Origin of the sequence: Pseudoxanthomonas dokdonensis (assembly GCF_001431405.1) — a bacterium.
Lineage (GTDB): Bacteria > Pseudomonadota > Gammaproteobacteria > Xanthomonadales > Xanthomonadaceae > Pseudoxanthomonas_A > Pseudoxanthomonas_A dokdonensis.
On record NZ_LDJL01000006.1, the window covers coordinates 1 to 57671 of the forward strand.

51 protein-coding genes and 1 pseudogene (1 of these 52 running past the window's edge) are annotated in these 57671 nt (G+C 65.5%); 11 read left to right on the plus strand and 41 right to left on the minus strand.

Translation table 11 applies throughout. The annotated features are described in order from the left end of the window. The 6 genes and pseudogenes from ABB29_RS06380 to ABB29_RS06405 form a co-directional block, all read right to left on the minus strand. The coding region (locus ABB29_RS06380; protein ID WP_083487594.1) for a lytic murein transglycosylase at positions 1-891 on the minus strand (891 nt) is incomplete at its 3' end. 175 nt (positions 892-1066) lie between these two features. After that, on the minus strand, positions 1067-2185 hold the full coding sequence (gene rodA, locus ABB29_RS06385; RefSeq protein ID WP_057657794.1) for a rod shape-determining protein RodA: 1119 nt from the start codon (positions 2183-2185) through the stop codon (positions 1067-1069). 19 nt (positions 2186-2204) lie between these two features. Beyond that, a pseudogene (gene mrdA, locus ABB29_RS06390) lies at positions 2205-4079 on the minus strand (penicillin-binding protein 2); the annotation flags it as partial. A 4-nt stretch (positions 4080-4083) separates the two neighbouring features. After that, complete coding sequence (gene mreD, locus ABB29_RS06395; RefSeq protein ID WP_057657795.1) at positions 4084-4563, minus strand: rod shape-determining protein MreD; 480 nt, start codon at positions 4561-4563, stop codon at positions 4084-4086. Next, a complete protein-coding gene (gene mreC, locus ABB29_RS06400) occupies positions 4560-5669 on the minus strand; it encodes a rod shape-determining protein MreC (protein WP_083487570.1) in 1110 nt (369 codons plus the stop codon). The genes mreD and mreC overlap by 4 nt, the downstream gene beginning before the upstream one ends. A 200-nt stretch (positions 5670-5869) precedes the next feature. Continuing rightward, positions 5870-6916, minus strand: coding sequence for a rod shape-determining protein (locus ABB29_RS06405; protein ID WP_057657796.1), 1047 nt, complete (start codon positions 6914-6916; stop codon positions 5870-5872). Positions 6917-7245: 329 nt separating this feature from the next. On the opposite strand from ABB29_RS06405, the gene ABB29_RS06410 reads away from it, so the two are divergent. Beyond that, the gene (locus tag ABB29_RS06410; protein ID WP_057657797.1) at positions 7246-8178 is read left to right on the plus strand and encodes a carbohydrate kinase family protein; all 933 of its coding nucleotides are present in this window, start codon (positions 7246-7248) and stop codon (positions 8176-8178) included. A 73-nt stretch (positions 8179-8251) separates the two neighbouring features. On the opposite strand, the gene ABB29_RS06415 is transcribed toward ABB29_RS06410, so the two are convergent. The 5 genes from ABB29_RS06415 to ABB29_RS06435 all read right to left on the minus strand — a co-directional run bounded on the left by ABB29_RS06415 (position 8252) and on the right by ABB29_RS06435 (position 14512). Next, positions 8252-9520 (minus strand): OprD family outer membrane porin, encoded by a 1269-nt coding sequence (locus ABB29_RS06415; protein ID WP_083487572.1) that lies wholly within the window; start codon positions 9518-9520, stop codon positions 8252-8254. 405 nt (positions 9521-9925) lie between these two features. Next, a complete protein-coding gene (locus ABB29_RS06420; protein WP_057657854.1) occupies positions 9926-10648 on the minus strand; it encodes a hypothetical protein in 723 nt (240 codons plus the stop codon). Between the two features lie 130 nt (positions 10649-10778). Continuing rightward, a complete protein-coding gene (locus tag ABB29_RS06425; RefSeq protein ID WP_057657799.1) occupies positions 10779-12701 on the minus strand; it encodes a M1 family metallopeptidase in 1923 nt (640 codons plus the stop codon). Positions 12702-12822: 121 nt separating this feature from the next. Continuing rightward, entirely contained in the window at positions 12823-13584 is a 762-nt protein-coding gene (gene ubiE / locus ABB29_RS06430; protein ID WP_057657800.1) for a bifunctional demethylmenaquinone methyltransferase/2-methoxy-6-polyprenyl-1,4-benzoquinol methylase UbiE, read from the minus strand. 34 nt (positions 13585-13618) lie between these two features. Then, on the minus strand, positions 13619-14512 hold the full coding sequence (locus ABB29_RS06435) for a DUF417 family protein (protein WP_057657801.1): 894 nt from the start codon (positions 14510-14512) through the stop codon (positions 13619-13621). A gap of 113 nt (positions 14513-14625) precedes the next feature. Between ABB29_RS06435 and ABB29_RS06440 the strand changes: the two genes are divergently transcribed. From ABB29_RS06440 to ABB29_RS06450, 3 genes are all read left to right on the plus strand, one after another. Beyond that, positions 14626-15081 carry a nucleoside deaminase gene (locus tag ABB29_RS06440; RefSeq protein ID WP_057657802.1) on the plus strand — a complete coding sequence of 152 codons (456 nt, stop codon included), beginning with the start codon at positions 14626-14628 and terminating at the stop codon, positions 15079-15081. Positions 15082-15320: 239 nt separating this feature from the next. Next, entirely contained in the window at positions 15321-17702 is a 2382-nt protein-coding gene (locus tag ABB29_RS06445) for a zinc metalloprotease (RefSeq protein ID WP_157062530.1), read from the plus strand. Beyond that, positions 17696-17998, plus strand: a complete 303-nt coding sequence (locus ABB29_RS06450; RefSeq protein WP_057657804.1) for a hypothetical protein — start codon at positions 17696-17698, stop codon at positions 17996-17998. Before ABB29_RS06445 ends, ABB29_RS06450 begins: the two co-directional genes overlap by 7 nt. Before the next feature lie 79 nt (positions 17999-18077). Here the strand turns inward: ABB29_RS06450 and hslU are convergent, their stop codons facing one another. The 10 genes from hslU to ABB29_RS06500 all read right to left on the minus strand — a co-directional run bounded on the left by hslU (position 18078) and on the right by ABB29_RS06500 (position 28440). After that, on the minus strand, positions 18078-19442 hold the full coding sequence (hslU, locus tag ABB29_RS06455) for an ATP-dependent protease ATPase subunit HslU (protein ID WP_057657805.1): 1365 nt from the start codon (positions 19440-19442) through the stop codon (positions 18078-18080). A 113-nt stretch (positions 19443-19555) separates the two neighbouring features. Next, positions 19556-20107 (minus strand): ATP-dependent protease subunit HslV, encoded by a 552-nt coding sequence (gene hslV / locus ABB29_RS06460; RefSeq protein WP_057657806.1) that lies wholly within the window; start codon positions 20105-20107, stop codon positions 19556-19558. 86 nt (positions 20108-20193) lie between these two features. Continuing rightward, a complete protein-coding gene (gene xerC, locus ABB29_RS06465) occupies positions 20194-21147 on the minus strand; it encodes a tyrosine recombinase XerC (protein WP_425414738.1) in 954 nt (317 codons plus the stop codon). A gap of 26 nt (positions 21148-21173) precedes the next feature. Next, positions 21174-21848, minus strand: a complete 675-nt coding sequence (locus ABB29_RS06470; RefSeq protein ID WP_057657807.1) for a DUF484 family protein — start codon at positions 21846-21848, stop codon at positions 21174-21176. Next, positions 21845-22705: a diaminopimelate epimerase gene (gene dapF / locus ABB29_RS06475; protein WP_057657808.1), complete on the minus strand. Its 861-nt coding sequence runs from the start codon at positions 22703-22705 to the stop codon at positions 21845-21847. The genes ABB29_RS06470 and dapF overlap by 4 nt, the downstream gene beginning before the upstream one ends. Beyond that, positions 22698-23012 carry an LPS translocon maturation chaperone LptM gene (gene lptM / locus ABB29_RS16565; RefSeq protein ID WP_057657809.1) on the minus strand — a complete coding sequence of 105 codons (315 nt, stop codon included), beginning with the start codon at positions 23010-23012 and terminating at the stop codon, positions 22698-22700. The genes dapF and lptM overlap by 8 nt, the downstream gene beginning before the upstream one ends. A gap of 71 nt (positions 23013-23083) precedes the next feature. Beyond that, positions 23084-23509: a YbaN family protein gene (locus ABB29_RS06485; protein WP_057657810.1), complete on the minus strand. Its 426-nt coding sequence runs from the start codon at positions 23507-23509 to the stop codon at positions 23084-23086. A 103-nt stretch (positions 23510-23612) separates the two neighbouring features. Further along, positions 23613-25733 (minus strand): S9 family peptidase, encoded by a 2121-nt coding sequence (locus tag ABB29_RS06490; protein ID WP_057657811.1) that lies wholly within the window; start codon positions 25731-25733, stop codon positions 23613-23615. 161 nt (positions 25734-25894) lie between these two features. After that, positions 25895-27946: a prolyl oligopeptidase family serine peptidase gene (locus tag ABB29_RS06495; RefSeq protein WP_245622562.1), complete on the minus strand. Its 2052-nt coding sequence runs from the start codon at positions 27944-27946 to the stop codon at positions 25895-25897. Between the two features lie 152 nt (positions 27947-28098). Further along, positions 28099-28440 carry a hypothetical protein gene (locus ABB29_RS06500; protein ID WP_057657813.1) on the minus strand — a complete coding sequence of 114 codons (342 nt, stop codon included), beginning with the start codon at positions 28438-28440 and terminating at the stop codon, positions 28099-28101. A 189-nt stretch (positions 28441-28629) separates the two neighbouring features. Here ABB29_RS06500 and ABB29_RS06505 point away from each other — a divergent pair, with 189 nt between their 5' ends. Beyond that, positions 28630-29205, plus strand: coding sequence for a lipocalin family protein (locus ABB29_RS06505; protein WP_245622556.1), 576 nt, complete (start codon positions 28630-28632; stop codon positions 29203-29205). 28 nt (positions 29206-29233) lie between these two features. Here the strand turns inward: ABB29_RS06505 and ABB29_RS06510 are convergent, their stop codons facing one another. Beyond that, positions 29234-30205, minus strand: a complete 972-nt coding sequence (locus tag ABB29_RS06510) for a helix-turn-helix transcriptional regulator (RefSeq protein ID WP_057657815.1) — start codon at positions 30203-30205, stop codon at positions 29234-29236. 331 nt (positions 30206-30536) lie between these two features. On the opposite strand from ABB29_RS06510, the gene ABB29_RS06515 reads away from it, so the two are divergent. The 3 genes from ABB29_RS06515 to ABB29_RS06525 all read left to right on the plus strand — a co-directional run bounded on the left by ABB29_RS06515 (position 30537) and on the right by ABB29_RS06525 (position 33086). Continuing rightward, complete coding sequence (locus ABB29_RS06515) at positions 30537-31172, plus strand: hypothetical protein (RefSeq protein ID WP_157062532.1); 636 nt, start codon at positions 30537-30539, stop codon at positions 31170-31172. A gap of 206 nt (positions 31173-31378) precedes the next feature. Continuing rightward, positions 31379-32215 carry a DUF481 domain-containing protein gene (locus ABB29_RS06520; protein ID WP_083487578.1) on the plus strand — a complete coding sequence of 279 codons (837 nt, stop codon included), beginning with the start codon at positions 31379-31381 and terminating at the stop codon, positions 32213-32215. 148 nt (positions 32216-32363) lie between these two features. After that, positions 32364-33086: a DUF481 domain-containing protein gene (locus ABB29_RS06525; protein WP_057657817.1), complete on the plus strand. Its 723-nt coding sequence runs from the start codon at positions 32364-32366 to the stop codon at positions 33084-33086. Positions 33087-33188: 102 nt separating this feature from the next. On the opposite strand, the gene ABB29_RS06530 is transcribed toward ABB29_RS06525, so the two are convergent. From ABB29_RS06530 to ABB29_RS06550, 5 genes are all read right to left on the minus strand, one after another. Continuing rightward, entirely contained in the window at positions 33189-33677 is a 489-nt protein-coding gene (locus ABB29_RS06530) for a DUF4019 domain-containing protein (RefSeq protein ID WP_170185852.1), read from the minus strand. 117 nt (positions 33678-33794) lie between these two features. Further along, positions 33795-34712, minus strand: a complete 918-nt coding sequence (gene hemC / locus ABB29_RS06535) for a hydroxymethylbilane synthase (protein WP_057657819.1) — start codon at positions 34710-34712, stop codon at positions 33795-33797. Positions 34713-34781: 69 nt separating this feature from the next. Continuing rightward, positions 34782-35516: a LytR/AlgR family response regulator transcription factor gene (locus tag ABB29_RS06540; protein ID WP_057657820.1), complete on the minus strand. Its 735-nt coding sequence runs from the start codon at positions 35514-35516 to the stop codon at positions 34782-34784. A gap of 87 nt (positions 35517-35603) precedes the next feature. After that, positions 35604-36287: an alpha/beta hydrolase gene (locus ABB29_RS06545; protein ID WP_057657857.1), complete on the minus strand. Its 684-nt coding sequence runs from the start codon at positions 36285-36287 to the stop codon at positions 35604-35606. Positions 36288-36334: 47 nt separating this feature from the next. Beyond that, positions 36335-36679, minus strand: coding sequence for a hypothetical protein (locus tag ABB29_RS06550; protein WP_057657821.1), 345 nt, complete (start codon positions 36677-36679; stop codon positions 36335-36337). A 520-nt stretch (positions 36680-37199) separates the two neighbouring features. Between ABB29_RS06550 and ABB29_RS06555 the strand changes: the two genes are divergently transcribed. Further along, complete coding sequence (locus tag ABB29_RS06555) at positions 37200-37868, plus strand: class I SAM-dependent methyltransferase (protein WP_057657822.1); 669 nt, start codon at positions 37200-37202, stop codon at positions 37866-37868. A gap of 63 nt (positions 37869-37931) precedes the next feature. Here the strand turns inward: ABB29_RS06555 and ABB29_RS06560 are convergent, their stop codons facing one another. Together ABB29_RS06560 and ABB29_RS06565 are read right to left on the minus strand one after the other, a co-directional pair. Beyond that, positions 37932-38303 (minus strand): response regulator, encoded by a 372-nt coding sequence (locus tag ABB29_RS06560; RefSeq protein ID WP_057657823.1) that lies wholly within the window; start codon positions 38301-38303, stop codon positions 37932-37934. Beyond that, positions 38296-39450 (minus strand): two-component system sensor histidine kinase NtrB, encoded by a 1155-nt coding sequence (locus tag ABB29_RS06565; protein WP_057657824.1) that lies wholly within the window; start codon positions 39448-39450, stop codon positions 38296-38298. The genes ABB29_RS06560 and ABB29_RS06565 overlap by 8 nt, the downstream gene beginning before the upstream one ends. 215 nt (positions 39451-39665) lie before the next feature. Here ABB29_RS06565 and ABB29_RS06570 point away from each other — a divergent pair, with 215 nt between their 5' ends. Then, a complete protein-coding gene (locus ABB29_RS06570) occupies positions 39666-40874 on the plus strand; it encodes a GAF domain-containing sensor histidine kinase (protein WP_057657825.1) in 1209 nt (402 codons plus the stop codon). Between the two features lie 18 nt (positions 40875-40892). Here the strand turns inward: ABB29_RS06570 and xth are convergent, their stop codons facing one another. Together xth and ABB29_RS06580 are read right to left on the minus strand one after the other, a co-directional pair. Further along, a complete protein-coding gene (xth, locus tag ABB29_RS06575) occupies positions 40893-41684 on the minus strand; it encodes an exodeoxyribonuclease III (protein WP_057657826.1) in 792 nt (263 codons plus the stop codon). Between the two features lie 19 nt (positions 41685-41703). Beyond that, positions 41704-42189 carry a VOC family protein gene (locus tag ABB29_RS06580; RefSeq protein WP_057657858.1) on the minus strand — a complete coding sequence of 162 codons (486 nt, stop codon included), beginning with the start codon at positions 42187-42189 and terminating at the stop codon, positions 41704-41706. A gap of 131 nt (positions 42190-42320) precedes the next feature. On the opposite strand from ABB29_RS06580, the gene ABB29_RS06585 reads away from it, so the two are divergent. Next, positions 42321-42851 (plus strand): gluconokinase, encoded by a 531-nt coding sequence (locus ABB29_RS06585; protein ID WP_245622557.1) that lies wholly within the window; start codon positions 42321-42323, stop codon positions 42849-42851. 38 nt (positions 42852-42889) lie between these two features. Here ABB29_RS06585 and ligD read toward each other — a convergent pair whose 3' ends face one another. The 10 genes from ligD to ABB29_RS06630 form a co-directional block, all read right to left on the minus strand. Continuing rightward, positions 42890-45523 (minus strand): DNA ligase D, encoded by a 2634-nt coding sequence (gene ligD, locus ABB29_RS06590; protein ID WP_057657828.1) that lies wholly within the window; start codon positions 45521-45523, stop codon positions 42890-42892. 9 nt (positions 45524-45532) lie between these two features. Beyond that, positions 45533-45709 carry a DUF3606 domain-containing protein gene (locus tag ABB29_RS16085; protein WP_083487582.1) on the minus strand — a complete coding sequence of 59 codons (177 nt, stop codon included), beginning with the start codon at positions 45707-45709 and terminating at the stop codon, positions 45533-45535. Between the two features lie 128 nt (positions 45710-45837). After that, the gene (locus ABB29_RS06595; RefSeq protein ID WP_057657829.1) at positions 45838-47424 is read right to left on the minus strand and encodes a serine hydrolase; all 1587 of its coding nucleotides are present in this window, start codon (positions 47422-47424) and stop codon (positions 45838-45840) included. 11 nt (positions 47425-47435) lie between these two features. Next, positions 47436-48584, minus strand: a complete 1149-nt coding sequence (locus tag ABB29_RS06600) for a YkvI family membrane protein (RefSeq protein WP_057657830.1) — start codon at positions 48582-48584, stop codon at positions 47436-47438. A 9-nt stretch (positions 48585-48593) separates the two neighbouring features. Next, entirely contained in the window at positions 48594-49706 is a 1113-nt protein-coding gene (locus ABB29_RS06605) for an N-acetyltransferase DgcN family protein (RefSeq protein ID WP_245622558.1), read from the minus strand. A gap of 32 nt (positions 49707-49738) precedes the next feature. Further along, a complete protein-coding gene (locus ABB29_RS06610; protein WP_057657831.1) occupies positions 49739-52087 on the minus strand; it encodes a TonB-dependent receptor in 2349 nt (782 codons plus the stop codon). 142 nt (positions 52088-52229) lie between these two features. Next, positions 52230-53927 (minus strand): N-acyl-D-amino-acid deacylase family protein, encoded by a 1698-nt coding sequence (locus tag ABB29_RS06615; protein WP_057657832.1) that lies wholly within the window; start codon positions 53925-53927, stop codon positions 52230-52232. 13 nt (positions 53928-53940) lie between these two features. Beyond that, positions 53941-55224 carry a peptide MFS transporter gene (locus tag ABB29_RS06620; RefSeq protein WP_057657833.1) on the minus strand — a complete coding sequence of 428 codons (1284 nt, stop codon included), beginning with the start codon at positions 55222-55224 and terminating at the stop codon, positions 53941-53943. Beyond that, on the minus strand, positions 55221-56222 hold the full coding sequence (locus tag ABB29_RS06625) for a dipeptide epimerase (RefSeq protein WP_245622559.1): 1002 nt from the start codon (positions 56220-56222) through the stop codon (positions 55221-55223). The genes ABB29_RS06620 and ABB29_RS06625 overlap by 4 nt, the downstream gene beginning before the upstream one ends. 78 nt (positions 56223-56300) lie before the next feature. Continuing rightward, positions 56301-57671 carry the 3' portion of a serine hydrolase domain-containing protein gene (locus ABB29_RS06630; RefSeq protein WP_057657834.1) on the minus strand. The gene runs 642 nt beyond the window's last position, so the window shows 1371 of its 2013 coding nt (coding positions 643-2013); its start codon lies beyond the right edge, outside the window; its stop codon occupies positions 56301-56303.

A 57671-nucleotide genomic window follows, 5' to 3' on the forward strand; every position in this document is an offset into this window, starting at 1 on the left:
AAAGCCCGGCTGCAGCCGGGCCCGCGCCACCACCGGTGCACCCGGCACCCAGCCACCCTGCTCGCCACCCTTCTTGCGGAAGTAATTGGCGATCGAGGCGAATACATCGGGATAGCTCTTGTACAGATCGACGCGGCCATCGCCATCGCCATCGATCGCGAACTCGCGGTAGCTCGATGGCATGAACTGGCCCATCCCCATCGCGCCGGCATAGCTGCCAATCAGGCTGGTGATGTCGACCCCGGTTTCCTTGCCGATGGCGAACAACTGCGCCAGCTCGTCACGGAAGAACAACTCGCGGCGCTGCTCGTAGGCGGCACGATCCGGATTGCCGCTGCGCGGATAGAAGAAGCCCAGCGTATACAGCGCATCCAGCACCCGGTGCTTGCCGATGTAGCCGCCGTAGCTGGTCTCGACGCCGACGATGGCGGTGATGATCTCGGCCGGCACGCCATGTTGCTGCTGCGCGCGCATCAGTTCGTCATGGTGCTTGGCCATGAACGCCTGGCCACCGCTGATGCGGGCACTGGTGATGAAGTTGGGGCGGTATTCGCTCCACGGCTTGACCCGCTCGGCCGGGCGCGACATCAGGCTGATGATGTCATCGCGCTTGTTGGCCTGGGCCAGGATCGCTTCGATATGTGCCGGCTCGATACCGTACCTGGCGGCGGTATCGCGAATGAAAGCGGCGCGGGCCACTTCGTAGGGCACCGGGGTCAGATCGACCGGGGTCTCGACTTTCTCGACCGAGGTTTCCGCTGGCGACTGCCTGGCTGTTGCCGGCGCGGCGGGTTGTTCGATCGTCGTCGCTTGTGGAGACGGGGACGGTGGCGGGGTCGCGCAGGCAACCAGGCCGAAGGTCAGTACGCTGACAAGTGAATATCGGATCATCGCGGCGGAGGTTAGCACGCGATTCACATGCTTTCGTGAATCGCCAATGGACTGACCGATGTGCGGTGTGGCTGGCAAACGTTTCTGCATCCGTCGGGTTTCCTTTTCCATGTTGTCAGAGAGTCCTGTGTGGGAGCGTTGAACGCAACATCGCAAGCCAGCTGCGTGCGGTGCGCTAGTAACCGTGTACCGGCCGGTGCGCGCGTACCGCCATCACCAGGCCCAGTCCGGCCAGCAGCGATACCGCCGAGGTGCCGCCGTAGCTGAGCAATGGCATCGGCACCCCGACCACCGGCAGCAGGCCCGAGATCATGCCGCCATTGACGATGACGTAGACGAAGAACGCCAGCCCCAGCGAGCCGGCCAGCAACCGTGAATAGGTATCGCGTGCGTCCATCGCAATCCACAGACAGCGCCAGACCACGAACAGGTACAGCGCCAGCACCACCGCCACGCCGATCCAGCCGAACTCTTCCGACAACACCGCGAAGATGAAGTCGGTGGTGTGTTCGGGCAGGAAGTCCAGGTGCGATTGCGAGCCCTGGCCCCAGCCCTTGCCGGTCAGGCCGCCGCCGCCGATCGCGATCTTGGACTGGATGATGTTCCAGCCGGTGCCGAGCGGATCGTTCTCCGGATTGAGGAAGGTCAGGATGCGGTCCTTCTGGTATTGGCGCAGGAACCAGAACCAGGCCACCGGCGCGGCCGCGGCGACCGCGCTTAGACCGAGCCCGACCCACCACCACGGCAGTCCAGCCAGCAGCAACGCGAACACGCCACTGGTGGCGACCAGCATCGCGGTGCCGAAATCAGGCTGCAGCAGAATCAGGCAGGTCGGCACGCCGATGATCAACGCCGCGACCAGCACGGTCCTGATCCGCGGCGGCAGCGGTTGCCGGTTGAGATACCAGGCCATCATCATCGGCAGGCTGATCTTCAACAGTTCCGATGGCTGCAGGTAGAACAGCTTCAGATCGATCCAGAGGTGGCCATGTTTGCCGGTGCCGACGAACAGCACGATGATCAGCGGAATGAAGGTCAGCGCGAACACCCCCGGCGACCATGCGCGCAGGCGGATCACCGAGACCCGCGACAGCGCCCACATCGCCACCAGTCCGACCGCGAAGCGCGCGCCCTGGGCCAGCATCAGATGAGTACCCTGGGCGTCACCACCGGCGCTGTACAACACCGCCAGGCCGATGCCCATCAGGCTCAGCAATGCCAGCAGCAACGGCCAGTCCAGCGAGCGCAGGAAGTAGCGAATCAGGCCGAACAGCCAGCGCAGGATTTCACTCATCCGGGGTCTCCTGCGTCGAACCGACGGCGGCGGCTGCCGCTGCGTCGGCATCGGGCTCGGGCATCTTGCCCAGCAGCCACGCATCCAGGATCTTGCGCGCGATCGGGCCGGCGGTACTGGCGCCGTAACCGCCGCCTTCGACCGCTACCGCCAATGCGATGGTCGGATCCTGCGCCGGTGCGAAACCAACGAACAGGGCGCGGTGGCGCAGGTGCATCGGCAGGCTCTTGGGATTGACCGCGGCGGTGCCACGGCGGCTGGTGACCTGGGCGGTGCCGGTCTTGCCGGCGGCCTGGTAAGCCATGCCACGGGCAAACGAATAACCGGTGCCACCCGGCAGCATCGTCGCCATCATGCCTTCGCGTACCGCCTGCAGATTGCCCGGGTTGGGACTGATCGGGTCCCCGCCCGGCTGCGGCAGTGGCGTCCATTGGCCGTCAAACCCGGTGCGTACCTCATCGACCAGATGTGGTCGCCGCAACTGGCCGTCGGCAATCCCGGCGGTCGCCCGCACCAGTTGCAGCGGGGTCACTTTCCAGTCGCCCTGGCCGATGCTGGCGTTGACGGTATCGCCGGGGTACCAGCGTTCCTTCTTGGCGCGCAGCTTGTAGGCCGGCGACGGCAGGATGCCGTCAATCTCGCCGGTCAGATCAATGCCGGTGGGATGGCCGAAACCGTAGCGCGACATGTAGTCGTCGATCTTGTCGATGCCCATGTCCAGCGACAGCTTGTAATAGTAGGTGTTGACCGACTGGGCGATGGACTTGCGCAGATCGGTCCAGCCGTGGCCGCCACGGTGCGAATCGCCCCAGCCGCGCGAGGTCCCCGGCAGGTAGAACATGCCGGTCGACAGCACCCGATCCTCGGGACGGCGGGTGCCGCTGTCCAGCCCGGCCAGACCGAGCAGCGGCTTGATGGTCGACCCCGGCGCCACCCCGCCCAGCACCAGGCGGTTGAACTGCGGTCGTGACGGGCTTTCGTTGAGCAGCTTGAAATCGCGGGTGGAGATGCCGTTGACGAACAGATTGGGGTCGTAGCTGGGAATGCTGACCATCGCCAGCACTTCGCCGGTGCGCGGGTCCAGCGCGATGGCCGAACCTTCCAGGTCACCGAACGCGGCCACCATCGCCTGCTGCAATTCGACATCGATGCTGAGCTTGAGGTCCTGGCCCGGGGTGGCCGGCACCCGTCCGACCACGCCCAGCGCGCGACCTTCGACATTGGTCTCGACCTTTTCGTAGCCGACCTTGCCGCGCAGTTGTTCTTCGTAATAGCGCTCGAGCCCGGTCTTGCCGATGTGGGTAAGCGCGCTTTCGGCCTCGGTCAGGCCTTCCAGATCCTTCTCGTCGATGCGGCCAACGTAGCCGATGACGTGGGCGAACAATGGCCCGTACGGGTAATGGCGGGTCAGGTAAGGCACTACTTCCACCCCCGGGTAGCGCCAGCGATCGACGGCGAAGCGCGCCATCTCGTTTTCGTCCAGGCGCAGCTTCAGCGTGATCGGGCGAAAGCCGCGGGCGCTCTTGCGGGTCTTGCGGTAGTGCTCGATGTCCGCCGGGTCCAGCGCGATGATCCGGCCCAGACCGGCCAGCATGCGCTCGGTGTCGACGACCTTGTCGGGGGTGACATCGAGCCGGTAGGCCGGGATGTTCTCGGCCAGCAGCTTGCCGTTGCGGTCGTAGATCATGCCGCGCCCGGGCACCACCGGCCGCGGTTTGATCCGGTTGGCCTCGGAACGGGTGGCGTATTCGTCGTGGTCCAGCACCTGCAGCTTGAAGTACCAGCCGCCGAGCCCGAACAGGGCCAGGGTGACCACCACCAGCCCCAGCACCGCCCGCCGACGGAACTGTTCGGCCTCGGCATGCGGGTCCTTGCTGATCCGGCGCGGTTTCATCACATCAACCGCGCTTGTTCTGGCGCAGCGCGTCCAGCAGCAGGTACACCAGCGGCCACAGCAGCATGCCCAGCAATGGCGCCCACCAGTAATTCCACGGCAGCACCGGCAGGCCCAGCGCCAGATGCACGGCGGCATCGACGATGCGGTCGTTGAGCAGCAGCGCGCCCATCGCCAGCGCCTGTTGTGACAGCGGGAAGAACCGCAGGCGGGCGCGGAAGCGCTGCAGGATGAAGGCCATGATGACCAGCCGCAGGGCCTGTTCGCCCAGCAGCGACCCGAACATCAGATCCGCGATCAAACCGACCACCAGCGCCAGGCCGAGGCCGGCGCGCTCGGGGGTTTCGATGATCCAGTAGGCCATCACCAGCGCCAGCCAGTACGGCCGCAACGGCATCAGCGCGGTCGGCAGCGGCAGCAGGCCCAGCAGCAACGCCAGCAGGATGCTGACCGGCAATACCCAGCCCGAACGTGGCCGGCTCATCGGCGCACCTCCGCCGGGGGCGGCGCCGGTGCTGGCGCAGGCTTTGTTGAATCCGGCGCCGGCGATGCGTCGTTGGCTGCCGGCCGGGTTCCCGGATTGGCTGGCGTCTGGCGGCCGCTGGCGGGCGCCGGCGTGGGCTTGGCGCCATCGCCAGCGAGCGCCGGCGCATCATCGCCGGCGCTGGCTGACTCGCCTGCCGCCTGATCCGGCGTGCCAGCCGGCGCGGACGCTTGCGGGTCGGCAGTAGCAGCAGGCAGCGGTTGCGGCGGCGCCGAGCGCAGCAGCAGTACGTCGCGGCCACGATCCAGCCGCGCCGCCGGCCGCAGTTCGGCGATCAGAAATGCGTGGCTGTCGTCCGGCCGCAACGTGGTCACCGTGCCGACCGGAAACCCCGGCGGGAACCGCCCGCCCAGGCCCGAGGTAACGATGAGATCACCGACTTCGACCCCGGTGTTGAGTGGAATGTCGGCGATCTCCAACTGGTCGATACGGCCACGGCCGTAGGCAATCAGGCGCACCCCGTTGCGCGCGATCACTACCGGCACCGCGTGGTCGGCGTCGGTCAGCAGCAGCACCGTCGAATGATTGGGGGTCAGACCGATGATCTGGCCGATCAGGCCGCCGTCGTCGATCACCGCCTGACCCATGCGCACACCCTCACGCCTGCCGGCATCCAGCACCAGTCGTTGCCGGGTCGGATCCAGGTCGATGTTGAGGATCGGCGCCAGTTGCACGTCGAGGCCGCGGCTTTCGGCCACGCCCAGCAATGCGCGCAGCTTGGTGTTGTCGCTGGCGGCGGTCTGCAGGCGGGTCAAGCGTGCATTGGCGATCAGCAGATCGTTGCGCAGCTGGCGGTTTTCCTCCATCAGCCGACCGCGGCTGACCGCGTCGTCCTGTACCCGCGTACCAACCCGCCCCGGCAGGCCGGCCAGCCACCACAGCGGCTGGGTCAACACATTGGCCTGCGCCCGCACCTGGCTGAGCCAGCCACCGCGGTGATCCAGGAAGATCAGGCACAACGTCAACGCAAGATACGCCAGCAGGCGCAGCGTGCTGGCGACATCACCCTGGCGGGCGGAAACGGGTGGACCGGCGTAGGACGGCACTGGCGGTAGTCAGGATGGTTCAGCGATAAGAGGGTCAAGGTGCCGTGAACCCGGGTGATACGCAAGCCGCGCGGCGGGCGGCAAGGCCATCGGCGGCAGTGAATGGAACCTGCGTGGGTCGGCGTGCGCGCTGGCGCGCATGCCATTTGCGAGATCACACTCGTTTGCGCTCGCCAGCACCGTGGCGACCGCCGCGTGGATCATTCCGGCGCGAAGAATTCGTTGCCGTGCATGTCGACCAGTTCCAGCGCGCGGCCACCGCCGCGGGCCACGCAGGTCAACGGATCGTCGGCGACCTGTACGTGCAGGCCGGTTTCCTCGGAAATCAGCCGGTCCAGTTCGCGCAGCAGGGCACCGCCACCGGTCAGCACGATGCCGCGCTCGGCGACGTCGGCGCACAGTTCCGGCGGCGTCTGCTCCAGCGCCAGCTTGACCGCGCTGACGATGCCCGACAGCGGCTCGTGCAGCGCTTCCAGCACTTCGTTGGAGTTGATCTTGATCATCTTCGGCACGCCTTCGGCGAGGTTGCGGCCGGAGATTTCCATCTCCTGCACTTCCGGCTGCGGATAGGCACAGCCGATTTCCAGCTTGATCCGCTCGGCGGTGGCCTCGCCGATCAGCATGCCGTGGTTGCGGCGCACGTAGTTGGTGATCGATTCGTCAAAGCGATCGCCGCCGATGCGCACCGACTGCGAATAGACGATGCCGTTCAGCGAGATGACCGCCACTTCGGTGGTGCCGCCGCCGATGTCGATGACCATCGAGCCCCGGGCTTCGGTCACCGGCATGCCAGCGCCGATCGCGGCGGCCATCGGCTCTTCAATCAGGTAGACGTCGCGGGCACCTGCTTCTTCGGCCGATTCCTTGATCGCGCGGCGCTCGACCTGGGTGCTGCCGGCCGGCACGCAGACCAGCACGCGCGGGCTCGGGCGCAGGAAACGCGACTTGTGGACCTTCTTGATGAAGTGCTTGAGCATCGCCTCGGTGTAGGTGAAGTCGGCGATCACGCCATCCTTCATCGGCCGGATGGTGGTGATGTGGCCGGGGGTACGGCCGAGCATCTGCTTGGCCTCGGCACCGACCGCGGCGACCGAACGCGAGCCGCCGATGGCGCGATCCTGGCGCACCGCCACCACCGATGGCTCGTTCAGCACGATTCCCTGCCCCCGCACGTAGATCAATGTATTGGCGGTGCCCAGATCGATGGACAGGTCATTGGAAAACATGCCGCGGAGCTTTTTGAACATGGGGGAAAATAATCCTGCAGAGGGAAGTCGCCGGAGGCTGGCGAATTTTTGGGCAAAACAAGGTCCGCTAGACTAGCAATCCGGCCGCGCAGCAGCAAGGAAAAATAGCGTAAAACCCGCATGTTCAAGGGCTCGGGCAAGCGTCCGGCGACCTCGGCGTGAAGACCCTGGCGGTCGCCGCCGGACCTGCCACCCGGCGGTCAAGACTGGCCCCGGCGCGGCCCAACCGGTAACCTTTACCCGATATGCGCCCGCTTGCGGGCATTGTTCCGCCGGTCAGCGGACCGCCCTGGTGCGTCCTTCCGCTGCCCATCATCCGAGCCTTGCCGATGTCCGCACTGATTTGTGGTTCCCTTGCCTACGACACCATCATGGTGTTCCCGGACCAGTTCAAGAACCATATCCTGCCGGACAAGGTGCACATCCTGAACGTGTCGTTCCTGGTCCCGCGCATGCGCCGCGAGTTCGGTGGCTGCGCCGGCAACATCGCCTACAACCTGCACCTGCTCGGCGGCAAGCCGATCCCGATGGGCACGGTCGGCCAGGACTTCGGCCCGTATCGCGAATATTTCGAGGGCCTGGGCATCGACCTGTCGCAGGTCAAGGTGATCGATGAGCTGTTCACCCCGCAGGCGTTCATCACCACCGACCACGACAACAACCAGATCACCGCTTTCCATCCGGGCGCGATGATGCGCTCCTACGAAAACCACGTGAAGGACGTCCCTGGCGTCACCATCGGCCTGGTCGGCCCGGACGGCCGCGAGGGCATGATCCAGAACTCGCAGGAGTTCAGCGATGGCGGCGTGCCCTTCATCTTCGATCCGGGCCAGGCGATGCCATTGTTCAATGGCCCGGAACTGCGCACCTTCATCGAACAGGCCGACTACGTGGTCGTCAACGACTACGAATCCAACCTGCTGCAGGAGCGCACCGGCTGGGACGAGAAGGACATCGTGCAGCGGGTCAAGGCCTACATCACCACCCAGGGCCCGAAGGGCGCGCTGATCCACACCCCCGAGCGCACCTACGACGTGCCGCCGGCACACGAACGCCGTGTGGTCGACCCGACCGGCTGTGGCGACGCCTTCCGCGCCGGCCTCATCCACGGCATCGAAAAAGGCTGCGACTGGCTGACCATCGGCCGCATGGGCAACCTGATGGGCGCCTTGAAGGTTGAACACCCCGGTACCCAGAACCAGCGCTTCACCTTCGACGAGTTCAACGAGCAGTTCAAGCAACAGTTCGGCTACGCGCTGTAAGCCCGCCGCCCCGCTGCCACGCCGCCCTTGATTGGCAAGCGCGGCATCGCGCTCGCCGCGCCGTGGCCGCTGGTTACAGCAGGTCGATGGTGTAGTTGATGATCACCCGGTGCTCATCGACGTCGGGACCGAAATTCTTGCGTACCGTGGCATTGCGCCAGCGCAGGCTGACATTGCGCAATAGGCCTTGCTTGAACACGTACTGGAGATCGCTGTCGCGCTCCCATTCGCGGCCTTCGATGCCGGTTCCGACATCGATGCTGTCACCGCTGACATAGCGGGTCATGAAGCTCAGGCCCGGCAGCCCGGCGAAATCGTAATCGAAGCGCAGTTGCCAGGACTGCTCGTCCTTGTGGTTGAAGGCATTCAGTTCAACGAAATTGAACAGATACGCATTGGAGCTGTTGATGTAGGGATAGCCGGTGCTGCCACTCATGTCCTGGTAGGACGCGCTGAGCTTGAGATGGTCGAAGTGGTAGGAAAACCGCGCAGCCCAGGCGCGGTTGTCGATATTGGTCACGCCCTGGCTGCCGGTATCCAGGTAACGTGCCTCCACCCCCAGTGCCCTGGCGCGGCCATCCACCGGCCACCAGCCAGCGGCATTGAACACCTGCTGGCGATACAGGTTGTCGAGTTGCCCGTAGTGATAGGACAGCGACAGCGGCGGCAGCGGCCTGAAGGTGGTGCCGATCAGGCTGAAGCGATCGCTGCTGCGTGGTCCGTCGGCGAAATCGATGTTGAGCGCGGCCGGACCGGTAATCGAGAGGTCATCACTGTCCGAAGCGCCGCTCTGATTGATCCGGTGGATCACCCCGGCTTCGAAATCGAACTTGCCGACACCCTGCGCACGCAGCAGGCTGCCTTCAAACCACTGTGGCAGCAGGAAGATGTCGACGCTGCCGAGCACCGGCGTCTGCAGCTCCATGCCACCGACTGCCAGCGTGGTCTTGCCGGACCGCGCCTTGGCGGTGAGATAGCCTTCCGCCGCCACCGCCGGCGCGCGCTCGCCATAGTGGCTGTCGAGCAGGCCACTGCCCGCGTGCGCCGGCGTCGAATCCAGCTTGATCGCAGTGGCGCCATAGCCTTCGATGGCGAACCCGATCGGCCCGCCGGTATAGCCCGAATGCAGCCGCAGCATGAAGCCCTGCGCCCACTCGTCGCGTTTTTGCTGGGCGCCGGGCGGGACCCTGTCGAAGGCCCGGTTGAGATAGAAGTTGCGCGCCTGCAGCGAAGCACTGGCGTCGCCGGCCAGGCCCTCCCCGGCCAGCGCTACCGGCGCTGCCAGCGCGCACACGACGGCCATGCACAGCGACAGGCATGACCCGGGATTGTTCACAGCCATGGTTCCTCGTCACCCGCCTGGCGGGCTCGCAGCGGTGGGTCGTTGCGATACGGTGGCGGGCCCTGCGCCGGGGACGTGGCGACGGCATGCGCGGTGTCTTGTCTCGCCGACGCTACAGGCGGCCGGTCCACCGTTCCGCAACGAATGGCCAGACCCTAGCGATCGACGGCGGCGACGGCCACCCGTGCGAGGTACATATGATGCTGCCAACAATCCGGGGTAACCAATGCGCGGTTTTGCCGCTGATTAGCAGCCGTTTGGTATTGCCGAGGAATACCAACTGCACATTCAAACCTGCGCGGAAGTGCGGGCAAAGTAACAATCAGCGCGGCGTCATGGCGCGATCATGCCGGTGCGAGGCGATGCCAGCCGCGCCGGAGCACGGCTGGTTGACGCCCGCCAGGTTCACCAGCCGGGCATCTGCTTCGGATCGAGGCCACCGGTTTCGAAGATCACGGTCGGGCTGTCGCCGTTGGCCAGCGGGAAGCTGATTTGCAGACGCTTGGCCTCACCCGCCAGTTTCCACAGGGTCTTGTCATCATCGATGAACATGGCGATCGCTTCATCGGTATCCGGCCGGTTGGCGCTCATCCTGCGTGGCTTGCCGTCATCGACCACCACCGTCACCGGGCAGCTGCGGTAGCAGGCCTTGGCGAAATCGCCGCCCTGCAGGACCAGATAACTGCTGCGCTTCCACTTGGGATGATCGCGGAACACCAGCTGCACCGGCTTGGCGCCGCTGCCATCGACATCCACGTTGTCCTGGCTGTAGATCATCGCTGAACGCTGGATGCCACCGGCAGCGTTGACCTGGGCGTAGGCCCACAGATTGTCCAGCCGGCGCTGCTCGCGCTCGGCCTCGGCCTTGGCCTTGATCTCCTCGACCTTCGGCGCGATGCGCTTGGCGGTGGCGCTTTTCGGATACTGATCCAGCAACGCGACACCGTGGATCCGGGCCATGTCCCAGTCGCCGCCAGCTACCGCGCTGTCAAAGCGCTTGCCGAGTTCTTCGGCCTGCTGCTCCTGCTGGCGGGCCTGGGCAGCGGCGGCGGCGGCCTGTTCGGCCTGGCGATCCCCACAGGCGGCCAGGGCCAGCACGCAGGCCAGCATCAACACGGGTTTGTTCATGGCGGTTTCCTTGTTGCGGTATCCACACAGGATATCGTCAAGTGCCGGCCGGGATCCCGAAGTGTTGGCGACGAAAATGAAAACGGCCACCTCGCGGTGGCCGTTTCCTGCAGCACGGACGGCGGCGGGCTTACTTGCCGGCGTTGGCCTTATCCAGCAGCGCCTGCACCGAACCGGTGGTGATCGGATGGTAACCGGGCTTGGCGCGGGCAAAACTCTCCTGGGCCATGGCCAGTCCTTCCGGGGTTTTCACCAGTTCGTCGTAGATCGGCATGATCAACTTGCGACGGCCGACGCGTTCGATGAACGCCTGCATTTCCGGATTGGCTTCGGCATAACCGCTGCGTACGGTCAGCGGGTACCAGCGCATGGCGATTTCACCGTTGGCGGTGCCAGTGAAGTGATAGGCCGCATCCAGCTGCGCCAGCTGCTCATGGCTGAGCGTGGACGGCATGTTCTTGAGGAAATTGACCCACTGCTGGGTGTTCCACTCACTGGTGACCTGTGCGCTGGGCAAGGTGTGGCTGCCCAGCCAGGCAATGCGGGCGGTGTCGGTGATGGCAAAGCCGCGTGACTGCGCCTTGCTGGCGAACGACGGGATGCCCGGCTCGTTCAACCATGCATTCAACTCTGCCTCGGTGACTGCGTTGGGGCTCTTCGGCAACAGGTTCTTTTTCAGATAGGCCACGAACTGATCGGTATTGGCGCTCTGGAACGCATGATCATCAAACCAGCCACGCAGGAACGGATCAAAGATGGCGCGGCCAAACCGCTGTTCGAGGAACTGCAGGAACCAGGCACCCTTGACGTAGGCGACCTGGCTCAGCGCATCGTCGGGATCGCGTTCGGTCAGCGGCGGCAGCGCCAGTTCCTGGTCTTCCGGCGACATGCCCTTGAGGTCGTTGAACAGATCGGTCTGGTCGATCTGGCGCTCCATCTCGGCCATTTCGTTGCCGTACAACGCTTCGGTGATGCGGCCCTGGACGTAGGTGGTGAAGCCTTCGTTCAACCAGATGTCCTTCCAGCTGGCGTTGGTCACCAGGTTGCCCGACCAGCTGTGCGCCAGTTCGTGGGCGACCAGCGAGACCAGCGACTTGTCACCGACGATGACGGTCGGGGTGGCGAAGGTCATGGTCGGATTTTCCATGCCACCAAACGGGAACGACGGCGGCAGCACCAGGATGTCATAGCGGCCCCAGCGATACGGGCCGTACAGGCCCTCGGCGGTGGTGATCATCTTTTCGGTGTCTTCGAACTCGCTGGCGGCCTTGTCGACCATGCTCGGTTCGGCCCACACGCCACTGCGTTCGGACAACGGCTTGAACACCAGGTCACCGGCGGCAATTGCCAGCAGATAGGACGGAATCGGGTGTTCCATCTTGAATTCGTAGTCGCCATCGCGCGCGGCGTTGGGATCGGAGTTGGCGCTCATCAGCACCATCACGTCCGGGCGGCTGGTGATGTGCGCGCTGTAGGTGAAGCGCACGCTGGGGGTGTCCTGCAACGGCACCCAGCTACGCGCATGGATGGCCTGCGACTGGCTGAACATGAAAGGCAGCTGCTTGCCTTCGGTCATTTCCGGGGTCAGCCACTGCAGGCCGGAAGCGTCAGGCGAGGTGCTGTAGCTGATCCGCACCTGCGGGTTGCGCTGCGGGGTTTCGATGGTCAGCTTGCTGCCGTAGATCTTGTCCGCCGGCGCCAGCGCGTACTTCAGTTCAGACCAGCTGCCGGCCTTGTCGCTGCCTTCGACCTTGTCGATGGTCAGATCGCGGGTGTCCAGCAACAACTGCTGCGCCGCGTTGTCCTTCCAGTCCAGCGTGTAGACGGCACTGCCGCTCAGCTGCTTCTTGTCGAAGTCGATGGCCAGGTCCAGGGCGATGTCCTTGATGACGACCTTTTCCGGCTCGGCATAGGAATTCTCGTCGTGGCTGCGCGACAGCTGGGCGCTGCCGGCCGGCTTGGGCGCGGCGGCTTGCGGTGCCTCCGGCGCTTGCTTGGAACACCCGGCGGCCAGCACGGCAGCGCAGGACAACATCATCAATACGGAACGCATCAGGGATATCCAGTACAGGGGATGGCCCAAGTTTACCTTTCCGCCGCAGTGCTGTCGTATGCCCTTTTTCCCGGTCAGGCGCGCCGGGCCCGGCAGGCGGGTCGCGCCGCCGGCGCGCTGGTCAGACCTTGTAGCCGGTATGGATGGCGACGATGCCGGCCGACAGGTTGCGGTAGCTGGCACGGGCAAAGCCGGCCTCTTCCATCATCGCCTTCAGCTGTTCCTGTGGCGGATGCTTGCGGATGCTTTCGGCCAGGTACTGGTAGCTGTCGGCATCGCGGGCGAACAGCTGGCCCAGCCGCGGCAGTATCTTGAACGAATGGAAGTCGTAGACCGGCTTGAACCAGTCCACCGTGACTTCCGAGAATTCCAGCACCCGCGCCTGCCCGCCGACCTTCAGCACCCGATGCATCTCGGCCAGGCCGGCCGCCTTGTCGGTGACATTGCGCAGGCCGAAGGCGATGGTGACCAGGTCGAAACTGTTGTCCGGGAACGGCAAGGCCTCGGCATTGCACTGCACGTACTCCAGTCCCTTGACCAGGCCACGGTTGGTCAGCCGATCCCGGCCCACCGTCAGCATGCCGGCGTTGATGTCGCCGAGGACGATCTCGCCGCTGTCGCCGACCCGGTCCTTCAGCAGCGCGGCGATGTCGCCGGTGCCGCCGGCCAGATCCAGCACGCGGTCGCCGCGCTTGACCTGGCAGGTACCGACGAAATAGCGCTTCCAGACCCGATGGATGCCCAGGCTCATCAGGTCATTCATCAGGTCGTAGTTGCCGGCCACCGAGGTGAATACCTCGCCGACAAGCTTCTGCTTGTCCTTGGCGGCCACGTCACGGAAGCCGAAATGGGTGGTGCCGGTCTTGTAGGGGGATTCGCTCATGGGCCGATTATCGCATCCTGGCGTGGCGATGGCGTCAGCGCGGCGGCGTATCCCGGCCCGGTCGCGACAACAGCAGCGCCAATGCCCCCAGCAGCAGCAGCTGGTCCTTGACCAGGAACTGACCGGTGCGGCCAATGTAGGGGAAGCCCATCCCCTCCTGCCAGCCGGGCAGGCTGAGCATGAAGGTATTGGTCAGCAGGTACGTGGCCACCGCCGCCAGCAGCCCCCAGCGGGCCAACCCGGGGCGCCACGGCCACAGCGCGATCAGCGCCGCGGTCAGCAGTTCGATCCCCCCGATGATGATCGATGCGCCCTGCACGCTGGTCAGCCCGTACAGCCAAGAAAACAACGGATTGCTGCGCATCAGCCCTTCGATGCCAACGGCTTCCAGATGGGTGAACTTCATGCCGCCAATCCAGACCAGCACCAGCAGCTGCCCCAGCCACATCCCGAGCAGCGCGGCGCCATGCAGGGCCGGCTGGCGCCGGAACGAGAACACGCCCAGTCCCAGCGCGGCAATGCCCAGATGCTTGAGCAGGGTCTGGCCACCGCCGATTACCGGAAAACCGGAATACATCTCGTTGTGGACGTACATCGGCGTACCCAGCAGCAACAACAGGCCAAAGCCCCAGAACAGCGCTGCCGCCAGCCCGGCCCAGCGCCGCGCCGCGCCCGCCGGTGCCAGCAGCAGGACCGCGCCGATCGCCACCTCCAGCCCGCCGACGCCGTAACTGAGCGCCGTCGCCTGGGCCGGATCCGGCAACCACGCATACTGGCCGAGCAGCTTTTCCATCGCGCTGATCGAAAACGCCTGGAAGCGCATCCAGCCGAACCAGACCATGACCAGGCCGAGGATGCGCGCGGTGATTGCCCAGAACAGGGGCAGCGAAGAGGAAGCGGACGAACTTGAAACCGATGTGGTGGACATACGGCACTCCTTGCGGGTTGTCATGACAAGAGGCACCTTGGGCGACAATGGTTGCGCCGCACGTGCCCGGATCCATGTCTTTCTTTTAACCCATATGCGGCCGAGGAGCGAACATGTTGCAGACACCGGACTATGCGGCGATGCTGCGGACCGCCATCGTGCAGGCCCGCCAGGGCCTGGCCGAAGGCGGTATTCCCATCGGTGCGGCGCTGTACCATCGCGACGGCCACATGCTGGGCTGCGGTCACAATCGTCGCGTGCAGGAAGACGATCCCTCGATCCACGGCGAAACCGATGCGTTCCGCAAGGCCGGACGCCAGCGCTCGTATCGCGACACCATCATGGTCACCACCCTGGCCCCGTGCTGGTACTGCAGCGGGCTGGTGCGGCAGTTCAACATCGGTACGGTGGTGGTCGGTGAGTCGGTCAACTTCGCCGGCGGCCTGGACTGGCTGCGCGAATCCGGGGTCACCGTGATCGATCTGCACGACAGCGAATGCATCGAACTGCTGGGCGACTGGATCGCCGCCCATCCGGCGCTGTGGAACGAAGACATCGGCGTGGATTGAAGCCCCCTCCGCTGGCGGTCGCCTGCGCGTAACCGAACGCACCCCACCCGCAGCTGGCGCCCCGCCTCGCCTGCCGACGACCGGTTGTCCGTTTCCGCGCGCCGCAACCGTGAGAAGGGAAAACAGCCCGTCACCACGACGCATTGGAGGGACGGGCTGCGCAGGGGGAATGGCGGCTGCAGCGCAGCCTTGGATGCCCACCCACGGCGCGGCGCAATGCCCGCCCGGAGAACCTCACCATGGAGATCAGAAGCACGTCGTTGAATTTCCCACGCATGCGCGGCAGCGGCCCGAGGACCGCCGAAGCCACCGTCGTGTTCCCACGCACGGTGGACAACGCAGTCGCCGCACTGGCCGGATACTCGGCCGGCTTCCGCGGCGATGACCATCATCTTGGCCGGTTGCAGGTCAAACTGGATACCGAGATCACGGCCAACATCGTCACCGTGCGGGCCACGTTCGGGCTGCGCGACTGGTCCGGCGACTGGGATGATGATTACGCAGGCACGGTACAGGCCAGCGTTCTGGCCGAACTGGTTGACCCCAGCCTGCCACCGCCACGTGGCGACCTGCAGATAACCGGGGTGGAAACCAACCAGGCCACGCAGTCGTTCCGCAGCAGCCAGCATCTGGACATCGACAACGTGCTGCCGGACAACGCGATCAGCCTGGTCGGCGGCAAGACCACCGGCCTGCGCGTGTATGTCGATCATGGTGCCGATGCCTCGTTGCCGGTCATCACCGGGCTGTCGGGCGAAGTTGAAGTATCGTCCGGCGCCAACACCCTGGTGCTGGCACCCATCTCCACCATCAGTCCACGCCGCGACAGCGAGATAGATCGGGGCTCGGCCGACCATACGCTCAATTTCGCCATCCCCGAGGCCTGGTGCCGGGGCAGCGTCGACATCCGCATCCGTGTATTCGATGCCGCTGATCCAGGCCAGTCGTCGGCGCCGGTACGCAGGACATTGCGCTTTGTCGACGTCAACCCGATGCGGGTATTCGCGGTTGGCATCCACTACACCGGCCAGGGCATGGACCTGCCGGCACCTGATGCCAGCACTGCCCTGCAGACGTTCGATTACGCGCGGCGGACCTTCCCCACCGGCGACGTACTGCTGTCCGGCTATACCGATCTGGATTTCGGCGAAGACATGGTGACCACCGATACCACCGGCTGCGGCGACGGCTTCGAATCGCTCAATGGCAAGCTCAAGGATCTGCGCGGCGACTCGGATGACCTGTATTACGGACTGCTGCCCACCGGCGTCAATTTCGGCAACTTCATCGGTTGCGGTGGCGATGGCGTCGGCTCGGGCATGGTCGGCGATACGGTGACCGCGGCGCACGAGGCAGGCCATGCTTACGGCCGTCCGCACGCACCCTGTGACGACAGCGGTCGCTGTGCCAATCCTTCCAACCAGGATGACGATTTTCCCCAGTACGCGCTGTTCGATTCCGACAGCATCGGCGAATTCGGCTATGACCCGGAAAACAACCGCGTGTTCGACCCCGCTTCAGCGCATGATTTCATGGGCTATTCGCCGGGCAAATGGGTCAGCCCGTATACCTATGCCAAGCTGATGTCGCGCGGCGATCCGGTCGATGGCGCCGCCGCGGCCAACCGTGCCGCCTACCATCGCCTGTCGCTGCGCGAACCGGCCGCCGAATGGAACCGTCGCGCGGTGCCGCTGTTGTTCCTGGACGTGCATATCGACGAGGACCGCAGCGTCACCCTGCCGCACGCGTTCACCTTCGCCGCACGCCCGCGACGGCGTGCGACCCGGACCAGCGATTTCCATGCGGTCGTTGTCGACAAACAGGGCAAGTCCCGGGCATGCGTGGCGTTGTCGGGCAACTGCTTCCATTGCGGGCCGCAGTGCTGGCCGATGCATCTGTCGGCCGAAGTTCCGCTGGACAGCGGACGCGCATCCAGGCTGGAGATTCGCGAACATGCGCAGACGATTGCCAGTTTCGATATCCCGCCACCGCCGGCACTGGCCATCGAATCGGTAACCGAACAGCAGGACGGCAGTGCATTGCTGTCATGGTCGGCCAAGGACGAACATCGGCTCGTGCATGTCGTGCAGTGGCACGACATCGACGGTAGTTGGCGTGGCGTTGCTCCGCGCCAACATGACACCGTGCTGCGCATACCCGCGCGCCTGCGCAGCCATCGGCAAGCCCTGCAGCTGCGGATCCTGAGCAGCAACGGCCTGGCCACCGCAGTGCTGGGGCTGCAACTGGAGCCGTTGCGCAAAGCGCCGGATCCGGACAAGCATCCTCCGGTCAGGGTGATCGTCGGAGCCAGCGATGATCCCGTCCGCCGGGCCTGGGCCATCGATCAGCTGGGCCGTTCGCTGGGCAACCCGCAGATCCACTGGTTTGACGAAAAAGGCGGCGAGCTGGCGCGTGGCAGCAGCCTGGATACACGGCAGTTGCAAGGCAGCCGGCGCAATGCCCGGGTGGTGGCGATCAATGCGGGCGCCGGCAAGGCTGAAATCGACGTCGAGATCACCGGTCGGCGGACGCTGCCGCCGCGAAAACCCACTCGTTCCTGTAACGACCAACCGCCGGCGGCCGAACAGCACGCCTCGTGCAAGGAGAAACCATCATGCTGATCCGCAATTCCAACATCACCTTCAACCGCTTCGAAGGTTCCGGCCCCCGCCAGACCTCCACCGACGTCGACTTTGGTGCGCCATTGAGCACCGCGGCCGCGATCCTGACCGGCTTCAACGCGAGCTTCTCTTCCAACGATGGCGACCATCACCTCGGCAACCTGGATGTCCGCCTGGATGCCGATGTGATCGGCAACGGCGTGCGCGTGACCGCCACGTTCGGGTTGCGCGACTGGAGCGGCAACTGGGACGACAAGTACGAAGGACAGATTTTCTTCGCGGTCGTCGGCGAATGACGCCTGCCGCCGGCAGCCGGATCAGGTTCATGAAAAAAGCCCGTCAGTTGACGGGCTTCTGTTCCGACACTCGAAACCGTTACAGGATGTAACGGCTCAGGTCCGGGTCCTGGACCAGTTCGCCGAGATGCTTGTCGACGTAGGCGCGATCGATGTTGATGCTGTCGCCATCGCGGTCAGGGGCCTCGTAGCTGAGGCTGTCCAGCAGCCGCTCGAGCACAGTGTGCAGGCGGCGGGCGCCGATGTTCTCCTGGCGCTCGTTGACCTGTTCGGCAATCTCGGCGAGGCGATCGACGGCGTCGTCGCTGAACACCAGTTTGACCCCTTCGGTCTGCATCAGGGCTTCATACTGCTTGGTCAGTGCGGCCTTCGGCTCGGTCAGGATGCGGACGAAATCCTGCTTCGACAATGCGCCCAGCTCGACCCGGATCGGGAAACGCCCCTGCAGCTCCGGAATCAGATCGCTGGGCTTGGCCAGGTGGAAGGCACCGGAAGCGATGAACAGGATGTGGTCGGTCTTGACCGTGCCGTACTTGGTGCTGACGTTGCTGCCTTCGACCAGCGGCAGCAGATCACGCTGCACACCTTCGCGGCTGACATCGCCACCGCCGACGTTCTCGCCCCGCTTGGCGACCTTGTCGATTTCATCGATGAAGACGATGCCGTGCTGTTCGCAGGCCTCGATGGCGGCGCTGCGGATGTCCTCTTCGTTGACCAGCTTGCCGGCTTCTTCCTCGATCAGCTGCGGTCGCGCCGCCTTGATGGTAACCGTGCGCTTGTGCGACTTGCTGCTGCCCAGGTTGGAGAACATCTGCCGCAACTGCTGGCCCATTTCCTCCATCCCCGGTGGGGTCATGATGTCCATGCTGACGTTGGCCGCCAGTTCCAGTTCGATTTCGCGGTCATCCAGTTCACCGTTGCGCAGCATCCGCCGGAACTTGATGCGGGTGTCGTTGTCCTGCGCAGACGGCTCGTTGCGGGCGGCGTCGGCATCGAAGCCGATGCCGGCGGCACGCCGTGGCAGCAACGCATCGAGGATGCGATCCTCGGCGCGTTCCTCCGCCTGGGTGCGCACCCGTGCCTTGGCCTGCTCGCGGTACAACTTGACCGCGGTGTCGGCCAGGTCACGGATGATCTGCTCGACATCCTTGCCGACGTAGCCGACTTCGGTGAAGCGGGTCCCCTCGACCTTGACGAACGGCGCATTGGCCAGCGTCGCCAGCCGACGCGCGATCTCGGTCTTGCCGACACCGGTCGGACCAATCAGCAGGATGTTCTTCGGCATGACCTCGTTGCGCAGGTCGTCGGCCAGCTGCGAACGGCGCCAGCGATTGCGCAGCGCGATCGCGACCGCGCGCTTGGCCGCCTGCTGGCCGACGATGTGGCGATCCAGTTCCTGCACGATCTCGCGCGGGGTCATGGTGGAGTTGTTGGCTTGGCTCATGGGGGACTCTAGGTGTGTTCAGTGGGTGTGGCGCCTGCCGTCTCGGGATGGCGCCGGCCGTGCGCGTGCCGCGACGGCGGTGAAGAAGCCCGGTCAGGGCTGCGAACGTGTCATCAGAGCTCTTCGACCACCACATTGCGGTTGGTGTAGATGCAGATGTCGCCGGCGATGTTCAATGCCTCGGCAGCGATGGTGCGGGCATCGAGTTCGGTGTGCGCCAGCAGTGCGCGTGCCGCCGACAGCGCGAACGAACCGCCCGAGCCAATCGCGATGATGCCGTCCTCCGGCTCGATCACGTCGCCGGTGCCGCTGATGATCAGCGAGGTTTCCTTGTCGGCCACCGCCAGCAGCGCCTCGAGCTTGCCGAGCCGGCGTTCGGTGCGCCAGTCCTTGGCCAGCTCGACCGCGGCGCGCTGCAGCTGGCCGTGTTTTTCAAGCTTGGCTTCGAACAGCTCGAACAGGGTGAAGGCATCGGCGGCGGCACCGGCAAAGCCGGCCAGCACATGGCCATCGCGGCCAAGCCGGCGGACCTTGCGCGCATTGCCTTTCATCACCGTGTTGCCCAGCGTGACCTGGCCGTCACCGGCGACGGCCACGCGGCCGTTGCGGCGTACCGAGAGGATGGTGGTGGCGTGGAAAACGTTGGGATTCTGGCTGGGGTCCATCGATGATCTCCGGGGTGTCGGCACAGATCTGGGGACGCGCCCGCCGCGTTCAAGCATCCACCGATGGCACGGTTGTCGCCGCTGGTTCAGCTTTTCCTGCGCTTGGCGCGCGGATGGGCCGCGTCGTAGACCTTGGCCAGATGCTGGAAATCCAGATGGGTGTAGATCTGGGTGGTGGCGATGTCGGCGTGGCCAAGCAGTTCCTGGACCCCACGCAGGTCGCCGGACGATTCCAGGATATGGCTGGCGAAACTGTGTCGCAGCATGTGCGGGTGCACGTCCTTGAACAGGCCCTGGCGAATGCCGAGCTGCTTGATCCGGATCTGCACCGCGCGTTGCGAAATCGGGCCACCGCCGCGACCGGGGAAGATCGGCGCATCGGCCGCGGCCTGCTGCTCGTCGCGCCACTGCTGCAAGGCGGTGCGCGCATGCGAACCCACCGGCACCTTGCGCTCCTTGCTGCCCTTGCCGATGACATTGACGAAACCGCTGTCCATGTCGACATCGCGCCAGCGCAGTGCGCACAGCTCGCTCAGGCGCAGGCCAGAGGAATAGAACAGTTCCAGCAAGGCCCGATCACGCAGCCCCAGTGGTCCGTCAATCGGCACTTCGACCAGCCGCACCGCCTCATCGGCATCCAGCACCTGCGGCAACTTGCGTGGCGCCTTCGGTGCGCGCACACCAGCCGCGGGGCTGACCGTGATCACGCCATGCCGAAGCAACCACTGGTAGAAACTGCGACAGGCCGACAGGCGCCGTTGCAGGCTTTTCGGTGACAGACCACGGCGGTGTTCGCTGGCGATGAACCCGCGCAGCTGCTCACTGTCCAGCTGCACCAAACGGTCGATGCCGTGCTCGCGTGTCCATGCGATCAGCGCATCCAGATCGCGTCGATATGCATCCAGCGTATGCACCGACATCCGCCGTTCGACCTTGAGGTAATCGAGGAAGGCATCGCTGCGCGGATCGCTGGCAATCGCTGTTGCCACGTCCGCATCGGTCTGCGCCCTGGCGGCTTTCTCAGCGTCGCGCCGGGCCATCATGTTTCCCGCCAGCGGCGATCGGATCAGGCATCGAAACGGCGCAGCGCAGCGACGAACGCTTCGCCCATCATCCGCAGGAACAGGGTGCCCATGCCGGGGTAGAAGCGGTTTGGCTGCAGACTGCCGACCGCGACCAGTCCCACACCGGGCAGCGGCAGCAACGCCGATGACTGGATGTCGCGTGCACGTTCGCCGTACAGCAGCTGGCCTTTTTCCGGTTGCAGGCGCCCGCAGATCGGTTCGCCGCTCTGCAGGCAATCGCGGAACGGTGCCAACGCGGCGGCGTCTTCAGCCACTATCTGCAGCCAGTCGTTGTCATCCAGGCCGGCCACCGGGTGCAGCAGCACGATGCTGATGTGATCACCATTGAAGTCTTCGGCCAGAGAGGCGGCCATCGCCCGCACGCTGTCAGCGGCGGAGGCCTGCTTCAGCAATGCCAGGGTCAGCTGATGGGTACGCACGGCCAGGCGTTCGTTTTCCTGGGCGTTGGCGAACAGATCGGTCAGCCGCTTGGCCAGCTCGCGGTTCTTGTCGCGCAGTACTTCCAGTTGGTAGCTTGCCAGCGACGCGGCCGGGCCGTCGTCGCGTGGCACCACCAGGCTCAAGGCCAGGTCCGGGAACTGCTTGAGGAAGGTCGGGTGCCGGCGCAACCAGGCGGCGATTTCGTGCGCGCCGAGTTTTTCTTGGGTCTCGCTCATGGGTTCCAGTGTCCTTCGAAAACAAATGCGGTAGGTCCGGCCATTGTCACGCTGGCATCAGCGCGCGGCCATTGGACGCGCAGGGTGCCACCGGGCAGTTCGACCGCGACATCGCGGTCAACGCGGTCGCGTTGCATCAGCACCACCGCCGCCGCGCAGGCGCCGCTGCCGCAGGCCAGGGTTTCGCCGACACCACGCTCATAGACGCGCAGGCGGATATGGCTGCGGTCGACGATCTCGGCGAAGCCGACATTGACCGACTGCGGGAACGTCGTCGATTGCTGCAGCGCGCGGCCGTAGGCCGCTACCGGTACCTGCGCGACCGACGGCACTTCCATCACTGCGTGCGGGTTGCCCATCGACACCGCGCCGAAGCGCAGCCGCAGGTCCTCGTCGACGGCCACGTCGTACTCGGGCCGCGCATGGTCAAAGCCATGCATCGGAATGTCGCCGGGATTGAATTGCGGCACGCCCATCGCAATCGCGAACTGGCCATGGCCCAGGTGTTCGACCTTATGGCTGGCCTGCGGACTATCGAGCACGAAGCTGTCGCCGCGGGCGACGCCGGCACGTTGCAGCCAGGCCGCCGCGCAACGTGCGCCATTGCCGCATTGCTGCGACGGCGATCCATCCGAGTTCCAGATCCCGTACGCGGCAATCGCGTCGGCGCTGCGCGGGTCTTCCAGGGTGATGATCTGATCACAGCCGATGCCGCGGTGGCGATCGGCCAGCGCCGCGGCCAGCGCCGGGCTCGGCGGCGCCTGGCCACCGCGCAGGTCGAGCATGACAAAGTCATTGCCGGCGCCGTGCATCTTGCTGAAACGCAAGCCGCCGGTCGCGGGCATCGCTTCAGTCATTGCCGGATTCGTCAGCCGGCGCCGGTTCGCCAGCGGCATCGGGCAGCAGTCCGTCGGGCGTGTCGCTGGCTTCACCGTCCACGTCCACCTCAGGTACCGCCGGCAGGCTGTCATTGCTGGCAGCATCGCTGGACTGGCCGTCGAGTCCGGTCGCGGTCGGCAACGCCGGAGCGTCGGCGGCATCGACGTCTTCGGCCTGGGCCGGCTCTTCAGGCAGGAACAGCGGTCCCTTTGCGCCACACGCGGCGAGCAGCAGCAACAGGCAGATGGAAGCGGCGGGAAGCGCCAGTCGGGAGATGATCTTCATGCCGCCGAGTATAGCGGCCACCGCGGCTGGCGACGATGCGACAGGCCGCCGATGCATCCGCACGGGCCGGCTCACTCAGCCGGTGGCTCGGGCCGCCGCCACAGCCAGGCCGCCACCAGCGCCATGCAGGCGATCGGCAACCAGGTCATCCAAGCGTGGTGCGAAGGTACCTGCGCCATCACCAGCAACAGAATGCCTGCGCAGGCAAGCATGGTCAGGCTGGCCGCCCATTTGGCCTGCCGCGAGACCGCGCCGTGGGCCTGCCAGTCGGCAATCATCGGACCGAACCGGCGGTGTCCAAGCAGATAGGCATGCAGCCGCTGCGAGCCACGCGAAGCGGCGTAGGCGGCGATCAGGATGAACACCGTGGTCGGCAGGCCCGGCACGAAGATCCCGACGATGCCGACACCCAGGCTGACGTAGGCCAGCAGCCACCAGGCCCAGCGCAGGCGCGAGCGGACGGGAGGCGGCGACGCGGGCGGTAGCTCGGGGCTCAATGCTTCAACCGGTAGGCGGGCGATGCAGGCAGGATAACCGCACGGCAGCGGCCGGCGTTTTCATCCACGGCCGCGCCATCAGCCTGGCGCGGCCGTAACCGGATTACTTGTCGACGCCGAGCTGGTCGAGCATGAATGCGTAGTACTCGGCCATCTCGCGATAGCGGCGGAAGCGCCCGGACTTGCCGCCATGGCCGGCTTCCATGTTGGTGCGGAACAGGATCGGCAGCGTGCCGGTATTCTCGTCACGCAGCCTGGCCACGTACTTGGCCGGTTCCCAGTACTGCACCTGTGAATCCCACAGGCCGGTGCCGACGAAGGTTGCCGGATAGGCCTGGGCACGGATGTTGTCGTACGGCGAATAGGTCGCGATGTAGTCGTAGAACTGCTTCTGCTCGGGGTTGCCCCACTCGTCGTACTCGTTGGTAGTCAGCGGGATGCTGGGGTCGAGCATGGTGGTGACCACGTCGACGAACGGCACCTGCGAAATGATCACGCGGTAATCCTGCGGCGCCATGTTGGCGATCGCGCCCATCAGCAGGCCACCGGCGCTGCCACCCATTGCCGCTACCCGGTCCGGCGCCGCGTAGCCCTGCTTGACCAGCGCACGGGTGACATCGATGAAATCGTTGAAGGTGTTCTTCTTGTTCAGCAGCTTGCCGTTGTCATACCAGGCACGGCCCATCTCCTGGCCGCCGCGGATATGGGCAATGGCGTAGACCATGCCGCGGTCCAGCAGGCTGACCACCGGGCTGTTGAAGTTGGGGTCCATCGAGGCGCCGTAGCTGCCGTAACCGTATTGCAGCAGTGCCGCGCTGCCATCCTTCCTGAAGCCATTGCGATAGACCACCGACACCGGCACCCGGGTGCCATCGCGTGCTTCGACCCAGACCCGCTCGGTGGTGTAGCGCGAGGGGTCGTAGCCCAGCACTGGTTGCTGCTTGAGCAATTTGCGTTCGCCGGTCTCGGTATTCAGTTCGTAGGTGGTCGCCGGCGTGGTCAGCGAGGTGTAGCTGTAGCGCAACCACGGCGTGTCGTGTTCGGAATTGACGTCCAGGCCCATCGAATACGCCGACTCGTCGGCCTTGACGTAGTCCTCGCTGCCGTCCTTCTTCAGCAGGCGCACCCGCTCCAGGCCACCGGAGCGCTCGCCGATGGCGGTAAAGCCGTCGAACAGCTCGAAGTTGTCGATGTAGACCTCATCGCTGTGCGGCACGAAATCGGTCCACTGGCTGCGCGAGGTACTGCCATCGGCTGCGGTGACCAGCTTGAAATTGGTGGCGCCATCGGCGTTGGTGCGGATCACCCAGCGACCATCGAGATGGTCGGCGCTGTATTCGACATCACGCTCGCGTGGCGCCAGCACCGTGAACTCGCCCGGCGCGGCCGCCGGCGTGCAGCGCATTTCCGACGACACCGTGCTTTCAACGCCGATGCAGATGAACTGGTCGTCGCGGGTGCGGCCGACGCCCATGTAGAAGCTGTCGTCCTTTTCCTCGTAGACCAGCTTGTCCTCGCTGACCGGGGTACCCAGCACATGCGACTTGACCCGTACCGTCAGCAGCGTTTCCGGATCATTCTCGACATAGAACACGGTCTTGTTGTCGTCGGCCCAGACGATGTTCGGCGACACTCCGGGGATCTCGTCGGCCAGCAACTTGCCGGTCTCCAGGTCCTTGAACCGGATCACGTACTGGCGGCGGCCGACCGCGTCATCGGCATAGGCCAACAGCCGGTTGTCCTGGCTGACTTCGCGTTCGCCGACGTTGTAGTAACCCTTGCCCTCGGCCAGCGCGTTGAGGTCGAGCAGGATTTCCTCGGCCGCCTCCATGCTGCCCTTGCGGCGGGCGTGGATCGGATAGTCCTTGCCGGTTTCGAAGCGGGTGTAGTACCAGTAGCCACGCTCGCGGTAGGGCACGCTGGCATCGTCCTGCTTGATGCGGGCGACGATCTCGTTGTACAGGGTTTCCTGCAGCGGCTTGAGCGGCGCCATTACCGCATCGGCATAGGCGTTCTCGGCATTGAGGTAGGCCAGCATCCGCGGGTTTTCGCGCTTGTCGTCGCGTAGCCAGTAGTAGTCGTCATTGCGTTCGGCGCCAAACGGCGCCTTGACCACATGCGGCTGCCGGGCCGCATCCGGCGCGGTCGCTTCGGCCGCCGCGGCCCCGGTGAAAGGAACAGTCATCAGTACGCTCGCTGCAAACAGGATGGAAGATGCTTTCATGGATGGGGCCCCGGGTGGTGAGTTGCAATGGTGTTGCGGGCGTCCTTCGCCCGCAGGCCGGCGCTGTGCCGATCACACCATCGTCGGCGGGTCTGCCGGCGATGGTGTGCCTTGCTGCATCCGTCGCCAGGGGGCGACGGCAACGGCGGACCGGAATCCGCTTACTTGCTCAACTGCTGCCAGAGGAAGCTATAGGCCATCGCTGACATATGCGCGGCCTGGGCGTTGTTGGCCGCGCCGCCGTGGCCACCTTCGACGTTCTCGTAATAGCGCACGTCCTTGTTGGCCGCTGCCATCTTCGCCATCATCTTGCGCGCATGCGCCGGATGCACGCGATCATCGCGGGTCGAAGTCATGAACAGGGTCGGCGGATAGTCCTTGGCCGGGTCGAACAGGTGGTACGGCGAGAAGGTCTTGATGTAGGCCCATTCCTCGGGCTTGTCGGGGTTGCCGTATTCGGCCATCCACGAGGCGCCGGCCAGCAGGTGGTTGTAGCGCTTCATGTCCAGCAACGGCACCTGGCAGACGATGGCGCCGAACAGCTGCGGATACTGGGTCAGCATGTTGCCCATCAGCAGGCCACCATTGCTGCCGCCCTGCGCACCGAGGTGCTGTGGCGAGGTCACCCCGTTGCTGACCAGATCCTGCGCGACCGCGGCGAAGTCCTCATAGGCCTTGTGGCGGTTGGCCTTGAGTGCGGCCTGGTGCCAGCGCGGGCCGTATTCGCCACCGCCACGGATGTTGGCGACCACGTATACGCCGCCCTTCTCCAGCCAGCCCTTGCCGACCGCGCCGGAATAGTTGGGGGTCAGCGAAATCTCGAAGCCGCCATAACCGTACAGCAGGGTCGGGTTGCTGCCATCACGCTGCATGTCCTTGGGCCGGACCATGAAGTACGGCACCTTGGTGCCATCCTTGCTGGTGGCGAAATGCTGTTCGATGACATCGCGGCTGGCGTCGAAGAAGGTCGGCATGGTCTTCAGCACCTCCGGCGCCTTGCCCACTTCCGCCAGTGACAGCGTGCTCGGGGTCAGGTAATCGGTGCTGGTCAGCCATACCGCGTCGCTTTCGTCTTCGTCCACGGCGCTGACCGCCAGCGTGCCGAAGTCCGGCGCGCCGACGAACTCGCTGCGCTGCCACGGGCCTTGATCGCTCGGGGTCAGCACGCTGAGCCGGTTCTTGACGTCATCCAGCACGTTCAGCACCAGGTGCTGGCGGGTCCAGGTGAAGCTGGCCAGCGAGGTATGCTCGGTTGGCACGAACAACTCGACGAAATCGCGCTTGCCGGCCATGAAGTCGTCCAGCGGCGTCGCCAGCAGCGAACCGGCGACATGGGTCTTGCCGCCGACGGTCCACGGTTCGCGCAGTTCCAGCGTCAACCACTGGCGATGGATGCTCTTGTTGGCCGAGTTGGGCGCGTCGACCTTGGCCAGCTTGCCGTCCGTGGTACGCAGGTACAGCTCGTCGTTGTAGAACGCCAGCGTGCGGCTGACCATGTCGCGCTGGTAACCGGGGGTGTCGTCGTGGAAGGCGGCGATGTACATGTCATCGGGCTTGCCTTCATACACCACTTCGGCATCGGCCAGTGGCGTGCCACGCTTCCATTCCTTGACCACACGCGGGTAGCCGGAGGTGGTCATCGAACCATCGCCGAAGTCGGTATACACGTAGACCGTGTCGGCATCCTTCCAGCCCAGACCGCCCTTGGCTTCGGGACGGTAGAAGCCATCCTCGAGGAACGACTTGCTGGTCAGGTCGAATTCGCGGGTGACGTCGGCATCGGCGCCGCCGCGCGACAGCGCGATCAGGCAGCGCTGGTAGTCGGGCTTGCGGCAATCGGCGCCGTGCCAGACCCAGTTGGTGTTCTCGGCCTTGTTCAATGCGTCCAGGTCGAGCACGGTTTCCCAGGCCGGCACCTGCTTGCGGTATTCGGCCAGCGTGGTCCGCCGCCAGACCCCGCGTTCGTGCTGCTTGTCCTTCCAGAAGTTGTAGTAGTACGGGCCAATCTTCTGCACTGCCGGGATCTTGGCGTCCGAGTCCAGGATCGACAGGATCTCCGATTCCAACTGCTTGAACTGCGGGGTATCGGCAATCTCGGCCTCGGACCTGGCGTTCTGCTGTTTCACCCAGTCCAGGCTTTTGCTGGCCTCGACATCTTCCAGCCAGGCGTAGCTGTCCTCAGCGGCGGGCTGGGCCACGGCGGGGCCGGTCATGGCCGCACCGGCGGCAAAGCCGGCCAGCAGGCAGGCGCGCGAAAACAGTGGCATCGTTCACAACTCCATTCAGGCAGGCACATCCTTGCAACGCTAGCACACCGCCGGCTGGCGGCTCACCTGCCAATGGTCAGACCACCCCGCCCTGCGGCTCAGGCCGTCCGCGACAGCGCCACGGCCATCGCCCGGCCGGTCCGCGCCGCGCGCCGCCGCGCCTGCGGCCGCCGCCAGCGCCGGTGCTGCGGGCCATGGCCGGCCGGGCCACGCAGATCGGCCAGGGCTGGCAAGCGGAACCGATGCAGCGCCCACCACGCCGACAGTGGCATGCCGACCAGCCACAACGGCGCCCAGCCCAGCCACTGGCTGTGGCCACGCGCCAACGGCAACAGCAGCACCAGGGCCAGGCCCGACACGACCGCCCGCCGCAGCCAGCGCTCGAGTTGCGGATACGGATGGTCGGCGGGACGGGCGTGGGCGGTAGGCAGGATGGACATGGCGATGGCTCCAGGGGTCGATGCGCGCAGATTGCCGCGCCGCCATCTCACCGCTTGCGACCCCGCCGGGAGCACGACCGGCGATCCACGAATTTTTCATCCAGACGTACTACCATCTGGCAACGAACGGATGCTTCACGCCTACCGCGTGCATGCTGTCTTCCATCGCTGGTTGCCCAGGGGGCATGAATGTCGGTAATGCGTCAATTGCGGGTTCTGTTTGCGGCCTGCCTGCTGGTAGCTCTGGTGGCCTGCGCCAGCCAACCGGTCGCGCCGGTGCGCACCGCACAGGTTGACCTGCCCCGTTTCACCGGCAGCTGGTATGTGATCGCGATGATTCCGTACTTCGCTGAACGCGGAAACGTGGAGACGCGCTACGAATACAGCCTGAAGGACGACGACACCCTGCAGGTCAAGTACTGGTTCAAGGAAGGCTTCGACCAGCCGCTGCAGGTGCGCGAAGCCAAGGCCTCGGTGCATGAGGACAGTGCCAACCGGCGCTGGACGCTGTGGTTTGGCGGCGTCGTCCCGGCCAAGTTCAACATCCTGGAAGTGGCGCCGGACTACTCCTGGGCACTGATCAACTATCCGGGCCGCGACATGGGCTGGATATTCGCCCGCTCGCCGACCATCGACGACGCGTTGTACCGGCAACTGGTGCGCAAGATGCGCGACTACAACATCAATGCGCGCCAGCTGGTGCGGGTGCCGCAGCTGCCCGAACAGGTCGGCCAGCCCGGTTTCGACACGCCCGAGGAACCGTAGCGGGCATCCTTCCGCCCGCCGCCGGACCTCAACCGCGGGCGTAATTGGACAGGGCCAGCTCGAGCAGCGACTTGGCCTGCTCGCGCAGCACCGCCGGCTCGACGATTTCGGCATCGGCGCCGTAGTGCAGGATGTCCATCAGCAGTTCGCGTGACACGCTGTACGGCAGTTTCAGTTCGTAACGGCCGTCGGCCAGATAGCGGCCCTGCTGGCGCGAATGCCATTGCTCGTCGGCGACCCAGCGCGCGGCCTTGGCGCTGAACACGATCGTCGCCCAGCCCTTGGGTTCGCCGGAAAAAATGCCGTAGCTGGACGCCAGGTGCTGGTTGAGCTGGTCATCCGGTACGTCGGTGGCGGCTGCGTCCAGCGCCCGCGCCTGGCCGATCCGGTCGACCGCGAAGCTGCGCAGCGCATTGCGCTCGTGATCCCAGGCGTCCAGGTACCAGTTGTCGCGGTAATGGGTGATCCGTTGCGGCGAGACCAGCCGGCGGGTGCGTTCGTCGGTGGAGCGGGCACGGTATTCGAATCCCAGCTGCCTGCGCTCCAGCACGGTGGTGGCGACCACCCGGAAACTGGCTTCGTCGAGCTTGCGGCCGCGGTGCGGAATCACCCGCACCCGTTCGACCGGCCACTGCGAGACGCTGGCGTGATCGGCCAGCAGCCCCTCGATGCGCTTCTGCAACGGCGCCAGCGCCCCCGACAGCACCCCGCCCCCGGTGCGCACCAGCAGTTGCTGCGCCGCCAGCAAGGCGTACAACTCTTCCGAACTCAGCCACAGGCCGGGCAGCTCGAAGCGTTCGTTCTCGCCGGCCTGGTAGCGGAAGCCGGCCTCGCCATCGCCTTCAATCGGCGCCATCAACGCGTCGCGCAGGTAGGCCAGGTCGCGATAGACGGTGGCCCGCGAACAGCCCAGCTCCTCCTGCAGACGCTTGACCGTCACCGGGTAACGCGCGGCTTGCAGGATCCGGTGCAGGGCAGTGATTCGTTCGATTTTGTCCATGTGGCTTCCGCGTGGGACTACGTGGGAGAACAACAATTATGGCCGAGCCCGGCCACCGCTGACGTCAAGATAACGCGAGCTGCCGTATAAAGAAGCGGTCGCGAAGTCGCGGTCACGCAAAGTGACAGGACGACGCGCCCTCGGCCGCTTGGGCCCGTGCGATGCCTGGTACCCGGCGAATCCCGCCACGTGGTATCCCCAACGCACGGACCCAAGCGGCCGTTGTATTTCCGCGCGCCATATCGACGACGCGGCAGTCATTGCTGGTCGCGTAACCATCGGCTAACCGAGTCCTTGCCAGACTGATGGCAAGGACGCACGGTGGTGATGGATGCACGCAGCACAGGGAAGATACGACAAACCTCTGGCATGGACATTGGCGTTGGCCCTGCAGGCGCTGCTGTTGGCGTTGTTGTGGCGAATGCCGACGCTCAACGCCGAGCGCCGTGGCATTGCTGGTGAGCCCACCCGCATCCGGCTGTCATGGCTGGCGCGCCCCGCTCCGCCGCCACCCATGCCGCAGCAACCGGCCGAGCCGGCAGCGCCGGCAATGGCCGGCCCCGCGCCACCCCGCAATCCGGACAGGCCCCGGCCGAGCCGGGTTCCGTCGCCGCCGCCAGCAGCAACCGCAACAGAGCCGCCGGCGTCCGCCTCCGACTACAGCGCGCGCGCCCGCGACTGGGCGCAGCGGCAGAAGCCGTCGTTGTTCGCGCCGGAGCCGCTGGCCAACCGCAAGCCACGCCTGCCCGGCGGCGAGGCACCGGAACGGTTCCGGATGAAGCCACCGCCTTCAGCGAAGGCGGTGCTGGACGGGATCGGCGAGCTGTTTGGCGGCCGCGGCTATTCGCAGGGCCCGTGCCCGGAGATCCGCCGCCAGGCCGAGGCCTGGAAGACCGATACCTCCGAGCAGGGCCGGGCACGGCTGGCCCACGAACTGGAGCGCGAACGCCGCCATTGCCGGCCGTAGTGAACAAACTGGAACCGGAACAATTACTTGCCTTGAACCGGGCCACCGGCAACGTTAGGCTGTAAACGTTTCCACGTTGTCCGTCTGCTTCTCCTCCCTCCGCGTCGCCCGCCACCGTTGCCGTTTCCATGCCTGCTTCCATGCGTCCACTGCTCTGCCATTCCGCCAGCCTAATTGTGCTTTTGACCACTTTTAATGCGAGCGCGATGGTCCCGGACAACACCAAATCGGCGGCCTCGCTGGCGGTGGTTAAGTCGGTTGGCAAGCCAGCGCCGGTGGCCAAGGCGCAGTTGTTCGACAAGCACGGCACGCCGCAGATACGCAAACCGCAGGTCGCCATCGAAGCCGCACCGCAGGCCCCGCACTGGAGCGGCGGCGGCGAGTTCGGCTACGCCTCGGCCAAGGGCAACAGCAATACCGAAAGCCTCAACGGCAAGCTCGACTTCAAGTATTCACAGGGCCTGTGGAAGCACAGCGCCAACGTCACCGCGCTGCGTTCCAGCTCCGAGTACATGCGGATCGACGACGACGGCAGCGTCCACAGCGGCAGCAACACCACCGCCAACCGTTACGCGCTGGGCATCAACAGCGGCTATTCGATGGACGAACGCGGCACCTTGAATGCCACCTACCGCCAGGAAAAAGACGACTTCGGCAGCTTCAGCCGGCAGCGCTCGCTGGCCTTCAGCTACGGCAACCGGGTTGTCGACGGCGACCGGGTGCAACTGGATCTGCAGTTCGGGCCCGGCTACCGCCGTGCCTACGACACGGTCCAGCAACGCATGGAAGCCAGTGTCATCGGCCGGGGCCTGGCCGACTTCCGGGTCGGCCTGACCGACAACACCGAAGTGGTCAACAAACTGCTGGTCGAATCGGGCAAGTACAACACCTTCGCCCAGAACGATCTGGGCGTGTCGGTGACCATGAACTCACATCTGGCCCTGAAAGCCGGCTGGCAGGCGCGCCACAACAGCGACGTCGAAGCCGATGACAAGCGCACCGACACCCTGACCACGATGAACGTGGTCTACCGCTTCAAATAAGGCCGCAGCGGCCGGCCACGGCGCCATGACGCCGCGAAACGACCGCATCGAATAAATGTGATTTTGTTGGGATTCATTGCGCGCTGCACAGAATCCCGCCTCCGGTCTTTTGGCCGGCTTTTTTTTATTCGAAAAACAGGGAGTCACCATGAAGAAGACCGCAATCGCGCTGATCGCCGCATCGGCACTTGCCGCACCACTGATCGCCACCGCCGCCGAAGGCGACAGCAGCCAATGGACCGGCAACGGCGAACTGGGCCTGGCGGTTTCCAAGGGCAACACCGACAGCGAGACTTTCGTCGGCAAGCTCAACATGCTGCAGGAAAATGCCCAGTGGAAGAACGCGTTCGGTGCATCGTTCCTGTACGGCAAGGATGACGACGAGGAAAACGCCCGTCGCTACGAACTGTATGGCACCAGCGGCTACCGGCTGAGTGACCGCAGCTATGTGTTTGGCTCGCTGCGCAACGAGCGCGACCACTTCACCTCCTATGAGTACCAGTGGACCGCCGCCGCCGGCTATGGTTACGAAGCAATCAAGACCGATGCCACCCACCTGACCTTTGAAATCGGCCCGGGTTACCGCTGGTCGAAACTGCAGGACGTGCAGGACCACCGCAACGGCGCCATCGGCCGTGGCTACATGGATTTCGCGACCAAGCTGACCGATACCACGTCGCTGATCGATACCTTCCTGATCGAGTCCGGCAGCGACAACACCTTCCTCAGCAACGTGTTCGGCCTGCAGGTGCAGATGAGCGACGCGCTGGCATTGAAAGCCGGCCTGGAAACCCGCTACAACTCCGACGTCCAGCCCGGCATCAAGAAGACCGACAACCTGACCACCGTCAACGTGGTGTACGGCTTCTGATCGGTGTCAATGCCAATTGCTGCGCAGCACTGGCAGCAGCCAGAAAAAAGCCCGGTCAGACCGGGCTTTTTTCGTGCCGTCACGACCAGTAGCAGCCCGCACTCAGGCATCGGCCCCGTATTGCACGCGCTTGTTGATGAAATAGCCGATCAGCTTCCAGCTCGCCTGCTCTCTCTGCATCACCACCTTTTCGGTGACGGTGACTTTTCCAGCGCTATCCTTGAACTGCACCAGCACGTACTCGCCCGGCGGGACATTCACGTCTATCCGCGGGCTGAAACCAAACCCTTCCAGGGTCCGCTGCTGCGGCGTCCCGAAGGTCTTGCTGGCCAGCTTCAGCATGTTCACCCAGGCAAACTCGCTGCTCTGATCGCGTAATGCGGAACCTGCCATGCGCCAGGTCTTCTCGAACTGCTTACGGTCAATCATCTGCAGATACATCCGCGCTGCCTGCTCTGCTTCAAGCTGCTGCTCGCGGTTACCGCTGGTGGGCTCGGGCAGGTCCTGGTTGGCGGACGGGTTGAATGACACGGTGCAGCCAGGCAGTGTCATCAGCAACAGCAGAAGTAAACCGGCAAGACGTTGCTTCAAGGGGCAATCCCTGTCTGCAAGAAACTGGTCGACACAGCCTAACCGGACGCCCGCCATCATTCCCGACCCTGCTGGCGATTCATTCCGCCGCTTGCGGCCGTTCGGGGTGGATCCCCGCTACTCGATGCCCTGCAGCAACTCGCCGGCACCCTGGGCCAGCAACTGGCCCGCCACGCGCTGGCCGAGTGCGTCGGTGTCGCTGGCTGCTGCGCTGGCTTCGGCACGGATCAGCCGGCCGTCGCTGACCGAGCCGACCATGCCGGCCAGGTGCACGCGCTCTGCGCTCAGCTGCGCGAACGCGGCCACCGGCACGTGGCAACTGCCGTGCAGGGCACGGTTGAGGGCGCGTTCGGCTTCGACGCAGGTGCGGGTGTCGGCGTCATCGAGGGCGGCGAACCAATGCGCGCTGGCGTCATCGCCGAAGCGGCATTCGACGGCGATCGCGCCCTGCGCCGGGGCCGGCAGCCAGTCCGGGGCCAGCAGGCGCTCGCGGATGCGGGCGTCCAGGCCCAGCCGCTGCAGGCCGGCGCAGGCCAGGATGATGGCGTCGTATTCACCGGCGTCGAGTTTGGCCAGTCGCGTGTTGACGTTGCCGCGCAGATCGCTGACCAGCAGATCCGGACGCCGCGCGCGCAGTTGCGCGTGGCGACGCAGCGAGGAAGTACCAACGCGTGCGCCTGGCGGCAGCTCGGCCAGTCGCGCATGGCGATTGCTGACAAATGCGTCGGCGTAATCGGCACGGGCCAGGATCGCCGGCAGGGCGAACGGGCCTTCCAGTTCCATCGGCACGTCCTTCAGCGAATGCACCGCGCAATCGGCCTCGCCGCGCAGCATCGCCAGCTCCAGTTCCTTCAGGAACAGGCCCTTGCCGCCGATCGCCGCCAGTGAGCGGTCCAGTACTTCGTCGCCGCGGGTGCTCATCGGCACCAGTTCGACCCGCAATCCGGGATGGGCCAGGCGCAGGCGGTCGGCGACGTGTTCGCTCTGCCACAGGGCGAGCGGGCTTTTGCGGGTGGCGATGCGGAGCGTGGTCATGCCGCCATTATCCCGCAGCCGGCGCCGGAGCGCTTGGCCGACGTCGGCGGCAATTCCGCTGGCGGGGCTTTACAGGTGCTTGATGGTGTCGCGCAGGCTGGCCACGCAGCGACGGCTGACTTCCAGCGGGGTCTTGCCGTGGCGCAGTATCGCCTGCACATGGCCCTCGTTGGAGCGGCGTAGTTCGATCAGTTCGTGGCGGGCGACCAGGCAGTTGCGATGGATGCGCACGAAGCGGCCGTTGAACTCTTCTTCCAGCGACTTCAGCGATTCCTCGATCAGGTCCTCGCCGCGCACATGGTGGACGACCACGTACTTCTCTTCCGCCTGCAGGTAATGGATCTCGTCAATCGGAATCAATCGCAGGCTGCCGCGCAGGCGCGCGCACAGGTGGCTGCGTGCCTGCTGTTCGCTGCTGGCGGCGGGCGAATGGTTATCGCGGCCGGCCATGAAGGTGCGCGCGCGATCCAGCGCCGCGGCCAGCCGCTCGCTGCGGATCGGCTTCATCAGATAATCGATGGCGGCCGCCTCGAACGCCGACAGCGCGTGATCGTCATAGGCGGTGCAGAACACCACTGCCGGACGCGGCTCGAACGCGGCCAGGTGGCGCGCCGCTTCCATGCCATCGACACCCGGCATCGCGATGTCCAGCAGCACCACGTCGGGCTGGTGCTCGGCGCAGGCCTGCAACGCGGACAATCCGTTGTCGGCTTCTGCGACCAGTTCGACCCCCGGCTGCTCCGCCAGCAGCATGCGCAGGCGTTCGCGCGCCAGCGGTTCGTCGTCTGCAATGACTACTTTCACGAGTCCCGTCCCTTCATGGTGATCCCATCACGATGAACTCCCTGCGCGCCAGCCACGGCCAGCATCGCCGACGCGGTGAACTACTTTCTACAACGCAAACTGTTGCGAAATCCAGTCGCCCAGCGCGCGGATCTCTTCGGCGCAGACCTGGTGGGCCATCGGGTAATCATGCCATTCGACCGTGAAACCCAGTGCCTGCAACGCCTGCGCACTGCGCTGGCCGTAGCTGAAAGGCACCACCGGATCGCCGCTGCCGTGGGCCATGAACACCGGTTGCGAGACTGCCGCCGACTGCACTACGGATGCGGCCTGGTTGGCGTCGGGCAGGTAGGCCGACAACACGATCAACCCGGCCAGCGGCTCGCGCCGGCGCAGGCCGACGGCCAGGGTCATCGCCCCGCCCTGGGAAAAACCGGCCAGCAGGATGCGGTTGGCGGCGATACCGCGCGCCTGTTCGCGTGCGATCAGGGCTTCAATCTGCAGCGCCGATTCGGCCACGCCTGCACTGTCGGCGCGGTCGGGAAAATCCATGCCGACGATGTCGTACCAGGCACGCATGCGCATGCCATTGTTGATGCTGACCGGGCGTACCGCTGCATGCGGGAACACGAACCGCAGCGCCGGCCAGTCCTTGCGCACCAGTTCCGGGACGATTGGCGCGAAGTCATTGCCATCGGCGCCCAGTCCATGCAGCCAGATTACGGTCCAGGCCGGATCCGGCCCGGTTTCAAGCTCGACGGTTTCGAGCAGTGCTTGCTGTGCGATATCCATGCCGGCATTGTCGCCGCTGTGGCGGCCCGACACCACCGGCAGGGCTATCAGCGTTTGCCGCGCGCCTTGACCGCGACCGGCGCGGTCGCGCTGGGGTCCAGGTTCTTGACCAGATTGCTCAACTCGACCGCCGAAAAGCTGCCGTCACCGTCGATATCCAGCGAACCTTTCTGGCTGCGCTGCAGTGCCTGGTGTTGCAGATAGACCTCTTCACCCACTGCGGGCGGGCGCTTCTGGCTGCACAGTTTGGCCGGCAGGCGCAGCACGCTGGTGCCGGAGCGGCGCCAGTTCTGGTTGGGGACCAACCTGCTCAATGCGGCACTGTCCAGGCGGATTTCGACCTGGCCATCCGAGATTTCAGCGCAGGTGCCGATGCCGATGTCATAACTCACACGCGTTCTCCTGATTGGGGTTTCCCGGCACGGATGCCTTGCGGAAACCGGTACGGCCGCCACGCGGGCGCGCGCAGGCCAGTAAATCGCCCCCGGCAAGTCATGGTGGACAAGGTCATGCCGGGTGCTGGCAACGCCGCGCCACACAGGTGTCCGCAGCAGCGTCGAATAAGACAGGAGGCGGCCTTCGCGCCTCGCGCGTGGGCCAGCTCGGGAGGCCGTCACACACGGCTATCCAGTCAGTATGCACGTTTTGGGTGCGATTACCTGTGCCGGAATACCCGGACAACAGGCCCGCAAGCGCGTGCCAAGCCATCAGATGCGGGCGAAATCATCAAAAACAAGCCATCATCCGGGCCAACCCGCCGATTTGAATGGTATCCACCGCCGTTAGCCGCTAGCATCAAGCCGTTCACACTTTCCGGCGTTGCCCCCGCCAGCCATCACGCCTGTGGTCGCGCTGTCGCCGTTTTCGCTCCTTTCCGCGCTTCTGCCATCCCGGCACGCTTCCTGGAGCCCCATGTCGACCTATCTCACCCGCCGCATCGAACTGCGGATCGGCGAACTCGATTTCAGCCTGGATGCGCTGCAGGACCTGCAGCAGTTCGACGATGCCGACGGCGCCGCCGCGCGCGCTGGCATCTCCTCGGCACTGTGGCCGTTGTTCGGCCAGGCATGGCCGGCCGGCAGCGTATTGGCCAATTACATGGCGGATTTCGAGGTCGGCGGCATGCGCATTCTCGAAATCGGCTGCGGCCTGGCCTTGTCCAGCCTGGTCCTGCAGCAACGTGGCGCCGACATCACCGCCAGCGATCACCATCCGCTGGCCGAGGCATTCCTGCAACGCAATGCCAGGCTCAACCAGCTGGCGCTGGTGCCGTACCAGGATCTGCCATGGGAAATCGCCAACCACACCCTTGGACGGTTTGATCTGATCATCGGCAGCGACGTGTTGTACGAACGCGGCCATGCCGCCGGCATCGCCGCGCTGGTGCAACAGCATTCGCAACCGTCGATGCAGATCGTGATCAGTGATCCCGGTCGTGGCAACAGCAACCACTTCAGCCGTGCGCTGGCGCTACAGGGATTCCGGGTGGACGAACAGCGGCTGCGCTTCAATGCCAGCGACAGCCTGCCGTTCAAGGGGCGGTTGCTGCATTACCGGCGGGACGCACCGGCGACGGCCTGACGCTTGACCGGAGTGGTTACCGGCCAGTCGTCGGCGATCATCGTCGCCGGCCACCCGGGATGCTCAAACCGCCGGGGTTTCGCCAGCGCCATCGATCAACGCCAGCAACTGCGGAATCCGGTAAGGCTTGGGCAGGAACAGCGCTCCTTCGGGAATCGGCGGCAGCTGCGCGCGGGCGTAACCGGAGGACAGGATGAAGCGCGCCTGCGGTTGCTGGCGCGCCGCTTCCTCGGCCAGGGTAATGCCGCTGACGCCCCCGGGCATGCTGATATCGCTGATGATCACGTCGAACGTCTGCTCCGCCAGCATCGGCAACGCCTGGTTGCCGTCTTCGGCGGTGGCGACCTGGAAGCCCATGTCGGCCAGCGCATCGCCGATCATCATCCGCAACAGTTCTTCGTCTTCAACCAGCAACAGCCGTATTGCTTCAGCCACCGGCTTCTCCCTTCATCACCGGCAGGTACATCGCCACCGTGGTGCCCTGTCCGACCTGGCTGCTGATCGCCAGGAAGCCCCCGGACTGTCCGGCGAAGCCGGCCACCTGGCTCAGGCCGAGGCCACTGCCCTTGCCGACTTCCTTGGTGGTGAAAAAAGGCTCTTCGGCACGGGCCATGGTCGACGCGTCCATGCCCAGGCCGTTGTCGATGACCTCGATGCAGACATAGTCGCGCGCGGTCGCCGCCGGATCATCGGGAGGTCGCTTGCACTTGAGGCTGGTGCGCAGGGTCATCCGGCCGCCCTGTAACATCGCATCGCGGCCGTTGGAAATCAGGTTGAGGATGGCGGCCTCGAACTGGGCCGCGTCCAGCTCCACGTCCTCGACGTCACGTCCGGCTTCCAGCTGCAGCTCGATCTGCTGGCCGCCGGCCCGGCGATACAGCTCGAAGGAGCGCGCCAGCAACTCGTTGACGTCGCAGCGCTCGGCCGCCAGTGGCGTGCCACGGCCGAAACCCAGCAGTTGCCGGGTCAGCAGCGCACCACGGTCGGCGGCACGCAACGCGGCCTCGGTCAACTCACGGGTGCGCTGGTTGGCCGACGGTTGCAGGTTGATCAGATCCAGGCTGTTGATGATGATCCCGAGCAGGTTGTTGAAGTCGTGGGCCAGGCCCAGGGTGAGCTTGCCGATCGCCTCGATCTTCTGCGAGTGCGCCAGCGCATGCTGGGCTTCCTGCAATTCGATCTGGGCGTGGTAGCGTTCGGTGATGTCACGGGTGATCTTGGCGAATCCGATCAACTCACCGTTGTAGATGATCGAATCAATCACCACGCTGGCCCAGAAGCGGCTGCCGTCCTTGCGCAGGCGCCAGCCTTCGGCTTCGTAACGGCCATGGATACGGGCCTGGCGCAGGCCGTGCGCGGGCAACTCGGCGGCGGCATCCTCGGGGGTGTAGAAGCGCGAGAAATGCTGGCCGACAATCTCGCTGTCGGTATAGCCCTTGATGCGTTGTCCGCCGGCATTCCAGCTGCGCACATAGCCATTCACGTCCAGCATGTAGATGGCGTAATCGGTAACGCTCTGGACCAGCAAAGCCAACTGCCTGGATTCGTCTTCCAGTTCGCTCTGCCTCAGGGCACCTCCCATCGAATTGCCCACAACAGATCCCCTCCCAATGGTGGTGCCACGCCCCGGAGCGTAAAGAAGCCGCCGTTAACCGCCTGTGCAAAGCGCCAGGCGACAGCCGGACATGCTACAAATGTGACCGGCCGTCGTATAGTGCCGGCACAGCGGTGCGGGGGAGATGTGGGGATTGATCGCGCCACGCTGCCCGCTGCCAGATCACCATCGGATTCAGGGCAATGAGCAAGCATTCACATCCTGACACTACCGACGCCATCATGCGGATCAGCCGCATTGGCGCGGTGCCACAAATCCTGGAGACCGTTGCCCACATCACCGGTCTGCGCTTCGTTGCCGTTGCCCATGTCACCGACTGCCGCTGGACCGCCTGCGCGGTGCGCGACGATCTCGGCTTCGACCTGCCAGTCGGCGGCGAGCTGGTCCTGGAAAGCACGATCTGCAACGACATCCGGCAATCGCACGAGCCGGTGATCTTCGGCCATGCCAGTACCCATCCGCTGTATTCGCAGCACCATACCCCGCGCCAGTACGGGCTGGAGAGCTATGTCTCGGTGCCGATTTTCGACCAGCACGGCAGCTTCTTCGGCACCCTGTGCGCGATTGACAGCAAGCCGGCGGACTTTGACGAAGCGCACGTGCTGCGCAGCCTGCAGCTGTTCGCGCAGCTGATTGGCAACTATCTGGACAACGATGACCGGCTGCAGGCGGCCGAGCGGGCCGGCGAGTTGCACGATCAGTTCATCGCCGTGCTTGGCCATGACCTGCGCAGTCCATTGCAGGCGGTGCGCATCGGCGCCGACCTGCTGCAGCAGGAGGCGACCTCGCCGCGTAGTGCCAAGGTGCTGCAGGGCATGCAGAAGAGCCTGGATCGCATCGACGGCCTGGTCCACGACATCCTCGACTTCGCCCGCGGCCGCCTGGGCGGTGGCATCCCGGTGCTGCCGCAACACGAGGAAAGCCTGGCCGAGCAGTTGATGCACGTGGTGTCCGAAGTCAAGGCGGCCAGTGGCCGCAACGACATCGTGGCCGAGATCGCTTTCGATGCGCCGGTGCTGTGCGATGGCCAACGCATCGCCCAGCTGGTCACCAACCTGCTGGCCAACGCCGCGGCACACGGCAGCGCCAGCCAGCCGGTATCGTTCCAGGCCCGCGGCGGCCATGGCCATCTGTGGCTGCAGGTGCACAACGGTGGCGTCATCCCGCAGGAACTGCGTGCGCGCCTGTTCACGCCGTTCTCGCGCAACCAGGCCGAACACGCCCGCCCCGGTCTGGGCCTGGGCCTGTACATCGCCGCGGAAATCGCCAAGGCGCACGGCGCCGAGCTGGGCGTTCACTCCAGCGCCGAGACCGGCACCATCTTCACGTTCCTGATGGGCCAGCCGTCGACGCCGGTCGACCGGCAACACGATCAGACCGCCGAAGTCTAGAACGCGCCGCGACGCGAATCAGATCCTCACCCGCACCCAGGTCGGGGCGTGGTCGCTGGCTTTTTCCTGCAGGCGCACCCAGCGGTCGACCCCGGCTTCCTGTAATCCCGCGGCCAACACCGGATTGAGCAACAGGTGGTCGATGCGCAGGCCCCGGTCGCGCTCGGCGTGTTGCCGGAAATAATCCCAGAACGTGTACACCTGCTCGTCTTCGAACACCTCGCGCAGCGCATCGGTCCAGCCCTGTTGCAGCAATTGCCGCCAGACCTGCCGTGACTCGGGCTGGATCAGCGCGTCCTTGCGCCAGGCCCCGGGATCGTAAACGTCCGCGTCGGTGGGGATGACATTGAAATCGCCCAGCAATGCCACCGGCGCCGGCAATCCAACCAGGCTCCCGGCATGCCGCTGCAGGCGACGCATCCAGGCAAGCTTGTAGTCGAACTTTGGCCCGGGCTGCGGATTGCCGTTGGGCAGGTAAAGGCAGCCGACGATAACGCCATGCACCGCCGCTTCGATATAACGGCTCTGCGCGTCGCTGTGGTCACCGGGCAGACCGCGCCGGCTTTCCACCGGGGTCACCCCGCGACCAAGCAGAGCAACCCCGTTCCACGAGCGCTGGCCATGCCAGATGGCGCCATAACCGGCATCTTCCAGCTGGGCGGCGGGAAAGGCCTGGTCCAGCGCCTTCAATTCCTGCAACGCGACCACGTCCGGCTGTTCCACTTCCAGCCACGACAGCAGTTGCGACAGGCGCGCGCCGATGCCGTTGACGTTGAAGGTCGCCAGCTTGAGGAGTTTCCTGCGTGGCATCAGCCGTGCACCGGCGGGCTCAGCGTTGCACGTCCCGGACCGCCTGTTCGAGCGCGGCGATGTCGATCCTGCGCATCCCCATCATGGCCTCGAACGCGCGCTCGGCGACCTCGCCGCCCTGCGCCATCAGTTCGGTCAGCCGGGTCGGGGTGATCTGCCACGACAGGCCGAACAGATCCGTGCACCAGCCACACATGCTGGGCTTGCCGCCGGCATCGATGATGGCGTTCCAGTAGCGGTCGGTCTCGGCCTGATCGCGGGTCGCAACCTGGAAACTCACGGCCTGGCCGAAGCGGAACTCGGTGCCGCCGTTCAACAGCAGGAACGGCATGCCCAGCAGCGTCATTTCAATTGTCAGCACGTCACCCTGGTGACCATCGGGATAGTCGCCGGGGGCATGGTGGATGGCATCGATGCGGGTGTCGGCGAATGTCTCGGCATAGAAGCGCGCTGCCTGCTCCGCGTTGCCGTCGAAACACAGGCATGGTTGGATCCTGGCCGTCATGCTGATCTCCACTGCGGTTGGCAAGCCCGGACGGTAACGCGGTTGCGCCATGGCTGCGTGAAAAGCGCATGATGATGCCGTTGGATCCGGCGCCTGCCGGTCATCTTCCTTAGCCTTGCCCAGGGTGCCCGATGCGATCCCCAGTCACTGCCATCATCGTCATGGGCGTCGCCGGCAGCGGCAAGACCACGCTCGCCCGCGGGCTGGCCGATCACTATCGATACGCACTGCTGGACGCCGACGACTGGCACAGTGCCGACGCCAGGGCGCAGATGGCTGCCGGTATTCCGCTCAGCGACGCGCAGCGGCAACCCTGGGTGGCCGCGCTGGCGGCCGAATTGCAGCGCCTGGCCGCGTCGGGACGCGCGTCGGTGCTGGCGTTCTCGGGTCTGCGTGCGGCGCATCGACAGCAGTTGCGCGACAGTGGCGTGGCGATGCGGTTCCTGTTCCTGCATGCCGCGCCGGCGGTGATCGCCGCGCGGCTGGCCGCACGCCGCGAGCACTTCATGCCGCCACAGCTGCTGGAGAGCCAGTTGCAGGCACTGCAGCCACCGCATGACGAACCCGACGTCATCGCCATTGATGGCGCAGCGGACTATCCGCAGGTGCTGGCCGAGGCGCTGCGGAAACTGGACGCCGCCGGCGTATCGCCACGGCGCTAGATCCGTGGACTGCGTGCTGGCGGACGCTGTCGCACGCCTTATTCGTCCTGCGACCAGCGCGACAGATCCTGGTTGATATCGTTGATGCCCTGCCACGGATCCTTGCGCCGGCGTTTCAGCATTGCCGGCACGTCGGCAATGCTGAAGGCATCGGCGCGCTTGAGCCTGGCCAGTTGGGACCAGGCCAACGGCATTGCTACTGGCGCGCCGGCACGCGCACGCATCGAATAGGACGCCACGGCGGTGGCACCGCGGCCATTGCGCAGGTAGTCGATGAAGATGCGCTTGTTGCGCTTGCTCTTGGTCGCGGTCGCCAGGAAGCGGTCCGGTTGCGAACGCGCCAGCGCGTCGGCAAAGCCGTGGGCGAAGCGCTTGCTCAGCTCCCAGTCGCAGCCCGGATTCAGCGGTACCACCACGTGCAGCCCCTTGCCACCGGACACGCGCAGGAACGACTCGAGCTGCAATTGATCAAGCAGCTTGCGGATGTCGACCGCAGCCTGCTTGACCTCGCTGAAGGCGACATCAGGACCCGGATCCAGGTCGAACACCACCCGGTCGGCACGCTCCGGGTCGCTGGCATGGGAGCCCCATGGATGGAACTCCAGCGCATTGAACTGGACCAGCTCCATCAGTCCCGGCAAATCCTCGACCACCAGATAATCGGCATTGGCGCCGGACTCTTCCTTCAGTTTCACCGTCGCCACCCGCTCCAGCCCCGAGGTCAGATGCTTCTGGAAAAAGCACGGCTGCTCGATGCCGGCCGGACAACGGATGATCGACAGCGGACGCCCGGCGATCTCCGGCAGCAGCCAGTCGGCGACGGCCAGATAGTAGTCCCACACCGCCTGCTTGCTGATGCGATCGGTGGGAAACAGCAACTTGCCGGGGCTGGACAACGTCGGCAGCGCTGCGACGTCATCCGATTGGCGGACCTTGCTGCCCGCTTTGGCTTTGGTTGCTTTGGTTGCTTTGGTTGCTTTGGTTGCTTTGGTTGCTTTGGTTGCTTTGGTTGCTTTGGTTGCTTTGGTCGCTTTCTTCACTGTCCTGCTCCGTTTGCCGGATGTCGCCGCCGTGGCGGCACGATCACTGTCGGCGAGATCGGCAACCTCCTTGTCCAATCGCACGGCCTTCAGCGATGGTTGCCGCAACAGTTGCTGGCGGCCGATGCCGCGATAGAACACCTCGACCACGAAGCGCGGTTCGAACCAGGTGGCGCTGCGCAGGTCGGTGTCGGTGGTGCCGACATGGGCAGTCGGCTTGTTGCTGCCGCCGCGCTTGAGCCTGGCAGTGACTTCGCGCATCAGCTTGTCATTGAAACCGGAACCGACCCGGCCGGCATAGCGCCAACCGTATTCCGCATCCGGCCTGGCCAGCAGCAGTGAGCCAAAACCGCTGCGGCTGCCCTTGGGGGCGGTATAACCGACCACCGCGAATTCATCACTGGCCAGTTGCTTGATCTTGCGCCAGTCGTCACTGCGACCGCCGCGATAAGGCCGGTCCGCGCGCTTGCTGATGATGCCCTCGAAGTGGCGCTGGCCAGCGAGCTCGAACGCCGCCTGGCCTTCGCCTTCGATGTGCGAGCTGAAAGCAAGTTGCGCCGGCGCATCCTGCAACAGTTCCTGCAACAGTTGCTTGCGCTGCATCAGCGGCGCGTCGGCGATGTCGACACCGTTGACGTGCAGCAGATCAAACAGCGCCAGCGCCAGCTTGCCCTGGCGTTCGCCGGACAGCGTGGATTGCAGCAGGCCGAAGTCCTGGCGGGCCCCGGAACCGGCGATCAGTTCGCCATCCAGCGCCGCCGATTGCAGGCCAAGCGCGGCGATGGCCTCACGGATATCGGGAATCCTGTCGGTCCACTCCAATCCATTGCGCGACCACAGCTGCACGTTGCCATCGGCGATGGTGGCCAGGATCCGGTAGCCGTCCCACTTCAGCTCGTGGATCCACTGGTCGCCGCTGGGTGGCTGCTCACTGAGCTTTGCCAGTTGCGGTTCGAATGGCCCATCCGGTGCCTTGGCCCTGTCCGCATCGGTCAGCGCCAGCGCCTTGCGCGCCCAGTCCTTGCGACGCTTTCTGCTGACCGGCAGCGAGCTCAGCTTCTTCTTGTTGGCCTTGCCGGCACCGGCACGCTTGAGGTCGGCCGCCGGCGGCGCGGTGACGTCGGCCAGCAGATCGTCGGCTTCCAGCGTGCCCGCGTACGCATCCTTGTCCTTGAACAGCAGCCACTGCGGTTGTCTGGCGGCCTTGCCCGAGCGGACCAGATGCCAGCCACCCTTGAGCTTGCTGCCGAACAGCTCGAAGCGCAGATGGCCTTTGACCAGTTGCTGCTCGGGGTCGCCATCGGTCGCCCATACGCCGTGGTCGAACTGGGCCACATGGCCGCCACCGTATTCGCCCTTGGGTATCTCGCCTTCGAACCCGGCGTAGTCGACCGGGTGATCCTCGACCTCGACCGCCATCCGCTTGACGCTCGGATCGTAACTCGGCCCTTTCGGCACTGCCCAGCTTTTCAGCGCGTCACCGACCTGCAGGCGGAAATCGTAATGGCGGCGGCTGGCATGATGCAGCTGTACCACGAAGATCGCACGCTGCCCTTTGGGCAGCGGCTTCCCCGGCTGCGGCTCCCGCGTTTTGTCGAAGCTGCGCTTGCGGCGATAGTCGGCCAGGCTCATGGCATCGGCTTAATGGCCGGGATGACGACGCACCGCACCGGCATCGGGGCCGACGGCCTTCACCGCATCACCCGGTTGCCCGGCGCTGACGTCCAGCGAGAGGGTCCCGTACTGCAGCTCATGGTCCTGGCCGACGTTGATCCGATCGCGGTCGGGACGCCCCATCTCGTTGCTGTCGTCGGCCATGATGGCGCCTCCTGATCCGGGATTGGCCCGGCTGGCGCATCATCGATGCGACATTCGTCGCGGGTGCTCGCCAGCCTCCATCGTGTTGTAGTCCGACGGCCGTGAACGCGATGTATCGGTGCCCTCGCCTACTCTCCGGCCGGGGTGAAATGCAGATCCTGGTAGTCGTAACTGAAGTCTGCCAGCGGCGACACCGCCTTCATGCGGATGCTGGCGACCTTGCCTTCGGCATCCAGGGCAAAGCTGACGTAGGCCGGTTCGATGGCACTGTCATCCCAGCGCGTGCGGAAAGTGTCGTACTGCCAGTGTTCCAGGTTGCCGGCCATGTTGGGTGTCTGCTGGAAATCGATCCGCAGCTTGCCGCCCTGTTCGCTGATGGTGATCGGCCCGTACCACGGATCGACGTAACGGCCGGCATAGCCCGATGCGGGCAACGAAGGCCGCGACTGCTTGCGTGCCGCCTGGCCGCTGGCCTGCAGTGCCTGCAGTCCTGCGTCGAGTCGCTGCTGGTACCACTGGTCGAACGCGGCGACCCAGTCGCGTGGCGCGAATCCCAGATAGTGATCCAGCAGCTCGTAGCCCAGCCCGCGCATGACCCCGACATCCTCGGCGTTGATCTGCAGCGAGATGCCCAGGTTGCGCTCCGGCACCAGCACGATGAAGGTCAGCACGCCAAACACCGCCCCGCCATGCTGGACGACCTTGACCCCGCGGTAGTCCTGCACGTTCCAGCCCAGTGCATAGCTGGAAAACTGCGGCGTCATGTCGTTGATCGGTGCCGGGTACGGCGTGATCGGAATCAGCACCTGCGGCGTCCACATTTCCTGTGCCGAGGCCGCGCTGTAAAGGCGCTTGCCATCGCCATCGGGCAGCGCGCCCTGGCCCAGCTGGATCTGCAGCCAACGGGCCAGATCATGGGCGCTGGAGGACAGGCCGCCGGCCGGTGCGCCGACCTGGCCCAGTCCTTCGCGTTCGGGCAACAGCTGCTGCTTGCCCAGCCCGCGCAGGCGCGGGTCCAGGCGCGCGTGCGGGTAGGCGCGATTGGGATTGGCGAAGCGATCGTTTTCGTCACTGACCGAATCCATCATGCCGGCAGGCCGCAGCACCCGGTCGCGCATGAAGCTTTCCCAGTCCTGCCCGCTGGCGGCGGCAATCACTTCACCGGCGACGATGTAGAGGATGTTGTCGTAGGCATAGCCGCTGCGGAAACTGGTGGCCGGCTTGATGTGGCGCAGGGCCTGGACGATGTCGCCGCGGCTGCGCGAACTGCGCGGGATGAACAGCAGATCGCCGGCGCCCAGTCCCAGCCCGCTGCGATGCACCAGCAGATCGCGGATGGTCATTTCGCGGGTGACCCAGGCGTCGTACATCTGGAACGTCGGCAGGTGATCGATCACCTTGTCGTCCCAGTCCAGCTTGCCTTCGTCGACCAGGATCGCCAGCGCCGCGGCGGTGAATGCCTTGCCGGTGGAACCGGTCGGGAAGATGGTGTCGGCATCCACCGCTTCCGCCGAACCCAGCCGGCGCACGCCGTAGCCCTGGGCCTTGGTGACCCTGCCGTCCTCGACGATGGCAATCGCCATGCCCGGCACGTCGTGTTGCTTGAGTACCTGCTCGACGCGCTGGTCGAAACCCGGCGGCGGCGCTGCCGCGACCGGCGCGGCCAGGCAGGCGGCGACAATCAGCGTGGCGGTCAGTGAATGGATGCGACCCATGGCAGGCTTCCTCACGAAGACGGAGTGGTGGAGGTGGAGGTGGTGATCAGGGCTGGCGGTGCTGGCTGTCGCCATAGTTGCCAGGCGCCCAGGCTGAGCAGCGGCAGCACGTACACGGCCAGCAGTACCCACGCCAGCAAACGATAGCCGTGCGCGATCAGCGCGATCAGGCCGAAATGGTCGGCGACGAAGATCGATCCGACCAGCAGCACGCTGGCAATCAGCAGGCGCGCTGCCGCCGGCAGCGGCTTGCCGCTACGCGCCAGCCAACGCCCGGCCACGCGCTCGTTGATGGCATGCACCGCGCCGGTTCCGGTCTCCAGCAATGCCGAAAAGATCATCGCCTGGAACAGCAGATGGAACAGCGGCCGGTCCAGCCGCTGCAGCATGAAATCCGACGGCAGTGCCTGCTCGCCGATCTGCGGATACCAGCCGATCATGCAGACGAAGAACAGCAACGCCGGCAGCATCGCCAGCGGACCTGCGATGACACCGGCCACCCAGGCGTCGCGGCGGCGGATGAAATGCCGCGCCACCGGCAGGATCACCACCGCGGCCACCACGTTGTAGCTGGCGTATGCCAGGCCATCCAGCGCCCAGCCCGCTGCCGGTGGACCGGCGCTGGCGAAATTGTCCAGCACGCGGTCGCCGAACGAAGACAACGCCAGCAGCATGAACGCCGCGTACACGCCGTACAGCAGCAGCGATGCCCATTTGAACAGCCGCTCGACCGAGCGATTGCCGAACGCGGTGAACGCACCGATGGCCACCATCAACAACAGCGTGCCGGCGACGGTTGGCAGCCCGAACATCGCCTGCAGGATGGCGCCGGCGGCCGCGCCAATCACCGCCAGGATCAACACCAGAAACAGCAGATAGGCCGCTTCGAACAACCACCAGCCCGGCCCCAGCAGGCGCTGGAAGAAACTGCGGTAGTCGAACGCGCGGGTCGCGTGGGCGAAAGCGAAGGTCAGCGCGCAGACCAGGCTCCAGATCAGCATCGCCAGCAGCATCCCCAGCAGGCCGCCGTAGGGTCCGCCGGGAAGGAAGAATTCCGCCAGTTCGCGACCGGTCGCGTAGCCGCCACCGATGACCACCGCCTTGAATGCCAGTCCCGGCAGCAACAAGCGCTGGAACCAGCTGGGCGTGGGCTCAGACATCGCGCGGCATCAGCCCAGGCACTGCCGCAGCAACTGCTCGAACGCCGGTCCGCCACGCATCGGGTCGGCGACCGCGCAGCCCAGCCGCTGGCTCTCGCTGTCCAGCAACGCCGCGGCGCTGGCCGGATCCAGTTGCGAGGTATCCAGGCTGACCCCGCCGCAGCGGATGCCGGCGCGGGTGCGCTGTCCCAGTTGCAGGGCCAGGGCAATGGTGTCTTCTATGCTCGGCAAGGGATAGGCCGGATAGCCGAGCATGTGTCGTCGCCCCGGCTGGTGGCAGATCACCACCACGTCCGGCTGGCTGCCGTGCAGCAAGGCCAGCGCGACCCCGGCGTAAGCCGGATGGAACAGCGAGCCCTGGCCTTCGATGACGTCCCAGTGATCCTCGGCAGCGGCCGGCGACAGCATTTCGGCCGCGCCGGCGGCGAAGTCCGAGACCACTGCATCCATCGGCATGCCACGGCCGGCGATCAGGATCCCGGTCTGGCCGCTGGCGCGGAAATCGACATCGACGCCGCGTTCGGCAAATGCCCTGGCCAGCGCCAGCGCGGTGTACTTCTTGCCCAGCGCGCAATCGGTACCCATCGTCAGCAGGCGCTTGCCGCTGCGTGGCGCACCCGTGGCCACGGCGATGCCGGGCGGCGGCACGCGCACGTCGATCAACTGGCGGCCGAGCGCATCGGCGGCCTCGCGCAGGCGCGCGATGCTGGCAATCCGCACGTGCATGCCACTGATGATGTCGAGTCCGGCATGCAGTGCCTGCAACAACGGTTCGATCCAGCTCTCCGGTATCACTCCGCCGGCATTGGCGACACCGATCACCAGTGAACGCGCGCCACGCGCGGCCGCCTGCTGCGGGGTCATTGCCGGCAAACCGGCGCTGACCGTGCCGCCGGCACAGCGGAATTCGCCGATGCAACGTTGCGGCGCCCAGTCACGCAGGCCGAACGCGGTCTTGGCATAACCCGGCTCGCTGATATCCCCCAGGAACAGCAGGTGCGGGCTGGGCAGCAGCGGCAGGGCCGGTGGCGTTGGCAGGGGCGGCAAGCTCGATGGCAGCATCGCGACGGTCTTCACCTGGGCGTGATCGGGGAACGCCGGCTCCGCGAGGGGGGCCGGCAAGGGCGGCAAGGCAGCAGCGAGCGTCGCCGTGCTCAGAACCGGAAATCGATTTCCATGCCGTAGGTGCGCGGCCGGATCGGCACGCCGGCGACCTGCACACGGGTGCCGGACAGTGCACCGTCGAGCGCGGTCAACGAAGACCAGGCGTGTTCGTTGGTGACGTTGTTGGCATACACGCGCAGCTCCCAGGCGCCTTTGCCGATGCCGGCATACAGGTCCAGCGCCTGGTAGCCGTCCAGCTTCAGCGGCGCGGTGATCTGCTCGTCGAGGATCACCGAGGCGTCGCCCGGCGCGGTGATGCGCTGGCGCTGGGTGGTGTCGTTGAACTGGTCGTCGACGCCGCGCAGCGAGGCGCCGATCTGGCCGTTGTAGCCACCGTTAGTGGCAAACGCATATTCGGTGTTCAAAGTCCACGACAGTTCCGGCGAATAAGGAATGCGGTCGCCGGCCAGACCGGTGTTGAGGACCACGTCGAAGTCGCCCTGCGGCACCACGGTGGGGTCGAAGTCGTTCTTCACCGTGGCATCGGTATAGGCCAGGTTGAAACCGATCGTCCACGCATCGGTGGCCCGGAACTGGGTGGTCAGTTCGGCGCCTTCGCTGGTCGCTTCACCACCGTTGACCAGGCCGCCGATGCCGTTGAACGAGGACGCGACCTGGATGTCTTCCCAGTCGATGCGGAATGCGGCGACGTCGATCTGCACGCGGTTGTCGGCGAACTGCGATTTCAGGCCCAGCTCGTAGCTGTCGAGCATCGAGGAATCGACCTGCGGCGGAATCCCCGGCAGCGCCACGTTGGGACCGCCCGGCTGGTAGCCGGTCGCCACCCGCGCATACAGCAGGCTGTCTTCTCCGAGCTTGAACTGCGGGCTCAGGCTCCAGGTGAACACGTCTTCGCTGGATTCGCCGGGGGTGTTGGCAATCGGCGCCAGGATGCCGGCGGGGACGTTCTGGCTGAAGCTCTGCTCGTTGCGCGCCTGGCGCACGCCGGCATCGATCTTGAAGCGCTCGCCCAGTCGCAGCGAGCCATTAGCGAACACCGCGGTTTCCTTGTAGGTGCTGGGCAGGTTGATGATCGCCAGGGTGCCGAACATCTCGTCGTACGGGGCGGGCAACGGCGAGCCGTCACGCTGGCCTAGCCAGGCGAACTGGCTCTGCAGTGCGTCCTCCTTGGTGTAGAAGGTGCCGACCATCCATTCGAACGCGCCCTCGCCTTTCGAGGTCAGACGGAATTCCTGGGTGAACTTGTCCAGATCAAAATCGTAGCGGGTGAAAGAGCTGCCCGGTTCCGGCAGGCCCAGCAGCAGGTCGGCGACTTCGCCGAACGGAATGGTGGTGTCGAGCTGGGTGCTGGTATCGGTCTGCGACCAGCCACTGGCGGAGACGAAATCGGCCCAGCCCAGATCCCAGTCCACGCTCAGCGCGGCCAGGGTGAAGTCCTTGTGGAACGGCTGCGGCTGCCAGGTGCGATCGACGTTGTCGCCGAACAGTGGCTCGAGCGTGTCCGGGTCCAGCGCGGTGCCGGCGCGGTCGTTGGCGTTGATGCGCTGGTTGATCAGCGACAGATCGACATCGACGCTATCGCCATCCCAGGCCAGCGCGGCACGTGCGCCGGTCTGCTGGGAATCATTGACGTCGCGGCGGCCACTGATGACGTTGTCGGTATAGCCCGGCAGTTCATTGCGGGCAAAGCTGACCCGCAGTCCCAGCCGATCTTCCTTCAGCGGCAGGCTGGCGCCGACCCGGCCGTTCCAGCTCTCGCCACCGTCCTGCACCGTGCGCAGGCCGAGGCCGACCCGCAGCTCGTCGCCGCTCAGATCCGGAGCGCGGGTGACGTACTTGAGCAGGCCGCCAATCGCACCGGCGCCGTACAGCGTGCCCTGCGGTCCGCGCAGCACTTCGACCCGGCTGATGTCGTACGGCAGCAGGTCCAGCATCAGGGTGTTGGCGGCCTGGTAGATACCGCTGGAGCCGACCGGTACTTCATCGACATAGGTGGCGACGGTGGCGCTGGAGGACATCGCCGAGATGCCGCGCAGCGATACCGAGGTCTGGCCCGGCGTCCCATCGTCCTGCACCTGCAGGCCCGGGATCAGCGCGGCGTAGTCGGCCAGTGAACTGGAACCCAGGTTTTCCAGCTGGCGTTCGCCGACCACGCTGATCGAGGCGGCCACGTCGCGGACGTTCTCGATGCGCTTGTTGGCGGTCACCACCACCGTGTCCAGGGTCGCGGCACGTTGCGCCGCGCTGGCCTCGTCAGGTGCCGTGTCCTGCGCGTCCTGTGCCGACACCGGACTGGCGAGCGAACAGGCCAGGGTGGCGGCGATGGCGAGCGACAACGGCGAGCGATACCACGGGCGGTTGGACTGGAACACGTTCATCTCTGCTCTCCCCGGAACTTCGATTCGGTTGGCTTGCGGGCCGCGGCAAGGCGCGGCAATGGGCGCGAACTACATCCTGATTAGGGATAATGGTCCTAATCAGAAAATTGTCAACATGTTTGGAAAATCAGTTTGCCGGCGGTCATGGCTGCGCCGGCCCGCGCCAGCCCGGCCCGCGCACCACCCGGCCCGGCTTGGCCCCGGTGTGCTGGCCCTCATGCAGCACCTGTACGCCATTGACGAAGACCTCGTCGACGCCGCTGGCGTACTGCTGCGGCCGGGCATAGGTGGCGTGGTCGGCGATGGCGGCCGGGTCGAACACCACGATGTCGGCGAAGCAACCCGGTGCCAGGCAGCCGCGGTCCTTGAGCTTCCAGTTGCCGGCCGGCAATCCGGTCAGCCGATGGATGCCTTCCTGCAGCGTCATCAACTTGCGGTCGCGCACGTAGTGGCCGAGAAAACGGGCGAAGTTGCCGTACGCGCGCGGGTGGGTGCTGGATTTCAGGAATACGCCCTCCGGGGCCGACGATTCGGCATCCGAACCCAGGCTGACCCACGGCTGCTTCAATCCCAGTTCGACGTTTTCCTCGCTCATCAGGAAATACGCCGCGCCAATCCGCTGGTCTTCGATGATCAGATCGATCAGGGTGTCCTCGGCAGAGGTACCGCGCTCGGCGGCGACGTCGGCCAGGCTCTTGCCAAGCAGTGGTTTCAGCTTTTCACTCTTGAACTCAATCAGCAGCACCCGCTCATCGGAACCGGCCAGTTGACGGATGTTTTCCCATGACGGCGCGGGATCGCGCATCTCGGCGATCACTTTGGCCCGGGTCGCCGGATCCTTGAGCCGGGCCACCATCTGCTCCGGACCACCGGCCTGCACCCACGGTGGCAGGCCGGCGGTCAGGCCAGTGCCACCGGCGGTGTACGCGTACATGTCGGCGCTGATCTTGAGGCCCTGATCGCGCGCGGCCTGGATCCGATCGATGGCCTGGCTCATCTTCGGCCAGTTCTTTTCACCGGCGGCCTTCAGGTGATAGACCTCGGCACGCTCGCCGGTCGCCTTGCCGATGGCGATGGTTTCATCCAGCGCTTCGAGGAAACGATCGGCCTCGCTGCGCATGTGGGCGATGTAACCACCACCGGATTCGGCCGCCGCCCGCGCCAGCGCGGTCAATTCGTCGCCATCGGCAAACGTCGCCGGCGGATAGATCAGCGATGCGCCCACCCCCAGCGCACCCTCCTCCATCGCCTGGCGGACCAGATCCTGCATCCGTGCCAGTTGCGCGGCATCGGGCTTGACGTCGTCTTCGCCCAGTTCGTGGATGCGCACGGTGGTGGCGCCGACGAACGAAGCCACGTTCGGCGTGACTCCACGCGACTGCAGCAGTTCGAGGTAGTCGCCCAGCGTGGTCCAGTCGATCGGATAACGGATGTCGCCCTGTTGCTTCAGCGCATCGATCTTCATCTGATCGGTGTACGGCCCCATCGACCAGCCTTCGCCGAACACTTCCAGGGTCACGCCCTGCCTGGTGTCGCTGACGCCACGGCCGTCGGCCACCAGCGAGTCGACCGCCCAGCTCAGCATGTTGATGAAGCCCGGCGACACCGCGCGACCATGCGCATCGAGGGTCCGGGTGGCGTTGGCTTTCGCCCCTTGCGGCAGCAGCGCGGCGATGCGGTCGCCGCGCACCGCCACGTCGACCTGCTGCGGCGGTGCGCCGCTGCCGTCATAGACCACCCCATTGCGAATCAGCAGGTCATACGGTGGTTCCGGTGCCTGCGCGGCGGCGCCGTGGCTGGCCAGTGCCAGTACGATCAATGCAGACAACGGACGCAGCATGGTCGTTACTCCTTCAAGCGGGATCAGGGAGATTGCGTATCGGTCGATCCAGCCGCCACAGCAGCGCCGCGGCGACCAGCGCCAGCAGCGACAGGATCAGGAAGAAACCGGCATGGCTGGCCTGCGACCACAGCGTGCCGACCAGGCCGGCCAGCAGGCTGCCGCTGAAGATCGCCAGGAACCACGACGCCACCGTGGTCGCGCCCATCCGCGGCGGCGCCAGCTTGGCGAACAGGCCAAGTCCAGTCGGCAGGATGTACAGCTCGCCGAGGGTCAGCACCACGAAGAACGCCACCACCCACCACCAGCCAACCCGTGCGTCACCCGCCAGCGCGGTCAGCACGGCCAGCAACAGGTACGCGGCAGCCACCAGCAATGCGCCGATCGCCATCCGCATGCCCGGCGATGTCTCGCGGCCGGCCTCGGCGCGGCGACGCCACGCCATCAGCAGCACCGGCGTCAATGAAATCACCAGCAGCGGATTCAACGACTGGAACCAGGTCATCTTGATCTCGATGCCGGCCAGCTGGCGATCGACGCCACTGTCAATCCACAGCGGCAAGGTGTTGCCAATCTGCTCGTAGGCACCACGGAAAATGGTCGCGGCGATGCCTACTCCCAGCAGCAGCCACCACACGTTGCGATGGTTGCCGCGGGGTTCAGCCGGATCGCGGACGGCCGCGCGTGTGGGCGCGGCTTCGACCGGCAGGTAGCGTTTGCCGGCCAGGTAGATCAGCAGGCCGGCGAACATGCCGATGCCGGCCGCGCCGAAACCGTAGTGCCAGCCGTAGACTTCGCCCAGCGTGCCGCAGACCAGTGGCGCCATCACCCCGCCGATGTTGAGGCCGACGTAGTACACGTTGTAGGCGCGGCCACGGCGCGGATCATCGGCGCGATAGAGATCATTGATCTGGCTTGGCAGGCTGGGCAGGAACAAACCATTGCCCAGCGCAATCACCGACAGCGCCAGGTAGAACATCGGTTCGAACGCCATCAGGAAGTGGCCGGCGGCCATGATGCTGGCGCCAATCACCACCGCCTTGCGCTTGCCCAGCCAACGGTCGGCGATGGCACCACCGAGGATCGGCGTGAAGTACGCCATGGCGGTGTAGGTGCCGTAGATGAAGGAGGCTTTTTCCTGTGCGAACAACAGGTGCTTGGTCATGTAATAGACCAGCAGCGTGCGCATGCCGTAATAGGAAAACATCTCCCACATGTTGGTCAGGAACAGGATGGTCAGCCCGCGTGGCTGGCCGAACCAGGTCTTCTCGCCCGCTGCCGCCATCGCCGTGCTCATGCGTGGGTCCGCGGCCCCCAGACCTCGTCGCCGCAGTGGATGTAGCCGTCTTCATAGCGCACCGATGGCGAGCGATCCTGGCGCAGGAAGATCGGGCCATCCAGATCGACCACATCGCAGAACTGGCCGAGCACGAACGCCGGCGCCGCAGCCAGGCTGGTGCCACACATGTTGCCGACCATCACCTGCTTGCCCAGTTCGCGTGCACGCCTGGCCATCAGCAGGCCTTCGCTCAGTCCACCGCATTTGTCGAGCTTGATGTTGATGACATCGAAGCGATGATGGCGCTGTTCCAGTTCGGCCAGATCCAGGATGCTCTCGTCGGCAGCGAATGGCAGCGCGCGCTCGATCCCGTCCAGATCCGATTCGCGACCCCGTACGCACGGTTGCTCGAGCAGCGACACTCCGGTTTCGACCAGCGCCGGCAGCAGCAACGGCAATGTCGCCGCGTCGTAGCCCTGGTTGGCATCCACGCCAATCCAGGCGTCCGGGCAACGCAGGCGTACCGCGCGCACGCGCGCACCATCGAGATCCGGATCACCGGTCAGCTTGAGCTTCAGCGCACGCGCCTGGCGATAGGCCGCGGCGCGCTCGGCCATCACCGCCGGTTCATCGGCGCCGACGGTAAACGTGGTCAGCAGCCCGCGTACGCTGTCGAGCCCGGCCAGCTGCCAGACCGGCACGCCACGCTGCTGCGATTCGAGTTCCCACAGCGCACAGTCCAGTGCATTGCGGGCGCCGCCGGCGGGCAGCAGCGTACGCAGCTGTTCGCGATCCAGGCCGGCCTCGATGCGCGGCCGCAATGCTTCCAGGGTCGCGATCATCGTCTCCGGATGATCGTGGTTGTAGTAGACCCCGGCCGCCTCGCCGCGGCCGACATGCGGGCCCTGGCGCAGGGTGACCACGGTCGCCGGCATCGCTTCGAATACGTGGCCGGCGATGCGGAACGGCGCCGACATCGGCAACGGTTCGTTATGCAGTTCGAGTTGGACGGGCACGGTCGCGGTCACGCATACCTCGGGCAGGGCAAGCCATGGACAGGGCGGCCGGCACAGTGCCGGCCGCACACGGATCAATCAGTAGTAGGCGCCGTAGCCGATGACGTGCTGGGCCAGGCCGATCCACAGCAGGAACAGGCACGACAGTGCGATCAGCACCGCCCACAACCTGGCCAGCCACTTGCGCTTGGCGCGCAGCACCTGCCACGCATTCCACAGCGACAGCAGTGCGCCCAGCGGCAGCACCACGGTGGCGAACAGGCGCAGCAGGTTGATCCAGATGTCCGAGCCGGGGCCGGTCATTTCCAGATCACCGAGCATCGCGACCACGAAGCCCAGCGTGCCGCCAATCGACAGCAGTACCGCCAGCGCGGTCAGGCGGATGATGCGGTGGGCACGGGCATCACTGCCCGACAACCGGTACGGCACGCCGTAATAGCGACGGACCAGGGCCGACACCGGCCAGGCGATGACGGTCAGCAGCAACACCGCCAGACTGGCGATCAACAGCGGCAAGGCCAGCGAGCGCCACGTCGACAGGCGTTCGAACACCATGATCGGCGCGTACGGCTCCATCGAGAAGCGCACCACCTTGCCGTCGACCACGTCGGCGGCCAGGCGATCGCTGCCGTCCACGTCCTGCCACAGGTAGGGCGAAATCTCGCGCCACTTCTTCGGCACGCCGTTGGCACCCAGTGCCATTGGCACGCTGATGGTGCCGTCCTCGTTGGCAATCACCTTGACCTGGCCAAGCAGATTGACCAGCGACAGCAGATTGCTCTGTGGGCGACGGCTGCTGTCGTAGTGGCCAACCATCTGCTGCGCGTGCTGCCGCGCAAGCGCCGCATCCAGCGCTTGTGGACGCTTGCCACTGCCCGGCAGGTAGCGGTCGGCGAAGCTACGGACCAGCGCGCCACGGATCTGGCCGGTGGCGCCGTCGCGGCCACTGCTGTTCATCGAAACGAAAATACCGATGCCATCGTCGAGGAACAGCTCCAGCTCGCTGTGGAACCACATGGTGTCGCCGCCATGGGCGATCGCGCGGTGGCCGTTGACGCTGGTTTCGTAGAAGCCGAGCATCATCCTGTTCAACGGACCGACCGATGCCTGTCCGGTCGAATGCATCTTGCGCGCGGTATCAGCGCCAAGGATGCGTGCATCGCCATAGGCGCCGTCCTGCAGGTGCGCGATCATGAATCGCGCCATGTCGGTGCCGGTGGCAGCCAGGCTGCCGGCCGGCGCCAGGCTGATGAATTCGTAATCCTTGGGCTTGCCGTCGGAGGCCTTGGCGTAACCCTTGCTCATGTTGGCCAGCAGCGCCGGCTGCAACGGCTGGCTGAAGCTGGAATGCTGCATGCCCAGCGGCTTGAAGATGTGGTTGGCGATGTAGGCGTCAAACGCTTCACCGGAAGTGCGCTGCACGATGTAGCCGGCCAGCGCGGTGGCGTA

Bases quoted from the DNA above. Each gene is read 5' to 3' on its own strand.
- ABB29_RS06545 (WP_057657857.1), bottom strand. From the start codon at position 36,287: ATGGATATCGCACAGCAAGCACTGCTCGAAACCGTCGAGCTTGAAACC.
- ABB29_RS06425 (WP_057657799.1), bottom strand. From the start codon at position 12,701: ATGCGTTCCGTATTGATGATGTTGTCCTGCGCTGCCGTGCTGGCCGCC.
- ABB29_RS06420 (WP_057657854.1), bottom strand. From the start codon at position 10,648: ATGAACAAACCCGTGTTGATGCTGGCCTGCGTGCTGGCCCTGGCCGCC.
- ABB29_RS06450 (WP_057657804.1), top strand. From the start codon at position 17,696: ATGCTGATCCGCAATTCCAACATCACCTTCAACCGCTTCGAAGGTTCC.
- ABB29_RS06415 (WP_083487572.1), bottom strand. From the start codon at position 9,520: ATGGCTGTGAACAATCCCGGGTCATGCCTGTCGCTGTGCATGGCCGTC.
- ABB29_RS06565 (WP_057657824.1), bottom strand. From the start codon at position 39,450: ATGGGAGGTGCCCTGAGGCAGAGCGAACTGGAAGACGAATCCAGGCAG.
- ABB29_RS06435 (WP_057657801.1), bottom strand. From the start codon at position 14,512: ATGTCCACCACATCGGTTTCAAGTTCGTCCGCTTCCTCTTCGCTGCCC.
- ABB29_RS06570 (WP_057657825.1), top strand. From the start codon at position 39,666: ATGAGCAAGCATTCACATCCTGACACTACCGACGCCATCATGCGGATC.
- ubiE (WP_057657800.1), bottom strand. From the start codon at position 13,584: ATGAGCGAATCCCCCTACAAGACCGGCACCACCCATTTCGGCTTCCGT.
- ABB29_RS06410 (WP_057657797.1), top strand. From the start codon at position 7,246: ATGTCCGCACTGATTTGTGGTTCCCTTGCCTACGACACCATCATGGTG.
- ABB29_RS06510 (WP_057657815.1), bottom strand. From the start codon at position 30,205: ATGGACAAAATCGAACGAATCACTGCCCTGCACCGGATCCTGCAAGCC.
- rodA (WP_057657794.1), bottom strand. From the start codon at position 2,185: ATGAGTGAAATCCTGCGCTGGCTGTTCGGCCTGATTCGCTACTTCCTG.
- hslU (WP_057657805.1), bottom strand. From the start codon at position 19,442: ATGAGCCAAGCCAACAACTCCACCATGACCCCGCGCGAGATCGTGCAG.
- xerC (WP_425414738.1), bottom strand. From the start codon at position 21,147: ATGGCCCGGCGCGACGCTGAGAAAGCCGCCAGGGCGCAGACCGATGCG.
- ABB29_RS06610 (WP_057657831.1), bottom strand. From the start codon at position 52,087: ATGAACGTGTTCCAGTCCAACCGCCCGTGGTATCGCTCGCCGTTGTCG.
- xth (WP_057657826.1), bottom strand. From the start codon at position 41,684: ATGCCACGCAGGAAACTCCTCAAGCTGGCGACCTTCAACGTCAACGGC.
- ABB29_RS06615 (WP_057657832.1), bottom strand. From the start codon at position 53,927: ATGCTGCGTCCGTTGTCTGCATTGATCGTACTGGCACTGGCCAGCCAC.
- ABB29_RS06600 (WP_057657830.1), bottom strand. From the start codon at position 48,584: ATGTCTGAGCCCACGCCCAGCTGGTTCCAGCGCTTGTTGCTGCCGGGA.
- hemC (WP_057657819.1), bottom strand. From the start codon at position 34,712: ATGACCACGCTCCGCATCGCCACCCGCAAAAGCCCGCTCGCCCTGTGG.
- dapF (WP_057657808.1), bottom strand. From the start codon at position 22,705: ATGACTGAAGCGATGCCCGCGACCGGCGGCTTGCGTTTCAGCAAGATG.
- ABB29_RS06520 (WP_083487578.1), top strand. From the start codon at position 31,379: ATGGTCCCGGACAACACCAAATCGGCGGCCTCGCTGGCGGTGGTTAAG.
- lptM (WP_057657809.1), bottom strand. From the start codon at position 23,012: ATGAAGATCATCTCCCGACTGGCGCTTCCCGCCGCTTCCATCTGCCTG.
- ABB29_RS06580 (WP_057657858.1), bottom strand. From the start codon at position 42,189: ATGACGGCCAGGATCCAACCATGCCTGTGTTTCGACGGCAACGCGGAG.
- ABB29_RS06515 (WP_157062532.1), top strand. From the start codon at position 30,537: ATGCACGCAGCACAGGGAAGATACGACAAACCTCTGGCATGGACATTG.
- ABB29_RS06585 (WP_245622557.1), top strand. From the start codon at position 42,321: ATGCGATCCCCAGTCACTGCCATCATCGTCATGGGCGTCGCCGGCAGC.
- ligD (WP_057657828.1), bottom strand. From the start codon at position 45,523: ATGAGCCTGGCCGACTATCGCCGCAAGCGCAGCTTCGACAAAACGCGG.
- hslV (WP_057657806.1), bottom strand. From the start codon at position 20,107: ATGGACCCCAGCCAGAATCCCAACGTTTTCCACGCCACCACCATCCTC.
- ABB29_RS06470 (WP_057657807.1), bottom strand. From the start codon at position 21,848: ATGAGCGAGACCCAAGAAAAACTCGGCGCGCACGAAATCGCCGCCTGG.
- ABB29_RS06445 (WP_157062530.1), top strand. From the start codon at position 15,321: ATGGAGATCAGAAGCACGTCGTTGAATTTCCCACGCATGCGCGGCAGC.
- ABB29_RS16085 (WP_083487582.1), bottom strand. From the start codon at position 45,709: ATGGCCGACGACAGCAACGAGATGGGGCGTCCCGACCGCGATCGGATC.
- ABB29_RS06595 (WP_057657829.1), bottom strand. From the start codon at position 47,424: ATGGGTCGCATCCATTCACTGACCGCCACGCTGATTGTCGCCGCCTGC.
- ABB29_RS06405 (WP_057657796.1), bottom strand. From the start codon at position 6,916: ATGTTCAAAAAGCTCCGCGGCATGTTTTCCAATGACCTGTCCATCGAT.
- ABB29_RS06620 (WP_057657833.1), bottom strand. From the start codon at position 55,224: ATGAGCACGGCGATGGCGGCAGCGGGCGAGAAGACCTGGTTCGGCCAG.
- ABB29_RS06440 (WP_057657802.1), top strand. From the start codon at position 14,626: ATGTTGCAGACACCGGACTATGCGGCGATGCTGCGGACCGCCATCGTG.
- ABB29_RS06525 (WP_057657817.1), top strand. From the start codon at position 32,364: ATGAAGAAGACCGCAATCGCGCTGATCGCCGCATCGGCACTTGCCGCA.
- ABB29_RS06505 (WP_245622556.1), top strand. From the start codon at position 28,630: ATGTCGGTAATGCGTCAATTGCGGGTTCTGTTTGCGGCCTGCCTGCTG.
- ABB29_RS06490 (WP_057657811.1), bottom strand. From the start codon at position 25,733: ATGAAAGCATCTTCCATCCTGTTTGCAGCGAGCGTACTGATGACTGTT.
- mreD (WP_057657795.1), bottom strand. From the start codon at position 4,563: ATGAGCCGGCCACGTTCGGGCTGGGTATTGCCGGTCAGCATCCTGCTG.
- ABB29_RS06495 (WP_245622562.1), bottom strand. From the start codon at position 27,946: ATGACCGGCCCCGCCGTGGCCCAGCCCGCCGCTGAGGACAGCTACGCC.
- ABB29_RS06555 (WP_057657822.1), top strand. From the start codon at position 37,200: ATGTCGACCTATCTCACCCGCCGCATCGAACTGCGGATCGGCGAACTC.
- ABB29_RS06500 (WP_057657813.1), bottom strand. From the start codon at position 28,440: ATGTCCATCCTGCCTACCGCCCACGCCCGTCCCGCCGACCATCCGTAT.